General features: G+C 57.4%; 48 protein-coding genes, 1 tRNA gene, 1 pseudogene and 3 riboswitches (1 of these 53 running past the window's edge). Of the genes and pseudogenes, 22 read left to right on the forward strand and 28 right to left on the reverse strand.

Going from position 1 to position 57,671, the window contains the following annotated elements; all coding sequences use genetic code 11:
- Positions 1 to 37: 37 nt before the first annotated feature.
- The 14 genes from ribH to KKO72_RS04660 all read right to left on the reverse strand — a co-directional run bounded on the left by ribH (position 38) and on the right by KKO72_RS04660 (position 14,828).
- On the reverse strand, positions 38 to 514 hold the full coding sequence (gene ribH / locus KKO72_RS04595) for a 6,7-dimethyl-8-ribityllumazine synthase (RefSeq protein ID WP_214935898.1): 477 nt from the start codon (positions 512 to 514) through the stop codon (positions 38 to 40).
- A 23-nt stretch (positions 515 to 537) separates the two neighbouring features.
- A complete protein-coding gene (ribBA, locus tag KKO72_RS04600; RefSeq protein WP_214935899.1) occupies positions 538 to 1,653 on the reverse strand; it encodes a bifunctional 3,4-dihydroxy-2-butanone-4-phosphate synthase/GTP cyclohydrolase II in 1,116 nt (371 codons plus the stop codon).
- A 47-nt stretch (positions 1,654 to 1,700) separates the two neighbouring features.
- Positions 1,701 to 2,333 carry a riboflavin synthase gene (locus tag KKO72_RS04605; protein ID WP_214935900.1) on the reverse strand — a complete coding sequence of 211 codons (633 nt, stop codon included), beginning with the start codon at positions 2,331 to 2,333 and terminating at the stop codon, positions 1,701 to 1,703.
- 58 nt (positions 2,334 to 2,391) lie between these two features.
- Positions 2,392 to 3,498 (reverse strand): bifunctional diaminohydroxyphosphoribosylaminopyrimidine deaminase/5-amino-6-(5-phosphoribosylamino)uracil reductase RibD, encoded by a 1,107-nt coding sequence (ribD, locus tag KKO72_RS04610; protein WP_214935901.1) that lies wholly within the window; start codon positions 3,496 to 3,498, stop codon positions 2,392 to 2,394.
- A gap of 6 nt (positions 3,499 to 3,504) precedes the next feature.
- Positions 3,505 to 3,921 (reverse strand): type IV pilin protein, encoded by a 417-nt coding sequence (locus KKO72_RS04615; protein WP_214935903.1) that lies wholly within the window; start codon positions 3,919 to 3,921, stop codon positions 3,505 to 3,507.
- A gap of 5 nt (positions 3,922 to 3,926) precedes the next feature.
- Positions 3,927 to 8,273: a pilus assembly protein gene (locus tag KKO72_RS04620; RefSeq protein WP_214935906.1), complete on the reverse strand. Its 4,347-nt coding sequence runs from the start codon at positions 8,271 to 8,273 to the stop codon at positions 3,927 to 3,929.
- Between the two features lie 30 nt (positions 8,274 to 8,303).
- Complete coding sequence (locus tag KKO72_RS04625; RefSeq protein WP_214935909.1) at positions 8,304 to 8,849, reverse strand: PilX N-terminal domain-containing pilus assembly protein; 546 nt, start codon at positions 8,847 to 8,849, stop codon at positions 8,304 to 8,306.
- Positions 8,846 to 9,982: a PilW family protein gene (locus KKO72_RS04630; protein WP_214935911.1), complete on the reverse strand. Its 1,137-nt coding sequence runs from the start codon at positions 9,980 to 9,982 to the stop codon at positions 8,846 to 8,848. The genes KKO72_RS04625 and KKO72_RS04630 overlap by 4 nt, the downstream gene beginning before the upstream one ends.
- 10 nt (positions 9,983 to 9,992) lie before the next feature.
- Entirely contained in the window at positions 9,993 to 10,475 is a 483-nt protein-coding gene (gene pilV, locus KKO72_RS04635; protein ID WP_214935914.1) for a type IV pilus modification protein PilV, read from the reverse strand.
- Between the two features lie 29 nt (positions 10,476 to 10,504).
- Positions 10,505 to 11,170, reverse strand: coding sequence for a GspH/FimT family pseudopilin (locus KKO72_RS04640; RefSeq protein WP_214935917.1), 666 nt, complete (start codon positions 11,168 to 11,170; stop codon positions 10,505 to 10,507).
- Positions 11,167 to 12,033 carry a glycosyltransferase family 2 protein gene (locus KKO72_RS04645; protein WP_214935919.1) on the reverse strand — a complete coding sequence of 289 codons (867 nt, stop codon included), beginning with the start codon at positions 12,031 to 12,033 and terminating at the stop codon, positions 11,167 to 11,169. The genes KKO72_RS04640 and KKO72_RS04645 overlap by 4 nt, the downstream gene beginning before the upstream one ends.
- Before the next feature lie 50 nt (positions 12,034 to 12,083).
- Positions 12,084 to 12,533: a transcriptional regulator NrdR gene (nrdR, locus tag KKO72_RS04650; RefSeq protein ID WP_214935921.1), complete on the reverse strand. Its 450-nt coding sequence runs from the start codon at positions 12,531 to 12,533 to the stop codon at positions 12,084 to 12,086.
- 8 nt (positions 12,534 to 12,541) lie between these two features.
- Complete coding sequence (gene glyA / locus KKO72_RS04655) at positions 12,542 to 13,786, reverse strand: serine hydroxymethyltransferase (protein ID WP_214935924.1); 1,245 nt, start codon at positions 13,784 to 13,786, stop codon at positions 12,542 to 12,544.
- A 48-nt stretch (positions 13,787 to 13,834) separates the two neighbouring features.
- Positions 13,835 to 13,966, reverse strand: a riboswitch (ZMP/ZTP riboswitch).
- A 19-nt stretch (positions 13,967 to 13,985) separates the two neighbouring features.
- The gene (locus KKO72_RS04660; RefSeq protein ID WP_214935926.1) at positions 13,986 to 14,828 is read right to left on the reverse strand and encodes a lytic transglycosylase domain-containing protein; all 843 of its coding nucleotides are present in this window, start codon (positions 14,826 to 14,828) and stop codon (positions 13,986 to 13,988) included.
- A 300-nt stretch (positions 14,829 to 15,128) separates the two neighbouring features.
- Between KKO72_RS04660 and KKO72_RS04665 the strand changes: the two genes are divergently transcribed.
- From KKO72_RS04665 to KKO72_RS04675, 3 genes are all read left to right on the forward strand, one after another.
- Positions 15,129 to 18,902: a DUF748 domain-containing protein gene (locus tag KKO72_RS04665; RefSeq protein ID WP_214935929.1), complete on the forward strand. Its 3,774-nt coding sequence runs from the start codon at positions 15,129 to 15,131 to the stop codon at positions 18,900 to 18,902.
- Positions 18,903 to 19,017: 115 nt separating this feature from the next.
- A complete protein-coding gene (locus KKO72_RS04670) occupies positions 19,018 to 21,768 on the forward strand; it encodes a DUF349 domain-containing protein (RefSeq protein ID WP_371736824.1) in 2,751 nt (916 codons plus the stop codon).
- Positions 21,769 to 22,191: 423 nt separating this feature from the next.
- Positions 22,192 to 23,955, forward strand: coding sequence for a methyl-accepting chemotaxis protein (locus tag KKO72_RS04675; protein ID WP_214935933.1), 1,764 nt, complete (start codon positions 22,192 to 22,194; stop codon positions 23,953 to 23,955).
- A 173-nt stretch (positions 23,956 to 24,128) separates the two neighbouring features.
- Here the strand turns inward: KKO72_RS04675 and KKO72_RS04680 are convergent, their stop codons facing one another.
- The 5 genes from KKO72_RS04680 to KKO72_RS04700 form a co-directional block, all read right to left on the reverse strand.
- Complete coding sequence (locus tag KKO72_RS04680) at positions 24,129 to 24,965, reverse strand: UDP-2,3-diacylglucosamine diphosphatase (RefSeq protein WP_214936222.1); 837 nt, start codon at positions 24,963 to 24,965, stop codon at positions 24,129 to 24,131.
- Positions 24,966 to 25,009: 44 nt separating this feature from the next.
- Complete coding sequence (locus KKO72_RS04685; RefSeq protein WP_214935935.1) at positions 25,010 to 25,516, reverse strand: peptidylprolyl isomerase; 507 nt, start codon at positions 25,514 to 25,516, stop codon at positions 25,010 to 25,012.
- Positions 25,517 to 25,519: 3 nt separating this feature from the next.
- Complete coding sequence (locus tag KKO72_RS04690; protein ID WP_214935937.1) at positions 25,520 to 26,206, reverse strand: peptidylprolyl isomerase; 687 nt, start codon at positions 26,204 to 26,206, stop codon at positions 25,520 to 25,522.
- Positions 26,203 to 27,447: a murein L,D-transpeptidase family protein gene (locus KKO72_RS04695; RefSeq protein ID WP_214935939.1), complete on the reverse strand. Its 1,245-nt coding sequence runs from the start codon at positions 27,445 to 27,447 to the stop codon at positions 26,203 to 26,205. The genes KKO72_RS04690 and KKO72_RS04695 overlap by 4 nt, the downstream gene beginning before the upstream one ends.
- A gap of 64 nt (positions 27,448 to 27,511) precedes the next feature.
- Positions 27,512 to 28,603, reverse strand: coding sequence for a nuclear transport factor 2 family protein (locus tag KKO72_RS04700; RefSeq protein WP_214935941.1), 1,092 nt, complete (start codon positions 28,601 to 28,603; stop codon positions 27,512 to 27,514).
- A gap of 206 nt (positions 28,604 to 28,809) precedes the next feature.
- Here KKO72_RS04700 and cysS point away from each other — a divergent pair, with 206 nt between their 5' ends.
- The 12 genes and pseudogenes from cysS (at position 28,810) to KKO72_RS04760 (ending at position 40,596) form a co-directional block, all read left to right on the forward strand.
- Positions 28,810 to 30,201, forward strand: coding sequence for a cysteine--tRNA ligase (cysS, locus tag KKO72_RS04705; protein ID WP_214935943.1), 1,392 nt, complete (start codon positions 28,810 to 28,812; stop codon positions 30,199 to 30,201).
- Between the two features lie 44 nt (positions 30,202 to 30,245).
- Positions 30,246 to 30,896, forward strand: a complete 651-nt coding sequence (locus KKO72_RS04710) for a DNA-3-methyladenine glycosylase (RefSeq protein ID WP_214935945.1) — start codon at positions 30,246 to 30,248, stop codon at positions 30,894 to 30,896.
- Between the two features lie 89 nt (positions 30,897 to 30,985).
- Complete coding sequence (locus KKO72_RS04715) at positions 30,986 to 31,960, forward strand: acetyl-CoA carboxylase carboxyltransferase subunit alpha (protein ID WP_078366183.1); 975 nt, start codon at positions 30,986 to 30,988, stop codon at positions 31,958 to 31,960.
- A gap of 96 nt (positions 31,961 to 32,056) precedes the next feature.
- Complete coding sequence (gene tilS / locus KKO72_RS04720) at positions 32,057 to 33,007, forward strand: tRNA lysidine(34) synthetase TilS (RefSeq protein ID WP_214935947.1); 951 nt, start codon at positions 32,057 to 32,059, stop codon at positions 33,005 to 33,007.
- A 26-nt stretch (positions 33,008 to 33,033) separates the two neighbouring features.
- On the forward strand, positions 33,034 to 34,305 hold the full coding sequence (locus tag KKO72_RS04725) for an aspartate kinase (RefSeq protein WP_214935950.1): 1,272 nt from the start codon (positions 33,034 to 33,036) through the stop codon (positions 34,303 to 34,305).
- A 42-nt stretch (positions 34,306 to 34,347) separates the two neighbouring features.
- Positions 34,348 to 34,440 (forward strand) — tRNA-Ser (locus KKO72_RS04730).
- Positions 34,441 to 34,569: 129 nt separating this feature from the next.
- The gene (locus tag KKO72_RS04735; protein WP_214935952.1) at positions 34,570 to 36,207 is read left to right on the forward strand and encodes a site-specific integrase; all 1,638 of its coding nucleotides are present in this window, start codon (positions 34,570 to 34,572) and stop codon (positions 36,205 to 36,207) included.
- 430 nt (positions 36,208 to 36,637) lie between these two features.
- A complete protein-coding gene (locus KKO72_RS04740; protein WP_214935954.1) occupies positions 36,638 to 37,306 on the forward strand; it encodes a GNAT family protein in 669 nt (222 codons plus the stop codon).
- Positions 37,307 to 37,403: 97 nt separating this feature from the next.
- Positions 37,404 to 38,198, forward strand: a complete 795-nt coding sequence (locus KKO72_RS04745; protein ID WP_214935956.1) for a hypothetical protein — start codon at positions 37,404 to 37,406, stop codon at positions 38,196 to 38,198.
- Between the two features lie 216 nt (positions 38,199 to 38,414).
- Positions 38,415 to 38,522 (forward strand): annotated as a pseudogene (locus tag KKO72_RS04750) (hypothetical protein); the annotation flags it as partial.
- Between the two features lie 671 nt (positions 38,523 to 39,193).
- Positions 39,194 to 39,868 carry a recombinase family protein gene (locus KKO72_RS04755; RefSeq protein WP_214935959.1) on the forward strand — a complete coding sequence of 225 codons (675 nt, stop codon included), beginning with the start codon at positions 39,194 to 39,196 and terminating at the stop codon, positions 39,866 to 39,868.
- Positions 39,869 to 40,044: 176 nt separating this feature from the next.
- Positions 40,045 to 40,596 carry a hypothetical protein gene (locus tag KKO72_RS04760; RefSeq protein ID WP_214935960.1) on the forward strand — a complete coding sequence of 184 codons (552 nt, stop codon included), beginning with the start codon at positions 40,045 to 40,047 and terminating at the stop codon, positions 40,594 to 40,596.
- A gap of 313 nt (positions 40,597 to 40,909) precedes the next feature.
- Here KKO72_RS04760 and KKO72_RS04765 read toward each other — a convergent pair whose 3' ends face one another.
- Positions 40,910 to 42,016: a hypothetical protein gene (locus tag KKO72_RS04765; RefSeq protein WP_214935962.1), complete on the reverse strand. Its 1,107-nt coding sequence runs from the start codon at positions 42,014 to 42,016 to the stop codon at positions 40,910 to 40,912.
- A 304-nt stretch (positions 42,017 to 42,320) separates the two neighbouring features.
- On the opposite strand from KKO72_RS04765, the gene KKO72_RS04770 reads away from it, so the two are divergent.
- Together KKO72_RS04770 and KKO72_RS04775 are read left to right on the forward strand one after the other, a co-directional pair.
- Positions 42,321 to 42,986 (forward strand): hypothetical protein, encoded by a 666-nt coding sequence (locus KKO72_RS04770; RefSeq protein WP_214935964.1) that lies wholly within the window; start codon positions 42,321 to 42,323, stop codon positions 42,984 to 42,986.
- Positions 42,983 to 44,737: a DEAD/DEAH box helicase family protein gene (locus KKO72_RS04775; protein ID WP_214935966.1), complete on the forward strand. Its 1,755-nt coding sequence runs from the start codon at positions 42,983 to 42,985 to the stop codon at positions 44,735 to 44,737. The genes KKO72_RS04770 and KKO72_RS04775 overlap by 4 nt, the downstream gene beginning before the upstream one ends.
- A gap of 93 nt (positions 44,738 to 44,830) precedes the next feature.
- On the opposite strand, the gene KKO72_RS04780 is transcribed toward KKO72_RS04775, so the two are convergent.
- The 3 genes from KKO72_RS04780 to KKO72_RS04790 are packed head-to-tail and all read right to left on the reverse strand — an operon-like array spanning position 44,831 to position 47,436.
- Positions 44,831 to 45,844: an HNH endonuclease domain-containing protein gene (locus KKO72_RS04780; protein WP_214935968.1), complete on the reverse strand. Its 1,014-nt coding sequence runs from the start codon at positions 45,842 to 45,844 to the stop codon at positions 44,831 to 44,833.
- A complete protein-coding gene (locus KKO72_RS04785) occupies positions 45,844 to 46,461 on the reverse strand; it encodes a bifunctional 2-polyprenyl-6-hydroxyphenol methylase/3-demethylubiquinol 3-O-methyltransferase UbiG (RefSeq protein WP_214935971.1) in 618 nt (205 codons plus the stop codon). The genes KKO72_RS04780 and KKO72_RS04785 overlap by 1 nt, the downstream gene beginning before the upstream one ends.
- 48 nt (positions 46,462 to 46,509) lie before the next feature.
- A complete protein-coding gene (locus tag KKO72_RS04790; RefSeq protein ID WP_251140453.1) occupies positions 46,510 to 47,436 on the reverse strand; it encodes a nuclease-related domain-containing protein in 927 nt (308 codons plus the stop codon).
- Between the two features lie 527 nt (positions 47,437 to 47,963).
- Between KKO72_RS04790 and xerD the strand changes: the two genes are divergently transcribed.
- The gene (gene xerD, locus KKO72_RS04795; RefSeq protein ID WP_214935973.1) at positions 47,964 to 48,890 is read left to right on the forward strand and encodes a site-specific tyrosine recombinase XerD; all 927 of its coding nucleotides are present in this window, start codon (positions 47,964 to 47,966) and stop codon (positions 48,888 to 48,890) included.
- Positions 48,891 to 48,900: 10 nt separating this feature from the next.
- On the opposite strand, the gene KKO72_RS04800 is transcribed toward xerD, so the two are convergent.
- A complete protein-coding gene (locus KKO72_RS04800; RefSeq protein ID WP_214935975.1) occupies positions 48,901 to 50,163 on the reverse strand; it encodes an EAL and HDOD domain-containing protein in 1,263 nt (420 codons plus the stop codon).
- Between the two features lie 25 nt (positions 50,164 to 50,188).
- Complete coding sequence (locus KKO72_RS04805) at positions 50,189 to 51,058, reverse strand: ferritin-like domain-containing protein (protein ID WP_214935977.1); 870 nt, start codon at positions 51,056 to 51,058, stop codon at positions 50,189 to 50,191.
- A gap of 52 nt (positions 51,059 to 51,110) precedes the next feature.
- On the opposite strand from KKO72_RS04805, the gene KKO72_RS04810 reads away from it, so the two are divergent.
- Both KKO72_RS04810 and KKO72_RS04815 read left to right on the forward strand, forming a co-directional pair.
- The gene (locus KKO72_RS04810; RefSeq protein ID WP_078366177.1) at positions 51,111 to 51,635 is read left to right on the forward strand and encodes a gamma carbonic anhydrase family protein; all 525 of its coding nucleotides are present in this window, start codon (positions 51,111 to 51,113) and stop codon (positions 51,633 to 51,635) included.
- Positions 51,636 to 51,653: 18 nt separating this feature from the next.
- Complete coding sequence (locus KKO72_RS04815) at positions 51,654 to 52,640, forward strand: Hsp33 family molecular chaperone HslO (protein WP_214935979.1); 987 nt, start codon at positions 51,654 to 51,656, stop codon at positions 52,638 to 52,640.
- 8 nt (positions 52,641 to 52,648) lie between these two features.
- Here KKO72_RS04815 and KKO72_RS04820 read toward each other — a convergent pair whose 3' ends face one another.
- From KKO72_RS04820 to bluB, 3 genes are read right to left on the reverse strand one after another with little or no spacing between them, the layout of a single operon-like run.
- Positions 52,649 to 52,975, reverse strand: a complete 327-nt coding sequence (locus KKO72_RS04820) for a cell division protein ZapA (protein WP_214935982.1) — start codon at positions 52,973 to 52,975, stop codon at positions 52,649 to 52,651.
- Positions 52,972 to 53,229 (reverse strand): DUF904 domain-containing protein, encoded by a 258-nt coding sequence (locus KKO72_RS04825; RefSeq protein ID WP_078366174.1) that lies wholly within the window; start codon positions 53,227 to 53,229, stop codon positions 52,972 to 52,974. Before KKO72_RS04825 ends, KKO72_RS04820 begins: the two co-directional genes overlap by 4 nt.
- A 50-nt stretch (positions 53,230 to 53,279) precedes the next feature.
- Positions 53,280 to 54,062 carry a 5,6-dimethylbenzimidazole synthase gene (bluB, locus tag KKO72_RS04830; RefSeq protein ID WP_214935984.1) on the reverse strand — a complete coding sequence of 261 codons (783 nt, stop codon included), beginning with the start codon at positions 54,060 to 54,062 and terminating at the stop codon, positions 53,280 to 53,282.
- A gap of 44 nt (positions 54,063 to 54,106) precedes the next feature.
- Positions 54,107 to 54,295, reverse strand: a riboswitch (cobalamin riboswitch).
- A gap of 10 nt (positions 54,296 to 54,305) precedes the next feature.
- A riboswitch (cobalamin riboswitch) is annotated at positions 54,306 to 54,543 on the forward strand.
- An 81-nt stretch (positions 54,544 to 54,624) separates the two neighbouring features.
- On the opposite strand from bluB, the gene KKO72_RS21170 reads away from it, so the two are divergent.
- Positions 54,625 to 56,511, forward strand: a complete 1,887-nt coding sequence (locus tag KKO72_RS21170; protein ID WP_214935986.1) for a TonB-dependent receptor domain-containing protein — start codon at positions 54,625 to 54,627, stop codon at positions 56,509 to 56,511.
- Positions 56,512 to 56,534: 23 nt separating this feature from the next.
- Positions 56,535 to 57,671: the 5' portion of a cobyrinate a,c-diamide synthase gene (locus tag KKO72_RS04840; protein WP_214935988.1), read on the forward strand. The gene runs 207 nt beyond the window's last position; 1,137 of the gene's 1,344 nt are visible here — the first part of the coding sequence; it begins with the start codon at positions 56,535 to 56,537; its stop codon lies beyond the right edge, outside the window.

Genomic DNA, 57,671 nt, shown 5'->3' on the forward strand with positions numbered 1-57,671 from the left:
GAGACAGGTTTAAAGGGGCCGGGGTGGCTTGATTCACTCATGACAGACTTTCCAGCAGATTGGCCATTTCCACCGCAACGCGGGCTGCGTCGCGGCCCTTGTCGGTCTGGCGGGCCACGGCTTGTTCGAGGTTTTCGGTGGTCAGGATGGCGTTGGCAATGGGCACCTTGTAATCGAGCGCCACGCGGCTCACGCCTGCGCCCGACTCGTTGGCCACCAATTCAAAGTGGTAGGTTTCACCACGGATGATGCAGCCCAATGCAATAAGGGCGTCATATTTCAGGTTTTCCGCCAGGCCCTGCAGGGCCAACGGCACCTCCAGCGCACCGGGCACCTGCACCAGGGTGATGTTTTTCTCGGCCACGCCCATGGCCAGCAGTTCGCTACGGCAGGCTTGGGTCAGGGCGTTGGTGATGTCGGCATTGAAGCGCGCCTGCACGATGCCAATGCTGAGGTTTTTGCCGTTGAGGCGGGGGTCGGTGGCGTCGAGTGCGCCTTGGTCTGCAAGCTGCATGGTGTTGGGATCAAAAGTAAAGGTTAGGGCTTGACGTAGCCGACGATATCGAGGCCGTAGCCGGTCATGCTGGGCATGCGCCGGGGGGTGCCCATCAATTTCATTGAGCGCACACCACATTCACGCAGGATTTGTGCACCCACGCCGTAGGTGCGCAGGTCCAGGTGGCCACGTTCGGGGCCATGGCTGGCGCGTGCGGTGCCGTCAAACTGGGCCAGCAGCTGCGCGCCACTTTCGCCACAGTTCAGGAACACCACCACGCCTTTGCCCTCGGCAGCCACCCGTGTCAGGGCGGCTTCCAGACTCCAGGAGTGCATGGAGCGGTCTTTTTCAAGCGCGTCCAGCACCGACAGCGGCTCGTGCACACGGGCAAGCACCGCTTCGTCAGCCGCCCATTCCCCCATGACCAATGCCAAGTGCACACCGTGGGCGGTGGTGTCCTTGAAGGCATGGGCGGTGAACTGGCCAAACGCGGTGTTGAGCGGGCGCTGGCCCACGTGCTCCACCAGCGACTCCATACGGCTGCGGTGGTGGATCAGGTCGGCAATGGTGCCGATCTTGAGGCCGTGTTCGGCGGCAAACAGTTTCAGGTCGGGCAGCCGCGCCATGGTGCCGTCGTCTTTCATGATCTCGCAGATCACCGCTGCCGGGGTGCAACCCGCCATGGCAGCGAGGTCACAGCTGGCTTCGGTATGGCCGGCGCGGATCAACACACCGCCATCAACGGCCTGCAGCGGAAAGATGTGGCCGGGCTGCACCAGGTCAGCCGCCACCGCGTTTTTGGCCACAGCCGCCTGCACCGTGCGGGCGCGGTCAGCGGCCGAGATGCCGGTGGTGACACCTTCGGTGGCTTCGATCGAGACGGTGAACGCGGTGCCCATCTTGGTGCCGTTGCGCACCGCCATCGGGGGCAATTGCAGCAGTTCACAACGCTCACGCGTCATCGGCAGGCAGATCAGGCCACGGCCGTAGCGGGCCATGAAGTTGATCGACTCGGCGGTGACAAAGTCGGCCGCCATGATCAGGTCGCCCTCGTTTTCTCGGTCTTCTTCATCGACCAGGATCACCATGCGGCCAGCCTTGATGTCGGCCACGATGTCTTCAACAGGGGAAATGGCGACGGGTTGAGGAGTAGTCATAAAAAATAGGTTTGAATGCACAGAAAGGGTCTGTGCGACCAAAAAGACTAGGCAGCCAGCACCGCGCCTGGGCTGAGCATGCGCTCGACATAACGCGCAATCAGGTCAATTTCCAGATTAACGTGGGCGCCGCTGTGCAAGCTGCCCAGTGTGGTGTTCTGCAAGGTGTGCGGGATCAGGTTGATGCTGACCAAGCAGCCTTCAGCCAGATCCTGCACCTGGTTGACCGTCAGGCTGACGCCGTTGACCGTGATCGAGCCTTTGTAGGCCAGGTACTTGCCCAGTGCACTGGGTGCGCTGATCTGCAGAATCCAGCTCTCACCCACCTGCTCAAAGCGGGTGACTTGACCAATGCCGTCTACATGGCCAGACACCATGTGCCCACCCAGGCGGTCGTTGGCGCGCAAGGCTTTTTCCAGATTGACACCACCGATGGTATCCAGGCCAGCCGTCTTGCTGAGCGACTCCGAAGAGATGTCAACGGTGAACTGCTGCGCTGCGGTATTGAGCGAGGTGACCGTCATGCAGGCGCCATTGAGCGCAATGCTGTCGCCCAGCGCCACATCGTCGAGGTAATGGGCAGGGCAGTCCAGGGTCAGGCGTTTGCCGTGGCTGGCGGAGTCGCCCAAAGGCAAAACGGCAGAGATACGGCCAAGGCCGGTGATGATTCCAGTAAACATCGGCGTATTTTCGCAGGGAAACGAGCCAATGCCCAGAAACAGCGCTGTCAAACCTTGACTAAAAGACGTCTCGCCCCTGAACCCGGCCCAGCACACGCAGGTCCGGACCGACCATCTGGGTGCTCTGAAACACCAGCGGCAGCGCCTGTGACAGCTCGGTCAAAGGGCCAAAACTGGCCATATCCCGCCCCTGGCCCAGCAGCTTGGGCGCCAGGTAAATCAGAAACTCGTCCACCAGCCCGGCTTCCATCAAGGCGCCATTGAGCCGGTGGCCGGCTTCCACATGCAACTCGTTGATCTCCAGGCGACCCATGTCCTGCAGCATGGCTGCCAAATCAATCTGGTTGTGGCCGCCTGGCTGCTGGAACACCCGGGCGCCACGCGCCTCAAGTGCCTGAACTTTGTGATCATTTTGGCCTGTAGCCCAGATGTAAAAAGGGCGACCAGCTACAAAGAGATGAGCGTCCTGCGGCAACTCCAAACGACTGTCGACCAAGCCCACAGCGGGCTGCCGGGGGGTGTCGACCAGCCGCACATCCAATCTGGGGTTGTCGGCGCGCACGGTGCCCATGCCGGTGAGCACCGCACAGGCGCGAGCACGCCAGGCATGGCCATCGGCGCGGGCCTCGGGCGAGGTGATCCACTGACTGACGCCATTGCTCAATGCGGTTTTGCCGTCCAGCGAGGCGGCAATCTTGACGCGCACCCACGGAGTTTTGCGCACCATGCGGCTGAAAAAGCCGATGTTGAGTTCACGCGACTGCACCGCCAGCGGGTCATCGGGTGGCAACACCACCACCTCGATGCCAGCGGCCCGCATACGTGCAAAACCCTGGCCTGCTACCAGCGGGTTCGGGTCGGTGTTGGTGGCCACCAGCTTGGCAATGCCCGCGGCAATCAGCGCATCACAACACGGGCCGGTGCGGCCCTGGTGAGCGCACGGCTCCAGCGTGACATAGGCGGTGGCGCCCTGAACCGAGTGGCCTTGTGCGGCGGCGTCACGCAGCGCCATGATCTCAGCGTGGGGTCCACCAGCTTGCTGAGTGTGGCCCTGGCCCAAGATCTGGCCGTCCGGGCCGGTGATGACGCAGCCGACGCGGGGGTTGGGGGAGGTGAGGAGCAGTGCAGTGTGGGCCAAGCGCAGGGCCAAGTTCAAGGTGGGCATCGGCTGTCAACGCCAGCACTCTGCCGCAGAACTGGTGCCAGAGACACCCTTGACACCCGCTTGTGTGATGGACAGTGTGCCGCATCGGGTGTCACTGCTTTGGGCGCCGGACGGTGTGGCATTGATCGTGTAGGTGGTGGTGGTGGGTTGCGTGTTTGCAAATGCAAACACGTATGACCCAGCTAAGTCGTTATCACAGCTTGTTCTATCTGTTGGCAGGGCCACTGCATAAGACATCGCTGTGGCATATTGCCGCTCCATGAACTGGGCCATTTCCATCAAACAGGCACCCGCCGTGACGCGGCGCGTGCGCAACACGTGTTGTTGGTAACTGGGCAGCGCAATCGCCGCCAGAATGCCGATGATGGCCACGGTGATCATGAGTTCAATCAGGGTAAAACCTGCGTGGGAACGTTTGTGCATGTTGGTCAGTCTGTGATGATTTCGCGCCATGAAATACGGCCTTTTAGCGGTGTGACTCCAAAATTAGGCGGAATGTCCTCTACTGGATTATTGGGGTCGGTGCCACCCACAACCAGACGGTTGCCAACGAGCGTCACTCGACTCAGCAAACCAACACCAAGATCTATTGAGCCGATAACATAACCGGAAACAACATCGTTTTTAAAACTCTTGTTCTCATCAACATCGAGGATGCCAAGTGACGTCGCTGCGCCATTGAATGGGTTGATGACGTTGAGGTAACCCGAGCCGCCTGGAATGCATGGGTCGCCAGTGGCGGGGATGATGGAACTCGCCACCAACGCAGGCACAGCAAACTTGTAAAACATCGGTTCTGTGACGATTCGTTCGCCCGCAGGGTTTTCAAAGTCGATATACCAGCCTTTTTTTCCCACCATGTCGTTGGGCTCCGCCACTGAAAAGCCGCGAACAGGCTTGTTATCAAAAATACCAGTGATAGCAACGGACCTTTGTTTTAAGGCGGTTCGATCTGTGATGACCTCGTCCTCATCGATCAATCCATACCAACTTTGGACAGAGGCGTCAGCTGGGTCCACAGAGCGGAAATACGAGCCCGTTCCAAAAAAGACAAACCGTTTGCCCACATGGGGGTCACCAGCAACGGTGTCGGTGGCAAAGGTGATAGGCGAGGTGATGGGTTGTAGCTTGTTAGAAGTATCTTTGGCCACAAACAATGGTTTGCCGCTCAAACCGACAGACCAAGACGCCGTCGTTTTACCTCGAACATCAAACTTCCAGACGTTGCCTTTCAGATCACCTGCGTAGATGTAGTCAACCGTTCCGTTGCCATCGACATCCAAAACGCTGGGTGTGGCCAGGCCGTTGTCACCTGCAATGAGCGTGTCCAGCTTTTTGACGGTAGCTACCTTGCCATCGGTATCCAGCAGGAAGATGTACAAGACCGCTTTGCCACTGGTGCTGTTGTAGCCGTTGCCAACAATCACAGCCCCTGTGCCATTGTCGCCATAGTTCATCTTTGCATACACAGGGCGGCCTAGCATCAAGCCCAAATCCTGATCTGTGTTGGCATTGACTGCGGTGTCTTTGACACCATCGCTGATGGCGCTGCTGTCACCGGTGGGTGTGTATTCCCACAAAAAGTCGGAAGTGCCAAAACCTGTTGGCGTGGTGACATTCAACCCAAACAAACCTTTGCCACCGCGACCCAGTGTGCCAAACAACAGGCGTTTATCACCAGTTTCTGCCGTTTTGGGCGATACCACTACGTCGCCGTCCACCAAAAATTCATGGGTGTAGCCTGGGCTGGTCAAGTTCTTGAGCCGTGATACAACGGCAGACGGTATAAAACCAAAGATCTCACTGCCTGCTTTATGCAGCACATTGCCAGAGCTGTCTTTGACATCGCTGGCCCTGAAGGCGTGGAGCATGCCGTCGTTGGCGTTGACATACAACACATCATTGTCTTGATCAAAGAAGGGAGATGAGTGCACGATGTCACCCAGCGGTGCGACATTGACTTCAAGGCTGACGCGCTCGCGGAAGATGCCGGTACTGCCTTTGATTTCCTTGTCCCGCGAGCCACGCAGGTACGCAACCACATCTGAACTGTTGTTGGCAGAGCTGGAGTCAGCATCTAACAAAGCTTTGTCTGCAGATGGCAGCTCATTCCACACAAATGGTTTGGTGACGCCACTCGGTGTACGCACAAACAGTTTGCGGTCAGCTGGAGCAGGCATCCTATGCTGCGCCTGCCAAACCGGTGTGATGCTGAGACCCGCCGTGGTGATCGGGTAGGCCACCAGGTCGCCCGACCACTTGTTGGCGTCAAAACGGGCCTGAAAAACTTGTGTACTGGTGCTGTCGGTAATACTGGTACTGTTAGCGATGACATTGCTTGCGCTGGAACTGGCATTGAAGATGTTGTCAAAAGCGCTTTTGAGTGAGTCACGTAAATAAATCGGGTTTTGTACCAGGAAATAGTTGTCAGGAACACCATCCCCATTGGTATCCCATTCACTGGGCAAATCAGGTGTCTTGTTGTTACTGATGTCATTAAAACCACCCCACTTGGCGGCATACCACAATGGGTTTTGTAAAAACTGTCCTGAATCGCCTGTGCCAGATGTAAACACCTGTGTGCTTTTGGGATTGGCGCTGGTGAGCCCAGGCAGTCTTTTGCATTCGTCGGATGAAAGATTAGGTTCGTCTTGACAGTGGCGGGCATTCCTTCCCGGCGGAACATTCAAGAAGTAATTAAGAGCATCATTGGTATCCTGGGCCACCAGATAAATGCCATCCCGATTGGTGCCTGAGATGGCATAACCCACATTTTGATTGCTACCCGTGGTTCGTTGGGTCACTTCAACTTGGACAGTTGCCGTGTTATCGTCATTTTTCTTGATGGTGTACTCGGCAATGATATCCATGTCATAGTCATTGCCCTGTTCATCAGCTTCATAGTTGATCTTGAACACCATTTCTTTGGTGGGGCCGTTTAAGTCATCTTTGGTGACATAAAGATCAACAATTTGGTCAGTTGGTTGGTATTTTCCTTTCGTCCTGTCTGCAGAAAGGCCATTGATTGTTTTTGCGAATGGCACAATCTGAATTTTTTTGCCATTTACGGGTACCTCAAATTTGGGCAATGTAGAAGACAACGCCAGTATGAAGGTGTTCAAATTTTGAGTATCAGCAGCGTTGGATATATCATTAGTTTTGCCAAAATACGCAATGGCCGCTGCGTTGTAACTGCCTTGTTTGGTGGGTTCTTCAGGGGCCAGCCCCCGCACAGTCGAAAGTGAGGTGACCGTCTTGGGTGATGGTGCGTAGTCCAGGTTGGTGTTGGTAGACTGGCCGACAAATCGCAGACCTTTCACATCGGGCTCGGTGTCGCTGATTTTGGTTAACAAAGTGCTGGCGTCGAGACCACTGATGTCGCCAGTCAATGAACTAAAAGGTGACCCGGGGATTTGATCACCGTCGTAAGACGGGTACACATCACTCATGACCAGCATATTGGGGCGGGAACATCTCAGATTTCTGGTGATGCTGTCATCGGCACCAATGAATGGGTTATTCCATTTTGCCACCCTGGGTAAACCCAGGGCTTCGTCATGACTGCCGGAGGTATCAAATTCTGGTGTTGGACTGGATTTTCCTTCAAAATAGCGTAGACCTTCGTACATCATTTCTGCAACTGGGTTGCCCCAATCAACATACTCCCCTTCGCTCATGAGGCGTGTACGCAAACTGCTATTTCGATAAGCGTAGTCTGTTCTGTTGTTATTAAAATCTCGTATGCGAAGACGATTAAACGTATTGACAATAGTTGCGTCGGATTTGAATATCCCCGTGCTGGAGTCGACTTCGTCTTTGAAAGAAGAAACTTTTTTTCTGAGAACACCCCCCGACATATTATTGTTATAGCTGCCTGTCAACAGACCAAATAACATGGAATCGTTTTCCCCATAATCATGTAGCAATCCAACAGGTTTATATATGCTGCCGTATTGTTTGCAGTTTTCGTGAAAACTGGCGGTGCAAACTTTGACTTGTACTGTGTAGTTCTCGCGGGTGCCTCCATGGTTTCCGTCAAGCACTGGTGCGGCTTTGGACGCCCAGTCCCAAACGCGCAGATTGGAATTTTTTACCACTGACAGCAGTGGGGGTAAGTTGCTGCAAGTATCCGGATTTTTGCAGTTGGTCGTTGCATTGGCTGTCAAGTTTCCAAAAAAATGCCTTTTTGTATCGTCACTTGGTTGGCTCAGCGGTGTGTAGTCACTGATTTTGTAACCATCCACTGTTTCGCTGGTGTACTCCTTGGCCCAGGAGTGAGCATCTTGTGGAATGTAGGCACGACGCAATACTGTGTCCGTGTCGTTGTCAACCCAACGGTAACCGCCGTAAAGCACTTTGCGAAGTGAATCAATGCGACTGGTGGTTACGTAATTGAGCCAGTTGCCAGACCAACTGTTGGTGCATATATTCTTAGTACCTGCCGCTGCTGATGGCGTAAATACGCCGTCATTACCTTTGTCAACGCCGTTGTGGGTGTAACAGACCTTGGAATCAAACAGTCCGTAGTAGGTGATGCTGGGCTTAAAACGCAGGTCCAGTTTGCCATCACCATCCAGGTCACTGGCATCGTTGTAGGCTTCCACGAACAACTTGTGGTCCTTGCTGGCAATCAGCATCACCATCGGTGGTGTTTTGATCTGGGTAATCAGCGGATCAGTCGGAATGGTGACCGCACTGGACGCCAAAGCTGCCAGAGTTGCCATAGTGAGCGCGGCAGACTTGACACTCAGGGCTATGTAGTTGCTGTATCTCATGGCGACTCCTTCAAAGAGAGAGCTGTTCGGCTAGTCCGTGGCATAGATGGATTGCAGCATCACAGATGATCTGCTACCGGTGCCGTCGTTACTACGGGCGGTAATGCGGTAGCGTTTGCAGGTAATTCCTGAAGACGTTCCTTCACCAGGCTGACACTCGAAGTTCCCACCCAGATACTCCACAAAATACTGAGGTGTCACCGCCAGACTCCCAGAGCCGATGGGCAAGTCCAAATCTGTCCAAGATGCAAAAGTGCTTTCAAGCCAGCGTGGTGTGTCGGTTGCCGCTGGTGGTGCACAACTCATCAAGTTGGCCACTTTGCTGCAGCCAGCTGTAGGTGTTGGCTTTTTGGCTTCGATGAGTTGCTCAATCTCCCGCAAGGCGGCTTCAGAGGCTTGGAAGGCCAGACTTCTGTCCAGGCTATGGTTAGCCATTCTTTCTTCCTGGGTGATGCCACGAATGGCTGCAAGTCCCAGCAGCGTCACTATAACCAGCAAAATAAGGCTCACGATCAACGCCGCCCCCTGTTGGTGGCAGTGTTGTCCAAGAGACCGGCGGTGTTGAAGATGGTTCATGACGCCGGCTCAATAAAAGTGTCACGATTGCGCAGACCCACGATGTGTATCAGATGCCGCTGAATCGGGCTCTGGCTGCTACTGACGTTCTCTGTGCTTTGTAAAGTCAAATCGAGACGCACCGCAACGACCTGGGTCGTTAGGCTGTCATCCGCCCAGTCTGTGATTGAGCTGGCGGCGACCCAGTCATTGGCAAGAGCACCGGTGGTCCCATTTCTGGTCAGGTACGTGATCTGGAGGTCTTGCACATTGGGGATCATTTCATCCGGGTACATGATGATGGTTTTGCCGCCATTGCCTGAGCGTGTGATCTTGCTTCGGTACAACGATCGCTTGCCACCCTCAGCGTTGCCAACGTACCAAAAATACGAACCCAGTGGCGCCATTTTCAGCTCGGGCGTTTCGGCTCCGATTTCAAACTTCTTGGTGTTTGCGGGGCAGTTGGATGCCGGGGCTGTGTACGCTAAAAAATTGCTGCAGTTGATGTTTGTAGAGTCAGCTTGGTGGGAAATATTCATACCTTTGTTAGCCCCGCTCTTGGGTGAAAAATCATAGATCTGGAAAATGGCGGCGCTCTTGCCATCACAGACCAAGGCAATGTCGTTTTCCTGAAAGTTGGAGCCTGTTGCCAGAGCAAATTGAAAGTCAGCTGTGTCATGCGACACAACAGCAAAGTCACCTAAGTCTGCCTTGATCATCAAAACCGCATCGGTGCCCGAAACTCGCGTATTCGTTGTTGTGCCAAACGCTTTGATCCCTGTTTCATCCTGGGTGTTGTCATAACCACGCAGCGTGCCAGCGTTCCAGTTGGCCCAAACCGGTATCGCCCCAGATGAACGCAGTACATTAGCCACCAATTTGGAGCCACACGGGTTGTGTCCTGCCTCGCGAAGATCTCGCGCCATCAGGTCAAATGCCATACGGGCATTCTCCTGAATACGCATCAGGTTGTCATTGACTCTGGCGGTCTGGGTGGTGGAGACAAAGATGCTGAGCACGCCCCCGACAAGGATCAATCCCAGTACCAGAGACACCATCAACTCGATCAGAGTCAATCCCCGTTGACGACGTCGGGGCAAGGTGCAGTCACAGCGAACAAACGATCGCCTTGTTTTGGAATGGACATGGGTCATCAGATCAGTCCTAGAGTCTGGTGTTGGTGTCAACCATTTGAACCCCTAAGCCACCAGCACGGCTGTCGTCCCAGCGCACTTGGATACGACAGTCGCCCACCGCATCACACAACACGGCACCGCAGGTGGTGGTGTCGTCTGGATGGCCGACTTCGGCTTTGACGGCTGTGATCCAGGCCTTGAGGTTGTTGGCTGCTAAGCTTGTGCCAGTAACAGCGCCTGCACTGCAAATGGGTCCGATCACTCCTTGAGCGTTCAGCGCACCGGTGTTGTAGGCCAAAGCTTTGGCTTGGGCCTGGTCAACACGCATGGCATCCAGGATGTAGTAACTCATCACCACAGCCTGGGTTTTTTGCATGCTGCTTTGGTTGCCCTTGATGGCTCGCGCTTGTAGGGCCGCCATGCCTAACAGGCCAAAGCTGGTAACTAGCAAGGCCACCAGGATCTCGATCAGACTGGAACCACGTTGGTTTGGTAAATGGGAGGATGGCATAAGCACTCGCAAGAAAAGGCTTACTGGCTTCAGGTTGGCGCCGGGCAATTGGCAGCCACCCCCGTTGGTTTGACAATATTGACGCGTCCTAGAAAATTGATCACGATGTCGCGCGCACGGGTGTCGTTGGACAATGCCGATGAGGTGCTGCAGATACGGATCGTGCCTGCACCCGAGCCGCCGTTCATGAGCTTGGCCTGACCATCGGCACTGTAGGATACATAGGGCATGCTGCCTTTGGTTGCGATGACAAGTTGATTACTCAGGGCGGCAGCAACGGCGCTGATGGTTTCGTCGGCATCCGCATCAACATCGGCGTTGGCGTCACTGTGGTCGTTGTCGTTGAACATGATCCAGCCTTGTGACCATGCGCCCGATGTTGTGCATTGGACGCCGTCGGCGCTCATACACACGGTCACCCGCTTGCCACGGCGAATCGCGTCTGATCTGGCACGGGCAAAGGTGGCCACCAGATCGTTGGTGGTCGATGTCAAGTTGGAGGAGGCGATCATTCCCTGAAAGCTGGGCACAGCCAAGGTTGCAAGAATCGCCGCAATGGAGATCACCACCATCAGTTCAATCAAAGAGAATCCAGCCGATCTGTTCATAACATTGGAGTGTGCCGTCATAGATGGCTTGGGGTGCTGGTCAACTTGATGAATGGTGAATCTGGGGGGATCAGCGGTTGAACTCACTGGCCTGAGCGTTTCCTTTTTTTTAATACAACGGAATACAGATAGGCCCCCAATATTTCATTTTTTAAACTGAACCACCGGCCTTTCAGGATTTGGGCGAGAACATGCTTGAACGTTGGCCACAAGTAGGCCTTGCGTGTGGTTTTGTAATACAGGCCCAGGTAGTAGGCCGCACCACGTGATACATCGTATCGACGCAGAATTCTGTCAATGTCATGACCCCAACTGCGACCATGGTGGTGGTACACCACAGGTCGCGGGTCATAGGCCCCTCGATATCCATGGGCCGAGCAGCGAATCAGGGTAATGATGTCGTTGCCGCTGTTCAACGGGCTTCCGGGGCCGACTTCCGGATCGAACCCACCTATTGTTTCAATGGCTTCACGTGTGAAGGCGATTGAACAACCATGGATCATCCCGGTTTTGATGTAGCTATGAGCGTGGACATCTATCCGGTCTGGGCAGGTTTGAATCGTGATGGCTGCATTTTGAGGGTCAAACAGCAGGACCCGCCCACCCAGGAAATCAATGGGACTCTCAATAAAACACGCTCTGATTGTGTTCAGATAGTCAGGTTCCGGGTAGCAGTCGTCATCACTGAAGGCGATGATGTCGCCGGTGGCGTGTTGTAACCCTGTGTTTTGTGCATGTGAGACACCAGATTTGGGTTCGAAAAAGACCTTTCGGTGTTCTGGATCAAGTACGCAAAAATCTTCCAACAGCTTCTGACTATTGTCAGTAGATCCGTTGTTCACCAAAATCATTTCCCAGGGATCTGCTGTCTGTAGCTCAGACAACTTTTTCAGCGTTGTGTTGAGTTGGGGCGCGCGATTCTTTGTGCAGACAATGAGCGAGATTTTCATTGGAGACGAAGCATCTTGACTGCCACCCGCATGCGAACAACCTGGTACAACTAGCGTCCCACCTCATCCACCAGCGTCTTGAAGTCATCGATGTCTTCAAAACTGCGGTACACGCTGGCAAAACGCACATAGGCCACTTTGTCGAGCTTCTTCAGCTCGAACATCACCAGTTCACCAATGCGGGTGGACAAGACCTCGCGCAGGCCCAGGTTGAGCAGTTTTTCTTCGATGCGCTCCACGGCACCATCGACCTGCTCGGTGCTCACCGGGCGTTTGCGTAGCGCGAGTTTCATGGAGGCCAGCAGTTTGGCGCGCTCGTATTCGATGCGCCTGCCGTCTTTTTTGACCACCGCCGGAAAGTTCACTTCCGGGCGCTCGTAGGTGGTGAAGCGTTTGTCACAGGACGGACAGCGCCGTCTTCGTCGGATGAAGCCCCCGTCTTCAGACACCCGCGTTTCCACCACTTGGGTGTCCTGGTGGCTGCAGAAGGGGCATTTCATGCCGCTGCTCAGCCGTAGACCGGGAAGCGGGCGGTCAGCGCATTCACCTTCGCGCGTACCGCATCAATATGCGCGTTGTCCCTTGGATTATCTAGCACATCTGCTATCAGGTTTGCAGTGAGGCGGGCTTCTTCGTCTTTGAAACCCCGGGTGGTCATGGCTGGGGTGCCGATGCGCACACCGCTGGTGACCATGGGTTTTTCCGGGTCGTTGGGGATCGCGTTTTTGTTGATGGTCATGTGGGCGGCGCCCAGCACGGCCTCGGCTTCTTTGCCGGTGATGCCCTTGGCACGCAGGTCGACCAGCATGACGTGGCTTTCGGTGCGGCCGCTCACAATGCGCAGGCCACGCTCTGTGAGCGTTTCAGCAATGATGCGTGCGTTGGTCAGCACCTGTTGTTGGTAGACCTTGAACTCGGGTTGCAGCGCTTCTTTGAACGCTACCGCCTTGGCGGCAATCACATGCATCAACGGGCCACCTTGCAGACCGGGGAAGATCGCGCTGTTGATGGCTTTCTCGTGTTGTGCCTTCATCAGGATGATGCCGCCGCGAGGGCCGCGCAGGCTCTTGTGGGTGGTGCTGGTGACGATGTCGGCATGGGGCACCGGGTTGGGGTAGACACCGGCGGCAATCAAGCCCGCATAGTGCGCCATGTCGACCATGAAGATCGCACCGACATCCTTGGCGACTTTGGCGAAACGCTCAAAATCAATAGCAAGAGAGTAAGCACTGGCGCCGGCAATGATCAGCTTTGGCTTGGTTTCATGGGCCTTGCGTTCCATGGCGTCGTAATCAATGGCTTCGTTGGCGTCCAGGCCATAACTCACCACGTTGAACCATTTGCCGCTCATGTTCAGCGCCATGCCGTGGGTCAGGTGGCCGCCTTCGGCCAGGCTCATGCCCATGATGGTGTCGCCGGGTTTCAAAAAAGCCAGGAAAACGGCTTCGTTGGCGGATGCGCCGCAATGCGGTTGCACATTGGCCGCTTCAGCGCCAAAAATCTGTTTGACACGGTCAATGGCCAGCTGCTCGGCGATGTCGACAAACTCGCAGCCGCCGTAATAACGCTTGCCGGGGTAGCCTTCAGCGTACTTGTTGGTCAGTTGTGTGCCTTGTGCGGCCATGACGGCGGGTGAGGCGTAGTTTTCACTGGCGATCAGCTCGATGTGATCTTGCTGGCGTTGGTTTTCGGATTGGATGGCGGCAAACAGCTCGGGGTCGGTTTGCTCAATGAGAATATTGCGGTTAAACATGGCAGTCCTATAAGACTATGGGCCTGAGCGTCATCCAATGGATGACACCAGGGCTGCCCAGGCGAACGGCTAAACGCACAAGCCCAACGGACAGTGCGGCACGCTCCCCCGTGGTGTTCCCACATCGGCACCGCCAGACCCGTGCGGGCGGGGCGCCTATCGCCAGTTGCGTACCCGAGAGATTTTAAACTGAGTGGACTCAGTTCAACGCCACGGTGGCTGATTTGTCACCGGTTTTTACCGAGGCGCTGATCTGGCTGGATGCGGGTGTTGGCAAAGTCTCTTCCTTTGGCGCAATCACCACCGGCAGAAAAGCCGGTACCGCTCGCCCCAAGGCGACTTGCTGCAGCCGGGTGTACTCGGCCATCACCTTGACGGTGTAGCCGTTGTCATCGTTATCGGCTCCAGCACCAACGTAACTTTTGAGGCCACCCTCAACGGAGCCTGCGGTGCGGATGCAATCGAGCAGCACCTTGACACCCACCTGCAGGTTGGCCAAGGGGTCAAAGGCGGCAAATTCGCCTCCGAAGTTCTGGTACTTGTCCTTGTGCACCCGTGTCATCACCTGCATCAGCCCCTGGGCGCCGACATGGCTTTGGGCAAACGGATTGAAGCCAGATTCAACGGCCATCACCGCCAGAATCAGAGCGGGGTCCAGCCGCACACGGCTGCCGACCTCAAACGCCTCAGACACGATGGCGCTGATAGGCTCCGGCGCCACATGGTATTTTTTGCTCAGCCACAGCGCCACCGTGGCCTGCTGCTTGGGCAAGTCCTTGGGGTTGGTCGCGGTGGCGCGTTCGATGGCGGCCGGATCCTTGACCAGGCCGGAGATTTCGGCCTGACGTTCCTGCAGCCAGCTAAACAGCTTGACTTCACCCAGTTCACGCAACTCAGGGCGGGCAAACAAGGCGATGGCGATAAAAATGACAGCCACGCCAATCAGGGCGATGCTGTTGTGGGTGATGTCGAAAAAACCTTTGGCGACCGTCGCGGTGGCGCGTCGCAGGTTTTGGGACAACGATGATGTAGATGCTGACATAGCTTCTCCTTCTTGCGCGGAGGGTTCCACTTGCGGCATAGGATGCTGCAGAACTGAACACTCGCCTGGGTTGTTACGCTATCAATATCCTGCGTTTGACGTCCTTTTTGTGGATGCAGAGATTTGATGTTGCCGGGATCGGCAGCCTGATGGAATCCCGGAATGAACGGGTTGGGCGGATTCTAGGTGGGTTTTATATGTCGAGTCAACCATATAAAATTCATTTGTTATTCCAAAAATTGTGGAATTCCGTGGCTTTTTTCTCCGCGATTTGCCGCCTGATGCGCTCAAAATCCGGGTATGCCGACCGATCAAGCCAACCCCACCCCAACTCGCAAACATCCTCTGACTCTGATCTGGCTGCGCCGTGGCGCCTGGGCGCTGGTGGGCTTGGTGCTGTTGTGGTTGCTGAGCTGGCTGGCGCTGCCGCCTTTGCTCAAATCGCAGGCACAAAGCCGCCTGACTGAGCTGCTTGGGCGCCAGGTGACTGTGGGTCAGGTAGATTTCCGACCCTGGTCGCTGGAGCTCAGCGTGTCTGACCTGTTGGTGGCTGGAGCGAATGCGGCCAGCGGGCCGCAGCTGACGGTGGCCCGGCTCTCTATCGATATGGAACTGCAGTCGCTGCTGCGGCTGGCGCCCGTGGTGGATGCGCTGGTGCTGGACTCGCCACGTTTGAACCTGACCCACACCGGAGAAGGCCGCTACGATGTGGATGACGTACTCGCCAGATTGGCCGGCCCGGAGGACGCGCCAGCCCCGACACCCGCCGAGCCGCTGCGTTTTGCGCTCTACAACCTGGTGTTGTCCGATGGCGCCGTGCGTTTCACCGATGGCCCCAGGAATCAGGTCCATCAGTTGAGTCGCTTGCAGCTCAGTGTGCCGTTCCTGAGCAACCTGGATTCCAAACGCGAGGTGCTGGTCAGCCCCAGACTGGCTTTTGAGCTCAATGGCAGCCAGTTTGACTCGTCGGCCCTTGCCACCCCTTTTGCCCAGACGCGCAAGACCGACGCCCATCTGGTGGTCAAGGACCTGGACCTGGCCCCTTACCTGGTGTATTGGCCGGCCAGCCTGCCGGTGCGTCTGCGCTCGGCGGTGCTCGATGCAGACCTTCAGCTCGCCTTTGAACAAACCGACCAGACCGCCTTCAAGCTCAGTGGCCAGCTGTCAGCCCGTCAGCTGCAACTGACCTCGGCCCGCAGTGATGCTGAGCTGCTGGCCTTTGAACGTCTGGGCATCCAGCTCAAAGACGTGCGCCCTCTGGCGCGCCAGGTGCAGCTGGGCCGCATCGAACTCACCCAGCCGCAACTGACACTGCGCCGCGACCGCGCCGGTGTCCTGGAGCTGATGACGCTGGTCGCCGAGAAATCCGGTGGGAAGGTTTTAAAAAGTGAAGCAGCTAGCCCAGGTAGCATAAGGGCTGCAGGCCAAAATGACATCAAAGCCGTAGCCGCAACGCCGGCCACCCCCTGGCAGCTCACGGTGGATGAGCTGCTGTTGCAGGACGGTGAGCTCACCTGGCGGGACGCTGCATTGCCCAAACCCACCCAGCTCAATGTGAAGTCGCTGCAACTGCAAGCCCGTGCCCTGGCCTGGCCGTTCACCCAGGCGCTGCCGTTTGAGGGCAGCGCGAAGCTCGCCAGTGCCAGCCTGCAGTTCAAAGGCAGCGCCACCGACCAGGTGGCTGAGGTGGCGCTGCAACTCAGCGAGCTGCCACTGGTGCTGGCCGCCCCCTATGTTAGTGAGTACCTGCAGCCCAAGCTGGATGGGCGCTTGAGTACCGATCTGACGCTGAACTGGCGCGCTGCCAGCGCCACCCGGGCGACGTCAACCCGCGTTCAACTGGCCAAGCTGACCTTGGACAAACTGGTGCTGACGGGTGACCAAAAAGCCGCATTGGCCAGCATTCAACAGCTGCAGCTGGCTGATGTGCTGGTGGATACCCAGGCCCGCTCCGTCAACTTGGGCTCTGTCAAGCTCAGTCAGCCGAATGCGCGCCTGGTGCGTGACGCAGCCGGACGCTGGATGTATGAAGACTGGTTCAAAGTGCAGTCTCCAGCCCCACAACCCGTCACTGCCGCCGCAAGTACCAAGGCCGCAAAAACCGCCAAGCCCCCCAGTGCCGACAAGCCTTGGCTGCTGAGTGTGGATCGGCTGCAGCTGGAGCAGGGCACGCTGAGCCTGTTGGACAGGGCACCCGCCCAGCCTGTGCGGCTGGAGCTCAGTGATCTGAGTCTGCAACTCAAAAAGCTGTCGACGGCCAGCCGTGCGCCGTTTGACATCAGCCTGTCGACCCGGCTGCGCCATGGCCACACCGAACCTGGCAAGCTGAGCTGGCGCGGAAGCGGTGCAGTGAGCCCGCTGTCGCTCAAGGGTGAACTGGTGGCCGAGCGTTTGCCCTTGCACGCGGTGGCGCCTTACTTTCTGGACAGTCTGAATGTGGCGCTGCTGCGGGCTGACGCCGGCTTCAAAGGCCGCCTCAACCTGGCCCAGCAGCCCAGCGGCCTGAGTTTGCGTGTGACGGGTGACGCCCGGTTGGACGACCTGCAGGCGCGCAGCCTGGCGCAAACCGAGCCGTTTGTGGCTGCTGAAGAACTGTTGCGCTGGAAAAGCCTGAGCCTCAGCGGTGTGGACCTGGCGTTGGCGCCTGGTGTTGCCACCCAGGTCAAGGTGGCTGGTACGGTGCTCAGTGATTTTTATGCCCGGCTGATCCTCAACCAAGAGGGGCGTCTGAATCTGCAGGATGTGATGAAAAAACCCGATGTAGCCCCTGTGAATACAGGGCAGGGTGCTTCTAAAAACGCAGTGCCTGCCAGCGCACCGGCGGTGTCTGCCGCCGCGTCAAGCCCGGCTTCAGTCAGCCAGGCCTTGGCACCGGTGATCCAATTTGGCCCGATCAGCCTGCTGCAGGGGCGCATCAACTTCACCGACCACTTCATCCAGCCCAATTACACCGCCGACCTCAGTGAACTGGTGGGTAAACTCAGCGCCTTTTCCTCGCAGACGGCAGCGGGCGAACTGCAACTGGCTGACCTGGAACTGCGCGGGCGTGCCGAGGGCAGCGCCACGCTTGAGGTGCTGGGCAAGATCAACCCGCTGGTGCAGCCGATGGTGCTGGACATCCGGGGCAAGGTGCGTGACCTGGAGTTGGCGCCGCTGTCCACCTACTCGGCGCGGTACGCGGGTTATGGCATCGAGCGTGGCAAGCTCAGTGTGGATGTGGCCTACAAGGTGCAGCCCGACGGCCAGCTCACCGCCAGCAACCAACTGGTGCTCAACCAGCTGCGTTTTGGCGACGCGGTGCCCGGTGCCACCAGAAGTCTGCCTGTCAAGCTGGCGGTGGCCTTGCTGGCCGACCGCAACGGCGTGATTGACCTCAACGTGCCCATCAGTGGTTCACTCAACGACCCACAGTTCCGCCTGATGCCGATTGTGTTCAAGGTCATCGGCAACCTGATTCTGCGGGCCGTCACCGCACCGTTCAGCCTGATCGCCAACCTGTTTGGCGGCAGCGGCGGTGAGGAGCTCAGCACCATCAGCTTCGATGCCGGTTCAGCGCTGTTGACTGAGCCCGCCAAAGCCAGCCTGGACAAGGTGGCCAAGGTGCTGCAAGAACGTCCTGCCCTGAAGATGACCGTGGTCGGCACCGCCAGCCTGGAGGCCGAGCGTGAAGCCTACAAACGCCAGCAGTTGCAGGCCCTGGTGCTCGGTGAAAAACGCCGCACCTTGCCTGCTGCCGAGGCACAGGCCACCGCCACCCCGATCACGGTGTCGGGCGAGGAATACCCGCAGCTGCTCAAACGCGTCTATCGGCGCGGGGACTTTCCCAAGCCGCGCAACCTGATCGGGCTGACCAAGGACATCCCGGTCGAGGAGATGGAGACCTTGTTGCTGACCCATCTGGATGCCTCCGAGTCGGCCATGCAGGCGCTGGCGCTCAAACGTGGCGTGGTCGTGCGCGACTACCTGGCGAGCCAGAAACTGCCGCCAGAACGGCTGTTTCTGGGGGCCGCCAAGGCGGTGTCCCCCGAGGCCAAATGGCAGCCGAGTGCCGAGTTGAACCTGGCCACCGACTAGCGCCATAGGTGATCTGAACAAATGTTTTCGAAGCTGCACCAAAACGCGGCGAAAATAGAGGTTTGCTCCTGCCGCTCAGCTGCAGGCACTTTTTATTTTTGTGCGTGCGATGTCGATGTTTCCCTTCTCCAAAAACAACCCTGCAGAACCCACCACTGACGCTGCTGCCGCGCCAGCCAAAACCCAAGAGGCCCACCCCCTGGACAAGATGACGCACGGTGCGTTTTCTGCCCAGACCTCGGGTGAACGCATGGCCTGCATCCGCGACTGGCTGGCCAGTGGCCCCACGCCTGAGCAGCTGCAGCAGGTGTTCAAGGAGCTCAGTGGCAAGGACAAGGGTGCAGCCAAATTGCTGCGTGAAAAACTCGACGAGATCAAACGCAGCAAAACCCAAGCCACCATTGCGCTGGAGTGGGCCGACAAGGCCCAGGCGCTGCTGGCTGCGTCCAAGTTGAACCTGGCCGACGCCCTGGCCTGGCAGCGCGACGCCGCCAAGGCTGGTGCACCGCTGAGCAAGGAGCCCCTGGCTGGCCTGAAAGCCCAGCTGGTGGAGCGGGTGCGTGCCATCGAAGATTTGCAGCACCGGGTGCAGGTACAGCGTGAGGCTGCCGTGCTGGTGGCCCAGCGCATCGAGGTGTTGTCGACCAAACCCTGGCAAGACGCCCAGGCTGCCCAGGCTGGACTCAGCGTGGATGTCAGCAACTGGCAGGCCGAGGCTACCGCTTTGGCCAACGATGCCAACTGGCCCAGTGTGGACGCCAAGTTTGTGCCGCAGCTGCAGGCCTCACAGGCCCAGTTGGGCCTGGTCTGGGAGGCCTTCCAGGCCGCCCTGAGCGCCACCGTGTTGGCCGCTGAAGATGCCAGCGCGCCGCTGCCCAATGTGCCGGTCTGGGCCGACGAATTGCGCGTGTTGCGCGGCATCCCGCTGGAGCCGGTGGTCAAGGCGCCGAAAGCCCCGGTAGACCCCGAAATCAAGGCCAAGGCCACGTCTGCTGTGGCTGATGCGCTCACCAAATTGGAGCAGGAAGTGGCTGAAGGCCATGGCAAAGCCAGCGCCGGTGCCGCCAACGCCTTGCGCAATGCGCTCAAGGAATTTGGCCGACTGATCGACGACAAGCTCGAAAACCAGGCCCGCAGTGCCCTGGCCGCCGCCGGTGAGTTGGAAGGCTGGCAACGCTGGCGTGCCGACCAGTTGCGCGAAGAGCTGGTGAGCAAGGCCGAGGGCTTGCTCAAGCGTCCCGAAGGCCAGGCCATTGGTGGCCGCAAGATGCAGGAATCCCTGCGTAGCCTGCGCGAGCAATGGAAACTGACCGACCAGGGGGGTGTGCCCAACCACGGTCTGTGGAAGCGTTTTGACGACGCCTGCAACGAAGCCCACAAGGTGGTTGAAGTCTGGCTCGAGAAACTCAAGGCCGAGACGGCGGAACACCGCGCCCAGCGCCTGGCCCTGATTGCCGAGGTCAAAGCCTGGGCCGAGGCCAACCGCACCGCGCTGGACGACGACTGGAAGGGTTTCAACCGGGTGCTGCACCAGTTTGGCGACCGCTGGCGCGAGTCCGGCCACGTCGGCGAGAAGATGTATGCTGAGTTGAACACCCTCTGGAAAGCCGCCATCGACGAGGCCGCAGCGCCGCTCGAAGCCTTGCAAAAAGTCAGCCTGGCGGCCCGTCACGCGATGATCGACGAGGCCAAGCAACTGGGTGCCCAGGAGGTGCTGCGCATCGACGCCGTCAAGGCATTACAACAGCGCTGGCAGGCCGAGGCACACCGCGTGCCGATGGACCGCCGCCATGAGCAAAAACTATGGGATGCCTTCCGCAAACCGATTGACGAGGCGTTCAACCGCAAGACGGCTGAGCGCGAGAAGGCACAGAACGCCCTGAGTGAACGTGACCGCATTGTGCTGGATGCCTCCAAGGCGCTCCAAGCCGCCAACGCCTCGGGTGACGCCCAGGCCATCAAGACCGCCATGGCCGCGCTGGACGCTGCCTTGCGTGGCCAGGCCCAGGCCCAGGCGGCGGTGGCCGCTGCTGCGCAGACTTCTGATGAGAAATCGGCTCAAGCCCAGGCGGAACAAGGGCAGGCTGCTGCTGATACTGCAGCTGACGCCGCCGCCCCCAATGACGACGCGCCAGCGGAGCCCTCTGCCGAGGCTGCGCCTGAGGTGGCCAAACCGGTGGCTCGTAAGCCGGTAGTGGCCATGCGCGGTGATGACCGCCCAGGCATGAAGAAAGAAGCGCCTGCGTTGCCTGCACGCGGTGGCAAGTTCGGTGACCGCAAAGACAGCGGCCGCCCAGGTGGCCGTGACGGTGGGCGTGATGCCCGTCCGGGTGCACGTGGCGATGACCGGGGTGGTTTCCGAGATGCCCGATCTGAGCGCGCCCCGGCTGGGGATCGTTTTGACGCACCGCGCCTGGGTGATGCGGCCTTCCGCGCCCAGCGTGACGCGTTTGAACAAGCCCAGCAGGCGCTGCGCAAACTGGCCGCCCAAGCCCATGGCGAGGCGCTGACCAACTTGCTGACTGCCTGGGAAAAACGGGATGCCGAGCTGGTGCCCAGCGTGCAAGAGCTGGGCAGCCGTGTGGCCCCGGCGGTGCGCGCCGCCTGGTCCAAAGCCGTCACCCAGGCACCTGCAGGAGACGCCAGCACCGCACTGCTGCGCCTGGAGATGGCCGCTGAGGTGCCAACACCGGCTGAACACATCAGTGACCGGCGCATGTTGCAACTGCAATTGCTCACCAAACGCAACGACCCGGCACCGGTGCAGACCTGGGGGCAGGACGCTGCCGTGGTGCTGGGCGGCGGCTTCGATGCCGCTGCCGCACGACGCCTGCAAAATGTGCTGAAGGTGTTGTTGAAGCCCTGAGTCAACAGGGCCGTGCCTCGCGACAGCAGGGCACTGGGCGTGAGGTGAAGCCCATTGCCGTGCCTTGCAAGGTTGATTGATCTGGGCTCCCCTGCAAACCCTGCGCCCAACTGGGTGCAAAGGGAGGGGCGCTTGCTCAATTGAGCGCAGCGGCAGAAGCCGCATATTTCTTTAGGCCCCATTGAGCCCTCCATCGGGCTGCGGCCACGGTCTTGCAACGCACGTTGGCAACTGATTTGGGCGGGTAATCCGTTGATGTCTTGACCGTCCAATGTGTACCAATAGCGGTAGTATTTGGCAGCAGGCCCTTGGTGACCACACCTCGCCCGACACGCTTGCTTTGAAAATGGCGCAAACCCTGCAAGAATCCTGTCGCAATCAGAGTTCTGAGAATCCACACAAAGGCGACAAGGTCCAACCATCATGAACCACTTAAAAATCTCCACCCGACTGACCCTGGGTTTTGCTGCCATCACCATGGCTTTTTTGGTGCTGTCGGGTTTTACCGCATGGCGCATGCAGCAGGTCTTGCAGGCCACCGATTTGATGGAAACCGAAACCGAGCTGCTGGACCTGGCGGAGAAGTGGCAAGGCGATGTTCGCCAGAACTCGGCACGTTCCTTGGCGGCGGCCTACTCCCCTGGCACAGCCATGTTCGATTTTTTCAAAGACGATATGACCGCCACCAGCGCCGGGACCACAGCGACACAAAAGAAGTTCCTGGAATTGTCCAAAAACGAAGCAGCACTCAAGCGCGCTGCTGACGTGGGTGAAGTGCGCAAAGGCTACCTGGCGACGCGCGAACAGGTCAATGCCCTGAAAACCGCGGGGGATGACGCAGGTGCCCAGGCCCTGGTGCGTGACAAGCTGGCGCCGGCCACGGCGGATTACATCCGTGTGACCCAGGCTTTGGTAGACGGTCAAATCGACAATGTTCGTGAGATCAACAAAGACATCGAAGCCATCTTCGGCCAACTCTACCTCGTTGGCGGCGCGCTGCTGGCCCTGTGTGTGGGCATCGCGGTGTTTGCCAGCTGGAGTATTTCGCGCGGTATTGCCCAAGGCATCACACTGGCCAGCAGCGCTGCTGAGCGTTTTGGTGAAGGTGACCTGAGCCAGACCCTGCCACAAGACGGCAAAGACGAAATCGCCCACCTGTTACAAGCCCTCTCCAAAATGCAGACCAACCTGGTCGGTGTGGTCCAGCGCGTGCGCCAGGGCTCAGAGTCGGTGGCCACCGCCAGCTCCGAGATCGCCCAAGGCAACCATGACCTCTCCAGCCGCACCGAGTCCCAAGCCAGTGCCTTGGAAGAAACTGCCGCATCCATGGAAGAACTCAGTTCCACCGTCAAACAAAACGCTGACAACGCACGCCAGGCGAACCAGTTGGCTATGAGTGCCAGCAGCGTCGCGGTGCAAGGTGGTGAAGTTGTGGCCCAGGTGGTCGACACCATGAAAGGCATCAATGAAGCGTCACGCAAGATCAGCGACATCATCAGCGTGATCGATGGCATTGCCTTCCAGACCAATATCCTGGCTTTGAACGCCGCAGTGGAAGCCGCTCGAGCCGGTGAACAGGGTCGCGGTTTTGCGGTGGTGGCCTCTGAAGTGCGCAGCCTGGCCGGACGCAGTGCCCAAGCCGCCAAAGAAATCAAGACCCTGATCAACAACAGCGTCGAACGTGTGGAGCATGGTTCTGCCTTGGTCGATCAAGCCGGCTCCACCATGACCGAGGTGGTGACCTCAATCAAACGTGTGACTGACATCATGGGCGAGATCAGTGCCGCCAGCAATGAACAAAGCCAGGGTGTGAGCCAGGTCGGTGAAGCGGTGACACAAATGGATCAGGCCACCCAGCAAAATGCCGCACTGGTGGAAGAAATGGCGGCAGCTGCCAGCAGCCTCAAGAGCCAGGCGCAGGACCTGGTGCAGACGGTGGCGGTGTTCAGGCTGAAGGAAGGGGAGAGTGTGGGGCTTGGGAGCACAGGTGCGTTGCCCGTGGCGGCGCCTGCACCGCAGATCAAGGCTGCCTCCCAGCGGCCAGCCCTGAAACCGGCCAATCGCAGTGCCGTGCCAGCGCGTCTGAATGCAGCTAGCCCGGCCCCAACGCCAGCTCCGCCAGTGACCACCAAATCGACCCCGACGGCAGCCACCGGGTCAGCAGACTCGGACTGGGAAACTTTCTGAACCGATCTCCTGGCGAGACCCCTGTCGCGCATCACATGCTCTTGAATAGAGAGCGGGTGGTGCTTAAAAATAAGGCGGATGGGCCTTTTTGTATTTGTACTGAACCCGTGTTGCGGGTCGACCTGTGCCGAGGGTTTTGTCAACGCAGCCGAAGGATGCAACTGTGGAGATGGCTAGACCAGCGGTGTTTGAGACCTGGGTGTCCAGCGTAACGGTGTGGCCCCAAGGCCCAGACGCAGCACTTCCAGCCGGGGCGGTGTGGCACCGGCGTCCCAGTCACTGAGCACCAGCCGGTGTTTGGGTGTGTCCGCTGTCGGGTTCAGACAGTGATCTGCTGGTTTGTGAGTGTGGCCATGGATGAGGGTGCTGGCCTGCGCGGCCTGTAACCATTGCAGGGCAGCCGCTGTGTCCACATCGGCATAACTGGCACCGCTGCTTTTGCGGGATTCACTTTGCTCGCGCAGGCTGCGCGCGATCGCCAGACGCTCAGCCAGCGGTTTGGCCAGAAACTGGGCGCGCCAGGCCGCTGTGCGCACGCTGCTTCGAAATTGCTGGTAGTCGGTGTCGTCCAGACACAGGGCGTCGCCGTGGGATAACAGCCAGCGTTGCTCGTAAAACACCAACACGGTCGGGTCTGTCAGCAGGGTCATGCCGCAGGCCGCCGCAAAGCCTTCACCGAGCAAGAAGTCGCGGTTGCCGTGCATGAAAAAAAGGGTCATGTGCTGGGACGCCTCTGCCAGTAGCTGTTGGCATTGGGCTTCAAAGCCTAGTGGCTGACCGGGTGGCAGCTTGGCCACATCGTCACCCACCCAGACCTCAAACAAATCGCCCAGGATCAAGAGCGCGTCTGCGCTGCTGCTGCGCAGGTAACGTTGCCAGACCTCGAAGGTGGCCGCTTCACTGGCTTGTAAATGCAGATCCGAGATGAGGTCGATACAGCGCCAGTGCGCTGGGGCAATGAGTTCCGGCCAGCTTGCGCTGCTCAAGCTGGCCGAGACGGGGCTCGGTATGTTGGCCTGGGGCGACACAGCGAGCCGACTTTCGCAGAGCAGGTTTACAGCGCCACAGCCTTTTCGATCACCACATCTTCCACCGGCACATCGTCGTGGTACCCGCGGCGGGCGGTCTTGACGGCCTTGATGGCGTCAACGACTTCCTTGCCGGCCACCACTTTGCCAAACACTGCGTAGCCCCAACCTTGCTGGCTGGGTGCGGTGTGGTTCAAAAAGCCGTTGTCAGCCACGTTGATGAAAAACTGGGCGGTGGCCGAGTGTGGGTCACCGGTGCGGGCCATGGCCACGCTGTAGTTGACGTTTTTCAGGCCATTGTTGGCTTCGTTGGTGATCGGTGCGTCGCAGTCTTTTTGCGCCATGCCGGGTTCCATGCCACCACCCTGGACCATGAAGCCGGGGATGATGCGGTGAAAAATGGTGTTGTTGTAGTGGCCTTTGGCCACGTAGCTCAGAAAGTTGGCCACCGTTTTGGGGGCTTTGTCCTGGTCGAGTTCAAGGGTGATGACGCCGTGTTTGGCAATGTGGAGTTCGACTTGGGGGTTGCTCATGATTTATTTCACCAGGGTTGCAGAGTTGATAAGAATGGGCGTTTTGGGAACGTCCGTGGGGAAAGGACCGCCCGAGCCGGTCGGTGTTGACTTGATTTTCTCAACAACCGCCATGCCCGAGATCACCCGGCCAAACACCGTGTAGCCATACAGCTGGCTGGCACCCAGCAAGCTGGCCCGGGGTGTATTTTCATAGACACGGCCCTGGTACTCAAACTTGGGCACCGGATCACCCGGCGGAATCAGCACCGGATCCAGAAAGGCGTTGTCTTTGACGTTGATGAAAAACTGCGCTGTGGCCGACTGCGGGTCACCGGTGCGGGCCATGGCCAGCGTGCCGGTCACATTGCGCGGGCCACCTTTCTCAAGCGCCTGACGCCCTTCGTGCACCACGGGTGCTCGGGTGGGTTTTTCAGTATATTTGGCGTCATAACCACCACCTTGCACCATGAAGTTGGGGATGACGCGGTGAAAAATGGTGCCGTCGTAGTGTTTGTCACGCACGTACTGCAGAAAGTTGTCGACCGTCCTGGGGGCCTTGTCGGGGTAGAGTTCGACCACAAAATCCCCCGCCGAGGTGGCGAACTTGACCTGTGGCAGCGTCTGTGCTGCTGCCTGACCTGCTGTCAAAAAGAGAGCTGCAGAGGCAATAGATGCAAGGGCTAGGGCGCTTTTTCTCTTGAAGTTCATAACCGGGTCCCTTCGTAAATGATGGTCCACTGACCGGCACGGTGCGACCAGTACTGGCGTTTGCTGGTGCCGGTGCGCTGGCCTGCGGCCACTTCACCAAAGGTCACCACCATGGTGTCTTCCTTGTCTTGCCAGCGCAACATGGACAAGTCCTTGAGCTCCAGCTCGCGGCCACGTGTTTGTGCCACCTCACGTGCCAGCACCGTCTGCCAGTCACCACGGTTTTTGCTGCCGTTGCTGAAGTCACTGGCGTAAAAGCTGGTGAGTTCTGCCAGATTGCCGCTGGATTTGGCCTTGCGCCAGGCGTTCAGACGCGCTTCAAAAGGGCCCAACTGGTTATTGGTGTGGTCCTGCGGCACCCAGCTGAGCTGGTTGGTAATCACCACCGGGGTGCTGCGGATGGCCACCGTCTGGATGATGTATTGCAGGTCGGGGTTGGCCAGCACCACACAGCCATCACTGGCCAGCGGTGGTCGCGAGAACTGGTCCGATGGTGTGCCGTGTAACCAGATGCCTCCCCCGGTTTTGCCACGCCGAACATCCAGCATGTTGGGGTAGTTGATGGGCAGGGCGCCGACGCCGTAAAAGTCTGTGAGCGTTTTGGGATCCAACTGGCTGGTGATGAAATACACCCCCAAGGGGGTGCGTTGGTCACCCTCGGTGTTTTTTTCGACCCCCAGCTTGCCGACCGAGATGTAGTAATCCGCGATCAAGGTCAGGCCGCTGGCCCGGTTTTCAAACAGGTACAGGCGCGAGCGCGCCGCATCCACCGCAATGGCGTGTTTGACGGCGCGTGACAGTCGCACAAATTCAGCCGGTATGTAGCCTTCGGGTGGGCGCTCTTTCAAAGCTTTGAGGCGGGCTGCCGACTCGGCACGCAAGGAAGTCAGCGCCGCCGTATGGGCCTTGAGCTGGTTGGCTGGCACGTCGCCAAAGCTAGTGACCGGCCGTGTGCGCGATGACAACAAGTCGCCATACACCAACTGGGCCAGCGCGAAGTTGGGGTAGTCCTTGACCAGCCGCTGCGCCTCGTCGAGGGCTGTGCGGGTGTCCGAGCGGCCAATCAAGCGGTAGATCTGGATCAGTCGCGCCTCGGCCAGGCCTTCCTTGTCAGCTGGAGCGGGGGCGGCGGCGCGGGCCACCATAGGTTTGGGCTTGGGCGAGGTGCTGGCGTGGCTGGACGGCAGGCCCCAACCAGCTAAGCAAACGCAGCAAATGGCACTGAGAACTTTCAAGGACATGCGATGGACAGGCACAACAGGTGCCCCGTGACGGAGTTGCCCGCAGGCAGGGTTACAAATGGTTTCAACGACCCGTCGATTCCCGCGTGATCAGCCAAGCCGAACCCAACTTCTTCAGGTTCAGGGTCTTGGGGCTCGCTATGGAGAGGCTGTCAGCCTTGTAGGCCTGGCGGAAACTGGCCACGGCCTGCTCGCCATTGACTCGGATGTTCAAGTCGCTGAGTGTGACGCTGATGTTTTTCTTGCCGACGATGCGGTCACGGCGTTCTTGCTGCCAGGCGGCACGAGACTGTTTGCCCGGCGGCGCAAAGTCCGGGCTGTAGGCCTTGAGGTAGCCATCCATGTTTTTGCTGGACCAGGCTTTGGCCCAGGCCAGCACAGCTGCCTCGACCGCTTTGTGGGAATCGGCGTTGACAGCCACCGTTGTTGTGGCTGCGTTGTTGGTGGCAGGAGCACTGGCCGCAGCTGTCGTGGCTGGGCTGGCAGCGGTTGCCACCACCGGTGCAGAAGGTATTACAGCGGGTGTAGCCGGGGCCGCAGGCTTGGCCGCTGGTGCAGCGACGGGTTCCGGTGCGGGTTTGGCTGCTGTTGACGCAGCAGCGGCAACCACCACCGGGTTGCGGCTGTTGTTCAGGTTGGGTTTAAAAACATCGGCAATCAAGGCCAGCTTGGGCGGCACAGCGGCAGCGTTGCCGTCGAGTTGCAAGGCCTTGTTGTAGGCCTGGCTGGCCAACCGGGCATACACATCACCCAGGTTTTCATGGGCGGTGGCGTAGCTCGGGTTGGTGCGAATCGCCATCTCGAGTGCCTGCTTTGCCTTGTCGTACTGGCCTTGCCCGGCGTACAACACGGCCAGGTTGTTGTAGGGCTCGGGCAGCTCCGGGTAGTCCTGCGTCAACTGGGTGAAGGTGGTGACCGCTTCCGCTGTTTTGCCCAGGTTGCGCTGGATGACACCTTTGAAAAACCGCATTTGCGGGTCACCCGGTTTGCTGGCCAGGTAGCTGTCGACCCGGGTCAGGGCCTCGTTGAACTTGTTGGTGCGCACCAGCTGGCTGACATCAGCGTAGTCGTCCGCATAGGCGCTGGCTGCCACACAGGCGCTAGCCAGAACCAGCAAACGAAGCGATTTGTAAAGGGCGTTGTGAGCCTGTTTCATGGACACTGTGGTTTGAAGAAGTGAGATGGAGGCCGCGAAACCGGCGGGAGCTGACAGGGCTTTATACTGCCTTCCATTGTAGCGGAGGGTCTGCTTTTAAGCGTTTGACGGATCGGCCTGATCTGGACGAGCTACCTCTGGCGCAAGCCACCGCCCCAACAACATCGGCTTTGACCGCAGCCACCTGACTTGAATCTTTGACATCCATGAGTTTGCGCATTTTCAACACGCTCTCGCGAGAGCTGGAACCTTTTTCCCCGATTGAGCCCGGTCATGTGCGCATGTATGTGTGCGGCATGACGATTTATGACCTGTGCCACATCGGGCACGCGCGCATGATGATGGCTTTTGATGTGGTGCAGCGCTGGCTCAAAGCCAGTGGTTACCGCGTCACCTATGTGCGCAACATCACCGATATCGACGACAAGATCATCAAACGTGCGCTCGAGCGAGGTATCCCGATCCGCGCGCTGACCGACGAGATGGTGGCGGCCATGCACCACGACATCGCGCTGCTGGGCATTGAGCCGCCCACGCTGGAGCCCCGTGCCACCGAACATGTGCCGCAGATGCTGAGTCTGATCCAGCGCCTGGAGGCCAAGGGCCTGGCCTACCAGTCCAGCAGCGGTGATGTGAACTTTGCGGTGCGTAAATTCCCCGGCTACGGCAAGTTGTCGGGCAAATCGCTGGATGAGTTGCGCGCAGGTGAACGCGTGGCGGTGCAGGACGGCAAGGAAGACCCGCTGGACTTTGTGCTGTGGAAAGCCGCCAAGGCCTCTGAGCCCGAGGATGCCAAATGGGACGCCGCTGCCCTGGGTTATGCCTATGGCACGGGTCGGCCCGGCTGGCATATTGAATGTTCTGCCATGAGCTGCCAGGCGTTGGGGGAAACCTTTGACATCCACGGCGGCGGTGCTGACCTGCAGTTTCCGCACCACGAGAACGAAATTGCCCAGAGTGAAGGCGCCAGTGGCCAGCCGCTGGCCAAGTTCTGGGTGCACAACGGGTTTGTCCGGGTCGACAACGAAAAGATGTCCAAGAGCCTGGGCAACTTCTTCACCATCCGCGACGTGCTGGTCAAGTTTGACCCCGAAACCGTGCGATTTTTCCTTCTGCGCACGCATTACCGCACCGCGCTCAATTACAGCGATGTGCACCTGGATGACGCCCGCAGTGGTTTGAAACGTCTGTACACCGCACTCGACCTGGCCACGCCCGACGTGGTCAACATCGACTGGGCTGAGCCTTTTGCCGCACGTTTCAAAGCAGCCATGGACGACGACTTTGGCACACCCGAGGCGGTGGCGGTGTTGTTTGAGCTGGCCACCGAGGTCAACCGCAGCCGTTCACCTGTTTTGGCGGGTTTACTCAAGGCCCTGGGCGCTTGTCTGGGCTTGTTGCAAGGCGACCCCAAAGCCTTTTTGCAGGCCGGTGCGGGGCTCGATGAGACCGCGATCGCTGCGCTGATTGCCCAGCGCGCCGCCGCCAAAGCGGCCAAAAATTTCGCCGAGGCTGACCAGATCCGCCAACAACTGCTGGCCCAAGGCATTGTGCTGAAAGATTCGGCAGCCGGGACGACCTGGGAAGTGGCCAAGTGATGGTTTCTATGTGTTTTATGCCTCTGGCCCTTGTTGAATAAGCGATGGCTGCTACAGAATTATTGGTGAGCGAAACGCTCGCGCCGACCTATTGGGCTGACGCCTGCAAACACCTGATGAAAAAGGACCGCGTGATGAAGCGGTTGATTCCTCAGTTTGGACAGCACTGTCTGCAAAGTCGGGGAGATGCTTTTGTCACGCTGGCGCGCAGTGTGGTCGGGCAGCAGATTTCGGTCAAGGCAGCGCAGACCGTGTGGGACCGTTTTGCCGCGTTGTCCGAACACATCACACCGGCGCAGGTGCTCAAACTCAAGATCGACGACATGCGTGCTGCGGGCTTAAGTGCACGCAAGGTGGAGTACATCGTCGACCTGGCCTTGCACTTTGACAATGGTGCGGTGCATGTGGACGCCTGGACCGACATGGACGACGAGGCCATCATCGCCGAGCTGGTCGCCATCCGCGGCATTGGCCGCTGGACGGCTGAGATGTTTTTGATCTTCCACCTGATGCGCCCGAACGTGTTGCCACTGGACGATGTGGGCCTGATCAATGGCATCAGCAAGTGTTATTTTTCGGGTGATGTGGTCAGCCGCAGCGACGCACGCGAGGTGGCGCTGGCCTGGGCGCCCTACCGCACCGTGGCCACTTGGTATATTTGGCGCTCGTTGGACCCCCTACCGGTCACTTACTGAGCGGCCTTAAAATAGGCCGTTGTTTTTCCTGATGAGCCCAAGCCGGTGCGCCGGATGGCAGCCATCCCAACAGATGACATGGAGCTTTTGTGGCTAAAAAAACATTCCTGGATTTTGAGACCCCGATTGCCGAGCTGGAAAACAAGATCGATGAGCTGCGTTATGTGCAGACCGAGTCAGCGGTGGACATTTCGGCTGAAATCACCCAGCTGGCCAAGAAGAGTCAACAACTCACCAAAGACATCTACAGCGACTTGACGCCCTGGCAGATCACCAAGATTGCCCGCCACGCCGAGCGCCCGTATGCGCAGGATTACATCAACGAGATCTTCACCCATTTTGTTGAGTTGCACGGTGACCGGCACTTTGCCGACGACCTCAGCATCATTGGCGGGCTGGCGCGTTTTAATGGCACACCCTGTATGGTGATTGGCCAGCAAAAAGGCCGCGACACCAAGGAACGTGGCCTGCGCAACTTTGGCATGAGCAAGCCCGAGGGTTACCGCAAGGCCTTGCGGCTGATGAAAACCGCTGAAAAGTTCAAGCTGCCGGTGTTCACCTTTGTCGACACGCCTGGCGCTTACCCCGGCATTGACGCCGAAGAACGTGGCCAGTCCGAAGCGATTGGCCGCAACATCTTCGAGATGGCGCAGCTGGAGGTGCCGATCATTGTCACCATCATCGGTGAAGGCGGCTCAGGCGGCGCGCTGGCGATCTCGGTGGGCGACCAGGTGCTGATGCTGCAGTACTCGATTTATTCGGTGATCAGCCCCGAGGGTTGTGCCTCCATCCTCTGGAAAACCTCCGAGAAGGCGCAGGACGCGGCCGACGCGCTGGGCATCACCGCACACCGCCTCAAGGCCCTGGGTGTGATCGACAAAATTGTCAACGAACCGGTCGGTGGTGCGCACCGCGATACCAAACAGATGGCGACTTTCCTCAAGCGTGCCCTGACCGACGCGTATCGCCAGCTCAGTGACCTCAAGACGCCCGAGCTGCTGCAGCGCCGTTTTGACCGGCTGCAGAGTTATGGCCGGTTCACCGACATCAAGCCCGGCAAATAAGCCGGTGCTTGGGGTTGTCCCGGATCAGCGCCGGGGCAAACTGCTTGAACCCACGGTGGTCACCAAGCCATCCGCATTCCACTTGTTGCCACACCCATGACCTGCTCCTTTGAGCAAGCGATGGCGGTTTTTGAGCCGACCTTGCCGCTGGTGGTGGGCTACAGCGGTGGCGCGGACTCCACCGCCTTGCTGCTGGCCTGCGTCCAAAAATGGCCGGGGCAGGTCAGTGCGGTGCATGTGCACCACGGCCTGCAGGCTGCCGCAGACGATTTCGAGATCCATTGCAGACAGGTGTGTGCCACACTCAATGTGCCGCTGACGGTGCAAAAAGTGCAGGCCCAGCCGCTGCCCGGGCAAAGTCCCGAGGATGCCGCCCGTCGCCACCGCTACAAAGCTTTTGAGGCTCTAGCCCTTGTGAATCAATGGCAGGTAGCTATGCCCTCCATAGCACTTGCACACCACGCTGACGACCAGATCGAGACCATGCTGCTGGCGCTGAGCCGTGGCGCCGGTCTGCCGGGTTTGAGCGCCATGCCGACCACTTGGACACGTGAAGGCATCTCTTACCACCGCCCCTTGTTGCGGGTGAGTGGTGGCGAGCTGCGGCGTTGGCTGGCCGGGCAGGGGGCGGATTTTGTGACCGATCCAAGCAATGTCGACGAACGCTATACCCGCAACCGCATCCGTGCGCGTCTGTTGCCAGCCTTGGAGGCCTGTTTCCCCCAGTTTCGTGACACCTTTGCCCGCAGCGCCGCGCATGCCGCCCAAGCCCAGGCTTTGCTGCTGGAGGTGGCGGCGCAGGATCTGGCCCAGGTGGGTGTGCCACCGCGCATCAAGGCCTTGCAGGGCTTGAGTCGACCTCGGCTTGCCAATGTGCTGCGGCACTGGCTGCTGAGTTGCCATCAGACCACGGCCAGCGCCGCCCAGCTCGACGAACTGATGCATCAGATTGGCGCGTGCCAGACCCGTGGTCATGCCCTGCATCTGAAGGTCGGTACAGGCTTGTGTGAGCGGCGTGGCCCAGAGTTGCATTGGTACAATCCCTGAGTTTTTAACGCCTCTCACACCCCAACATGTCCTTGATTGTTCATAAATACGGCGGCACGTCGATGGGCTCGACCGAGCGCATCAGCAATGTCGCCAAACGCGTTGCCAAATGGGCACGCGCCGGTCACCAGATGGTGGTCGTGCCCAGCGCCATGAGTGGCGAAACCAACCGTCTGCTGGGTCTGGCCAAAGAGCTGACCCCGTCCAGCCTGACCGATGCCTACTACCGCGAGCTTGACATGCTGGCCGCCACCGGCGAGCAGGCTTCCAGTGCGTTGCTGGCGATTGCCCTGCAAGCGCAGGGGCTCGAATCGGTGAGCTACGCGGGTTGGCAGGTGCCGATCCGTACCAATAGCGCCTACACCAAGGCGCGGATTGAGTCGATTGACGATCAGCGTGTGCGCGCTGATCTGGCCGAAGGCAAGGTGGTGATCGTCACCGGCTTCCAGGGTCTGGACGACTTGGGCAACATCACCACGCTGGGTCGCGGTGGCTCGGACACCTCGGCGGTGGCGGTGGCCGCCGCCATGAAGGCCGACGAATGCCTGATCTACACCGATGTGGATGGTGTCTACACCACCGACCCGCGTGTGGTGCCAGAAGCCCGCCGCCTGCAGACCGTCAGCTTTGAGGAAATGCTCGAGATGGCCTCGATGGGCTCCAAGGTGCTGCAGATCCGCTCGGTCGAGTTTGCTGGCAAGTACAAGGTCAAGCTGCGTGTATTGAGCAGTTTCACACCCTGGGATATCGATATTGTTGAAGAAGCCAAGTCTGGCACGCTGATTACTTTTGAGGAAGATGAAAACATGGAACAAGCCATTGTTTCCGGCATTGCGTTCACCCGTGATGAGACCAAGATTTCCGTGCTCGGTGTGCCCGACAAGCCCGGTGTGGCCTACCAGATCCTGGGTGCCGTGGCCGACGCCAATGTGGAAGTCGACATGATCATCCAGAACATCAGCAAGGATGGCAAAACCGATTTCAGCTTCACCGTGAACCATGGTGACTATGCCAAGACCATGGACATGCTCAAAAACGTGGTGGTGCCCAAACTCGGCGCGCAAGAGGTGGTGGGTGACACCAAGATCTGCAAGGTGTCGATTGTTGGCATCGGCATGCGCAGCCACGTGGGTGTGGCCAGCACCATGTTCCGCGTGCTGAGCGAAGAAGGCATCAACATCCAGATGATCTCCACCAGCGAGATCAAGACCTCGGTGGTGATCGACGAAAAGTACATGGAACTGGCCGTCAAAGCTTTGCACAAAGCTTTTGGTCTGGATCAGGCACCTGTTCGTTAAAAACGCCCCGAAGTCGTGACATAATCGCGGCTCTGAATTTCAGGAAACGTGACCGAGTGGCCGAAGGTGCTCCCCTGCTAAGGGAGTATGGGGTGTAGAGCCTCATCGAGGGTTCGAATCCCTCCGTTTCCGCCAAAAAGTAAAAGCCTAAGTTTTAAGTGATTGATTCACAAGGAACTTAGGCTTTTTGCTTGGTGCCAGACCATTTGCCTTCTCCCAAGTGTGACCCCGGAGTGTGACCCCAAGGGTTCCATAATCGGAGCCATGAAGGTGCGAACTCAAACAAATCTGGTCAAGCGTGGAAGTGTCTGGTACTTCCGCAAGAAAATTTCTCAAGACCTCAGACAGCATTACGGCCAAGAGTCCATCAGGAAGAGCCTGCGCGAGTTCCCCACAATTGCAGAGGCCAAGCGTGAGGCTGCCAAGCTGGCTACCTTCTACGATGCGGAGTTTGAGGCTGTACGAGAGCGCCAGAAGCCCGCCAAAGCCGCTACGTTGACCGCAGGGATGATCCCAGCCATTGTCAAGGCCCTAGAGGGGCACATTCTGGCCGCTGACGAAGAGATGCGTTCCGAGGGCATGGGCGAGGATGAATTCGCACGGCTGGAAGCTGAGACAAACGACACAATGACCGAGGTCAGCAGGGCGTATGCAAGGGGGGACTCCTCACCCATTGATGCCGCACTGTCGGATTGGCTGTGTGGCCTTGGAATTGAGGCTGGCACGGAGTCTACCGAATTCAAGACACTGCGTCGGGAGTTCCTGAAGGCGCGGTTGAAAGCCCTGCAGTCCCAGTCTGCCCGGAATAGAGGCGAGTTGATCGAAACCCCGGAGGCTCCTGCCGTTGAGTCATTGAGGGCAACATTTGCTGACCCAGCCACACCAGTGACGCCTGCAGCCGTTAAAGGTGGCCTTAGATTGGCGCAGGTGATCGACTACTGGAAGGGAATCGCGGAGAAATCCCATCGGACGACGGACACGGCCGACACGATGGTCAAAGAGTTCATCAGACTCCACGGAAATTTGCCACTGTCCGATATAGCCAAGTCCCATTTTGTGGCCCTGCGGGATGACCAACTTACAAGGGTCAAGCCAGCCACAGTGCAGGCCAGATTCAACTTGCTCAAAGCAGCATTCACTGTTTGTCTTCAGGATGACAAACTGGGCATCAAAGAAAACCCGCTGCAGTACGTCAAGATTCGCAATGCTGACTCCGGGGAGAAGGAACGGGATGCCTTCACTGGTGACCAATTACAGACGCTGTTTGACAGCCCGGTATTCTCGGCTGGAGCTAGGCCAACCGGGGGCAGGGGAGATGCCGCCTTCTGGTGTCCTCTGCTTGCTCTTTACACAGGAGCCCGGCTGGATGAAATCCTGTCCTTGAGGACCGATGGTCTGTACGAAGTCGATGGAATAACAGTTTTCCACTTCAGGCACCGTCCTGAGTTGGGGCAGAAGTTGAAAGGCAAGGCCAAGAACGTCAGACGGGTTCCTGTGCATCCTGAGTTGGTGCGGTTGGGTTTGCTGGACTACCTCAAGGACGTTTCCAAGCTGCCAGCGCCATCCAATGGGGCAGGGTGGCTGTTCCCCGGCATTGACCGCAGCGACAAGGTCAGGAACCATAGCTCTGCATGGGGTGCATGGTTTGGCCGGTATCTGACGGCCTGCGGTGTCAAGACTGACAAGCTGACTTTTCACAGCTTTCGCCACACCTTCAAACACTTCTCTCGCGCTTCCGGTATCGCTGAAGACCAACACGATGCAATGACAGGCCATACAACTGCTGAGGTGGCTAGACGCTATGGGAGTTGCGCTGGTTACCCTATCGAGGTACTAGACGCCGCGATGTCCAAGCTGATGTTCGGGAAGTTAGACCTTTCACGGGTGTCGATCAACGGATAAGTTTTATCCAAGTCGACATGGCTGGCTGTAGCGCTGATGTGGTGGGCCATGTTAGGAAGACCGCAACCAATGGTCTCTATTTATCGGGACCATGCTTGGCCCTGATGGGCAAACCCAAAAGGTATAGGAGGAAGGGAAACGTAGGTATGGTTAAGGCGGTCGGTTGGGTGTGGTGGTGATCGGCTGGATTGCAGTGCAGGACTTTGAGCGATATCAGCCATTTTGGAGATACCCGAGCGTGGCGATGTCACTCAGTGTCAACAACGGGGCGATGCATGCCAATTCTCGAAAGTGCTGGTCTTATCGTTATTAAAAATGGGTGAAACTAATTAAATGGGCTAATGCTTTTTAGTACGGTTTACAATCGATGCTGTCACTTTATACCGCAACATACCTACGGTATATCGGCTATATTTCTCCAGGGGCCTCTATGCCATTTGAAGCGAAGACAACCCAAATTGAATTAGATGGCCGTTGGGGTCTAGAAGAACTCTCCGACACCACGAAGGACTATATCCAACTATACGGTTTTGCATATTCACTGGTGCCTGATCTACCAATCGCACGGCGAGAAGAAATAGACTACATCTACGGGAAATTTCCATGGAGAGGTGGTTACAGCACTGTCAACTTCTTTAATCAGCTTTTTCACAAGATTCCGCCGAAGCTTAGGCCCGAGGTTCAACGCATTCAATATGCCTCCCCTGGCTTCATAGAGCTTACTGAACTACTGGCCGTTGCTGTTACGGTCGCAGGCATCGTTACAACCGTATGTAAGTCGCTTGGCTCTGTGCACGATCTCTATCGTAGTATCCAGAAGGCATCGATTGATTATGAACTCTCAAAGATCAACCTTGCGAAGGAAAACCTTGACCTCAAGCAGCGGCAAATCACGTTCTGCGAGAACGCTTCAAAAAGCCTTGTGAAAGCATTCGGCCTTACGGATGCGCAAGAACAACTCATCGATCAGAAGGTGCAGAGCAACCCGGTAATGAAGTTGAAAATTCTTCTTTCCGTGTTCCGTAGGGTGGGGCCATTAGCAAAGAAACAGGCCGAAGGAAAGCTCAAGGTCACGGGCAAAGAGCGCCTCACAAAATGAAAAATCTAACTATGCTGAACCAGACATGCGCAGCTTTCTGCGCCGCCCAGTTACCTGTAGGTTAGTCTGCATAATCCTAATCTGGAGTATCCATCATATGTCTGAACGCATTTGCTTCGTCATTTCGCCTATCGGCGATCCCGACTCTGAAACACGTAAGCGGTCTGATCAGGTCTTCAAGCACGTCATTGCACCAGCAGTTCTAGCTCTTGGCTACCATGCCGTACGCGCAGATCACATTTCAGAACCTGGAATGATTACGAGCCAGGTTATTCAGCATATCGTCGACGATCCACTTGTGATTGCAGATTTGACCGATAGAAACCCAAACGTCTTCTACGAGCTTGCAATTCGTCACGCGATTCGGAAGCCGCTTGTGCAACTCATTCGCAAGGGAGACTCAATTCCATTCGATGTCGCCGGAAGCAGAACCATTCACGTGGATCATCGAGATTTAGACAGTGTCGATACAGCAAAAAGCGAGATTGCAGCCCAAGTGAAGTCGCTGCAAATTGATGCCGGCAAGCTTGAAACGCCAATCTCTGTCGCACTTGATCTTCAAGTACTCAGAGCAAGTAGCAACCCTGAACAGCGATCAATGGGCGACGTTTTGGCCGCCATGACTGAGCTTCGCGCTGCGGTTGGGAACATCGATGAACAGTTAAAGAAATCAGACAAACTTTCAACGATCATGATCCACGAAGCTTTCGTTCGAAGAGATGTGGAAAACGAACACATGAAGGCTAGGCTGATGTCTGCATCGCGCGAACTCAGAGAAGTTGCCCGGCAGTTGACAATACTCAGCGACACTGCAGACGAAGCACAAAGCAAACAGCTGACCGACTTACTCATAAAACTCGAGAAAGTGCTAGTGGTACTCCCAGAAGCATAGTATCACTGGCAACCTCATATTCATGTTTCGTGCTGATTGCTAATTCAGCATTAACCAGGCTGTGCAGCACTTTGGCAAAGATTTTCTGGAGTTCTTCAAAAACCAAAGTACCAAAGAGTAAGTGGTGCAATTTGATTATCTAATGAGGGCAAAAGCCCCCATTAAGGAATCCACTAGTGGTCATAACACAGGCGGCCCAAGACACACCCCAAGCTTGCCATCTTCTTTGCCCGTTGGTTGGACGTTCGGTTTGCCGTGTGGTGTGACTCGATGATTGACGACATGCTGAAGGGGAATGCTGAAGTCTACTTTGGTAGACCTTGAACGACAGCGACGACTGATGCCACAAGCGCTAAAAAGCTAACGATAAAAGTTGCAACTAGCCATGTGTGGTCCCCGTGAATAACTGCCCACCCTCCATCGGTAAGCCGATAGTGAGTCTGAGGTGTAAGACATTGAGGAAACTGGGGGGTATTCCCCTGAAACTGTATCTGACCAGTCGGCAAATTTTCGTGAAGCACTTCAACCCATCCCCGGATGTGAGCGGTACGAACTGCAATCTCAAACTCTTCTGTGTGCGTAGGAGAGTTTTCAATCACGGGAAAATTTCCCGGAAGGATCATCGTGACGCGCTGTCCGGCAATTGTGCGAAGTGCCCGCTTTATCTTGCGCTCATGCAGCATGAATCTAAACATAGTTTCCTTTTGTGGGGTTGCCGGATATATATACCAAAAATCTTAGAGGGTAGCTCGACATTCTCCGCACGGTCTTCCCCCCGTGTACCCCGTCGCTGCCCTGTGGATTGAACCTGGGTGGTGCCCTGGCTGGCTTGTGGTGGTGGTCTGGTGGTCTGGTGGTAGTGATACGCTGAATTCTCAGCACATCTAGCCCTAGTCTCAAACTATGGTCACTGTTCAATGGTGGTCTGGACTCGGTTTTGAATGGGTATAGAATGGCGTAACGCACATTACGCTGTTTTATACCCAAGGCCAATCATGTCCAAGATCGTCTGCTACCTTCGCGTGTCCACTGCCCAGCAGGGAACGTCTGGCCTTGGTCTGGAAGCTCAACAGGCAGCAGTGGTGCGCTATGCCTCCTCCATTGGTGGCGACATCATCAAGACCTTCACCGAAGTGGAGACAGGCAAGCTGAACGCTAGACCACAACTGACCAAGGCTCTGCACCTAGCCAAGGTGACAGGGGCAACACTGGTCATTGCCAAGCTTGATAGGCTGTCCCGTAATGCTGCCTTCCTGATGACCCTTCAGGATGCTGGTGTCAAGTTCGTGGCTGCCGATCTGCCCCAAGCCAATAACCTGACCATTGGCATCATGGCGTTGGTAGCCCAACAGGAAGCCGAGGCTATCTCCAGACGCACCAAGGAAGCCCTTCAGCAAGCCAAGAAGAGGGGAACTGTGCTGGGTAACCCCAATGGGGCTGCTGCCCTGCTGAAGGCCGCTAAGGGCAATACTGCTGCACTGTCAGCCATCAAGTTGAAGGCAGATAGTCACGCCACCAACCTGAAGCCAGTCATTGAATCCATCAAGGCTGAAGGCATTACCTCACTTGGTGGTATTGCCAAGGCATTGAACGAGCGTGGGATGCTCACTCCTCGTGGTGGTGTCTGGCACAAAACCAGTGTCAGTAATCTGATGACAAGGATGGCCTAAGAGAGGCCAGCATCCATTGCGCGGGACCATGGCATCAACCGCCAGACTGGTAGTGCGTGTCAGGGATGCAGCCTAGTGCCGCGATTACAACGCTAGATCAGGTAACACCGCAAGTCTCCATACCGAACAGCAAGTGACGATGACGTCCCTCAGGGACAATATAAGGAAAACTGAAAGTGAAAGTGAAACAACAAGGCAGCAAATCTATCGAATTCCGACCTGCATTGGACCCCATACCAACGTGGCATGAGGTCTTATCCTATTGGGATTCAAAGGGGGTTCCACAGGTGGAAATCGTCCCTTATGACCCAGATGAGCATGACTATCAAATTTTTTGGTTCGAGAAAAGCCTCCGATTCAATACTCGACGGAACACTTTCCGTGTGCTGGAAAAGAATCCGGCGGGTGATACTGCTCGGGCGCTGATATACACCGTGTCCAAGGGTAGGCCAAGCCTGTTTGCGGCCTTCGCTCTAATGACAACGCTTCATCACTTAAATGAGCCAAATACTCTGACAGTTGTCGTCCGCCAATATCTCGATCAAGTCAGTCCTGATATTCGAAACCACTGGCACTCGAACGCCAAATATTTATTGCCTTGCGTGGTAGACGGTGGCAGTCGCTTCGTGGAGGACCGCGATTGGCACCTAAGGGTTGATCTTGCGGCGAGGACTTGGACAGAACTGGCGGCAAAGTTTCAGGTAGTTCGACAACCTCTTTTGACATAGAGCTTTCAAGTGACCAGCGGATACGAGGCATACCTCCATCGTCGGTTACTGTCGCAGGGTCGAAAACTGATGAAGGAACGAAGCCGCCCTTAGCGCACTGGCAAAACGCACAAGGGGAAGGTCAGCATGGGCAGGCCACTTGAGGCTGACCCGGTAGCTGTCAGGAAATGGAAGCAGGAGAACAAGGCCAGCATCTCTGTGACGGTCAAACAGTTCAAGCTGTCTCAGTCAACGGTTAAGCGGTACTGTGCTGCGGGATATTAGATACCAGTTTCATACCCAAAGCCGACTTTCAGTTCTCCAGATAGTCCACTCAAAACGGTATATCGAAGCTAACACTGAATGGACCATCGTATCTGAAGACGGACTTTAAGGCGTCAGCAAAGTACTTCTTAATTGCACTATCCTCTGTCATGAAATCAATCACGTCATCAGGTAATTCGAATCCAATACGGGGGGCATTGGTTGTCTTGTCCCAATAGAGCGCTGGCTTAGACAAATCGAACTCACGTTCGAAATGCCCCTCCAGCCTCCATTCCACTGCAAAACGAATCTTGCGAAAGAAATCATCAAGCAAGGTATCTGATCGATTCCAATCTTGGATAACCCCAGAATAGAAGGCATCGCACTCAGTGGCAAACCACTTGCAGTTAGCGAGATGTAGTCGGACATAGTCCTCCAATACCGTCGAGAAAACTCCAGCTCGAACGAATCTGATCCGTGCAAATACTTCGCGCTTACGGATTATGTACCGTGCCAAATAATGCTCCGTGTCGACTTCCGTTTGTTTGATATCCGTTTTTGAAAACTTGAGGCGGATGAGGTCGGTATCAACGACTGACAGTAAATTGAACTGGTATACCGCCGGTGCCTTCTTCCGACCCGGCAATGCGGACAGCTCATAGGCCTGCGCCTTCATCAAAGAAGTAATAGCGCCGAATATTGGCTTGTCGTTCTGAGGTTTACCGGTGCCCTTGTCCATTTCTTGAAAGGCAAAGACCTCGACATCCGGTTGTGAGAGGGCATCGACGACCCCATGTCCTTTGGCCGCATCGTGATATGCCTTTGCCCGACCACTCGCCGCAAGTTGAAATGCCAACGCCTTGTCGTTTGACCATGCGTGGAGTGGCCACCAATCTGAGTTCGGATCCTTAAGGTTTATATCGCGTGCCAACAGCGCCCATGCGTTGGCCTCACTTTTCTTGCAACTGACGATCAATACCGTGTAGACGTCGAAGTGCTGGACCTTCGACACCCGGTAGGCGACAAGATCAATTTCTCTGACGCTCTCCTCTGAGTCGTCTACATAGAACTTGTTGCTGATGACTGTCCATCCAGAGGCGCGAAGTGTCTGCGCCACGTCGTTTTCCAGTACAAATCCAGTTTTTCGAATCTCGGCGGCGTATGGCGCTTTAGGCATGGGGATGCACTATTGAATATTTGTTTGTATCACTTAACTGACTATTTTCAGGTACTCCACTCGGTTTGGCTATCCCCCAAATGGGGGGTGCTTTGCTACGTTAACCACGGCAACCCAGTCGCACAGGTCCAAAGTGCAAGGCCAGTTTGAACCACTGCCCCCGATTCCCAGCAGGCCACCATTACCGCGCCACATCGGTCGTACACTGCCCCTGCGGTAGTCGTTCCATCGCTATCGCCCCCAAACCTTTTCGCCCCTGTCTCTGTCTACCCTTGTGGACAGATTCCCCCAACCGATTGAGAACATGTCCCAGCGTTGTACCGCCAGTCACTGTGCGGAGCCGGTAGCTGGATACAGCGTCTACTGCGAAGCTCACAAACGAACCCTTCGCCGCCATGGGCATCCACTCCAGAAAGCCATCACGCTGGCCGAGTTGAAACCCTACCTGGACAGCATCACAGCAAGGCGAACCAAAAACCCTACCAACCCCACATGGGAACTGTTGCGAGGTCGCTGGCTGGCTCTGTCGGCCCATGCTGCGGCCTCATTGGATAGCCATGCTGCTGGAGCCATCACCACCACATACGAGCGCCAGACGGCTGAACAGTTGCTGGCCCTTGGCGACACCGTGGCCGGTGATGTCGTGATTGATACCGCCCTTGCCATGTTCTCGATGTGGGAGCAATGGCCCACCCGTTTCAAGTCGGACAGGGCTTTCATCTATCAGCTGTCCCGTCGTGTTCGTGCCCTGTCAGAAATCCACACTGGCAGCCATTGGAGCGCCAAGGATGGCCGGATGAAGCGAACGTATCGTGATGCACCGCCCAAAACGTTGGAGTGCTTTGGTGCGTCTCTGCGGGTGGCCTTTGGGCTGGCCGGTATGCGGATGGCTGAGTTGGATAAGAAGGATGCCGAGGGGCTGAAGGCTGAACGGCAGGAACTGAGCGATGCTCTGAAGGATTTGAAATGAACACGGCTACCAAACAAATTCAACTGGTCGCCTATGCGGTATCCACGGCTGTCGGATCAGGCAAGACAAGGGCCGCGATTGAGTACATCGCCAGTCCTGACCATGCCCATCAGAACTTTATCTATGTGGCTCCCACCATCCGCCTGATCGAACAGACGGCAGAGAATCTGAGAAGCCGCATTCTGGCCAATGAGTCTGATCGGGACGTCGATCTGATCCACTCGGAATCCAAGCCGATGGAAGGTGTGCCGGTATCCGTGCAGACCACCGACATGATCAATGAAGCGGCTCCAGACAGTGGACGGGTGGTCATCCTCACCACAACGACATTTCTGAAGATCATTTCGGACTTGCGTACACCGCAGCACTGGCGGGTGATCATTGATGAAGGGTTCACACCCATCGAGTTCCTCAAGGTCCATCTGGGAGAACGGGCGGAGAAGGGACTGGATCACTTTCTGGACGTGTTTGCCATTGATGCGAGTAAGTGTCATCGGGTGATACCGGCATGGGGTCAAGAGGATTGGGTGGAAACGTTGGCCACGCAGGGCTTAAGAAAGGCTGGAGAGCAGTACACAACCTCCCAGCCCCTTGCTACCGCTGTTCACAATGACATCATGCGCTGTGAAATGGTGATGACGCCAAAGACCAAGGCGATCTTGGGTCGGACATATACCGATGTGCCATTCGATCCAGCCAATCCGAAACGGGTGGCATCTGAATCAGAGTTTCTGATCGCACGGTATGTCACCCCGGATTGGATTGGTCGATTTGGTGAAGTCGTGTTCATGTCAGCACTGTTCGAGAAGACCATGCTTCATCAGTTCTGGACTCGACTGTTCGGGGTCGCCTTCATCGATCACCCTGCATTCCCAAAGGATGGCCTTCGCAACATCCATGAGGATCAGGGGATGCATGTCTATGTTGGTCACTTGCTGCACCCTGAAGACAACAGCAGCAGGTACAACCTGGACAGAAATATCGATGATGGCGCACCCAATCAGACTGAGCAAGGCAAAAGGGTCATCGACCAACTGGTCAATCTCAGTGCGGAGTACTTCAAGGGGCAATCCTTCCTGCTCCAGACGAACAACAATTACGGCTACTTCAGCGGGTCAGCATTGATGCCACAGAACGCCATCAAGGTTCCTGCTTCCAGCCATGGTTTGAACGAGTTTCAGGACCATGACAATGTTGCTGCCTTGGCGGTGACCAATCCCAACCCACAGGAAACCCGGTGGCTGATGGAGAAGATTGGTCTTGGTCTGGAAGAGACCCAAATGGCCTTCAGATTGCACACCACCTACCAAGCGGTTGGTAGAAGTTCCATTCGTAAAGCTGACCCCACCAGTGACAAGAAGGTCTTTCTGACTGTGGGCTATACCGATGCCATGATGTTGCACGACATCTTTGAGGGGTCAACTTGGCTTGGACAGGTTGGGGGCATGACGCATTTGGCTGGCACCCATGCAAGCAGCCAACCAGCAACGGTTGAGACCGAACTGTCAAATGAGATTCTCAGCCATCTTGAAGGCGTCTCTGAAGAGACATCAAAGATATCCTCCAGAAGGATCAAGGAGTTGATGTCTCCTACCTGCGGTTCCAGTACGTGGACCAGATCAATTGCAATTGCTTCAGAGCTCAGCAATGATTGGGCTTTGGTAGGCCAGTCATTTATCCGAAGAGATGCAGCTTATTATGGTTTCACCGGTGAGGATGAATCTGAACTGGAAGATTTGATTACCGATTAGTCAAACGTCACCATTTGAGCTAGATAGCTTAAGGGTTGAGATGGTGAGGTTTATAGTTATTAACTTGATATTTGGCCTCAAGATTTAGCCTGCTCAGGAAACCTTCTCAACAGGCTCCCAAGCAAAACCCGGATTAAGTTGAACCCGCTTGTATGTCGAATCCAAAAAAGTGATGCGCTTAGAAACAGTTAATCCCGTCTGCGCCATCAATGTCTCGCGCAATGGATGGTGGCTCCCAATAAGGTACTCGTTTCGAGTGTGAAGTTTCTGCAAAAGATTGACCGATGGAATCCTGTCGAACTTTCCGTTGGTACCACGGTTGCAAGAATTGCATGACAGGACCAGATTCCATATCCCGTCCACATTGATTCCGGCATGCTGCTTGAGTTTGTGTGGAAAGAAGTGATCCACATCCACATTCATGGCTTCACCGACAAGCGACAAGTCTGCATAGCAATAGAAGCATTTGCCTTTCTGGTATCCGTTGAGTGCTGCTCGACTGCTTGTAACGGTCTTCCGTCGTGCACCCTTGTCAAACGTGAAGATTTCTCCCGCAACATGATCATGCTTGACGTTGAGAAGGTTGACGGCGATGCCCAGATTCCATGCCATCTCCACCAACCGCCATCGGGACTCGACTTCTTGGGCAAAGTTCGGCGATTGAATCCCCTCAGCCAACTTGGTGAATTCGTCTGTGATCCGGATGCCTTTGTTGGCTCTGCGTTCATCTTCAAAGAACTTGTGCAAGACTGGCCCTGACCCAACCACGTGAAAAGCATCGATCACATTGGTGAACCCGTGAGCCACCGTGGCATCCACCAAGCTGTTGAGATTTTGGTCTTGGTTAAATGCCAAGCACGCATCAATAAACTTGCCCTTGCTGGTTGTTATCTGCTTTGGAGACTCAACAAGATGTCGGGCAATTTGCTTGGCAAAGTGCGGTGCCAGATCTTCCAGCTTGATCAACTGACCAGCCACGGGCCGCATGTCCAGCAATGCCGATGCCAGAGCAAACTTGTAGCTGGCTGTGTTGCGCCCATATAGAACGACACCACGCCAACAATCTTCCACAGTGGGATTGTTGGAGATGAACGGAACGGCGTCCATCAGGGACCGCGCAGTTCCATCAGAACGGACTCCCATTCAACGCCATCGCGTCCCATGCTGTCAGAGTTCGCCCAAGTTGATATTTTCTGAAATCCCAACCCTTCGAAGATCCTCTGCAGCCGTCCGGACTGATCAGGGATGAACAGTCTGCCGTTGGCATCCCGGTTGTCTGCGACGACATCCAACCGCTTGCTGGGCACTGAATACAGCAGTCGCCCTCCGGCCTTAAGGCAGCTTTTGATCGCGGTAGCAGAGGCTGCGAGGTCGGCTACGTCAATGTGCATGAGCACCGCAGAACAGAGAATGGCATCAAAGTCTCCACCGAATGGCGGCTGTAGGTCCGGCAAGCCACCCGTGGCAATCCGTCCAGAGAGTTCCGGATGCAGTTGCTGAGACAGCATCACGAATTCTGACGTGGGATCAATGCCATAGCAGTCATGGCCAAGCTTGCTCAACGTGGCTAGGTCACGTCCAGAACCACATCCGATATCCAACACCTTGGACTTGTTTCTGAATGCCAAGTCAAAATGGGCTGACAGGCTATTTGATACGGCCTCATAGCGATTAGCAATAGCTTGGGCGCTTTGTTCGTAATAGCTGATGGTGGCTTTATCCATCTGGTTGCGATCCCTGCTCGGTTTCCGATGAATGTCCCTACCCAGCCATCAAGTGAACAGCCCCTGATGATCTCTGCAGTACTGCAACCCGCCAAAACGCTTGGTGTTGTTCCAGCAGAATTTGCCCTCTGGGTAGCTGATTTTTGAGCCACAGTGAGCACAAATCAATTTCTTAGCTGGCTCGAGAGACTCTGCGGCAACCGTCGGCTTGGGTGGTGTCACTGGAACAGGTTTGCGAGGGGTTTGAAGTTGTGGCTCGGAGGCTTTTGGCGGTGACATAACCGCCACTTTCTTGGGCTGCATGAAATCGGGCAAAGACAGCAAGTCTGCAGGACGATGTTGTCGCATGAGCTTTTCACCCCACTCCTTGACGGTGTCCAGACTGCGCATGTTCAATGCCGCCTTAAAGATCGTGCCAATTCCTTTGGAATCGATGAACTTGGAATGCCACGTTGGAAACTGATCAGCCTTGATCAGGTTGCTGGTGTCAAAGACCCTCGCATCCGGCCTTTGAATTCTGGCTTTCGGGTGGAACATGACAACATGGAAGCAATCCGGCTGCTTTTGGGTACGACCAACGATTTCCAGACGCTCCAACAATCTCACCAGGATGCGCTCATGTCGATGACTCTGTTCAACTGGTGATTGAATGCCGAAATGAACATCATCGTATTGGACGGTGAATTCTCCTTGGTCATTGATGACCAGATTACCGGCGTAGTTCTTGGTCTCAATCAGGTAAATGCCAAGGCCACGATTGATGATCAAGTGATCGATCTGGGCAACTTCGCCATCGACGACGAAGCGCAAGTCATGCAGCAGCACATGGTTCTCGCCGTCCTTGAAGTAGCTGTCCAAATAATAGGCTGAATCCTTTTCGCCCTGTATGCCTTTTTTCACCCGCATGTGCTCCTCTCGGAGCCACTTCTTTTGTGAATAGTCCAGCAGAGTTGAACGCTGCAGTTCTTCAAGCAAAGTCAATCTCTTGGACTTATCGTCAGCCGACTTGAGTAGCACTTGGAAACCCTCCCTCTTGAAGGATTCTGTCACCAAAATGAGGGGCAAAAGTCGACTTCAATCAAGCAAATGCTGCGTTTCGGGTGGCTACCGACCCAATGCGTAGCTGGGACTTCAGCGAAGCCTCCTGATCCGTTCAGATTCGTGACCAGAGGATGAATTCAATACCCAGCGTTTTCGATGTGACACGGACTACTGCAAGGACATATTTCCGCGTGGAAACGCTATATTGGGTGATAGCTAAATATCCAAGCAAGATCATTTACTGCACAGGCAGAACCCATCGGGTACAGTAGAGCCTTCTTCAACTGCGACCCAAAGTGTGACCCCGAGGTGTGACCCCGGAAAAAGCTGATGGTCTGGAAAGCCTTATTTCATGCGGGTTTCGGTGGAATTCTTGATTTCCCTCCGTTTCCGCCAAATCCTAAAAGCCACCCTTCAAAAGATGGGTGGCTTTTTTGTTTTTCCGCCAAGGACCGTGCCCCATGCCAACCCGCCCAGCGCCCTCAAGCTTGCCACCGGACCCGGTGATCGACAGCTTTGTGGATGCCTTGTGGCTCGAGGATGGCTTGTCCAAAAACACCTTGATGGCGTACCGGCGAGACCTCACCCTGTTTTCAAGCTGGCTGGTTGCGCAAGGCCGCCAGCTGGTGCAGGTGACGCAGGATGACATCAACGCCTATTTTGCGGCCCGGCATGCCCACACCAAGGCCACCACCGCCAACCGGCGCCTGACGGTGTTGAAACGGTTCTTCCATTGGGCGCTGCGTGAACATCTGGTCAGCGCTGATCCCACCTTGAAGATGCTGTCGGCCAAACAGCACCTGCGCTTGCCCAAAACCCTGACAGAGTTTCAGGTGGAGGCTTTGCTTGCCGCACCGGACATCAGCACCGCGCAAGGGGTACGTGACCGCAGCATGCTGGAACTGATGTACGCCAGTGGCTTGCGGGTGAGTGAACTGGTTTCGCTGCGGGTCTTCAACATCAGCCTGAGCGACAACGTGCTGCGGGTGTTTGGCAAGGGCAACAAGGAGCGTCTGGTGCCTTTTGGTGAGGTGGCCAGCCTGTGGCTCCAGCGCTACCTGGCACAGGCGCGTGGCGAGCTGCTGGCAGGGCACAGCACCGATGATCTGTTTGTGACCCACAAGGGGCCCACACCCGGCACCGCCATGAGCCGGGTGATGTTCTGGATGCTGGTCAAAAAATACGCGCTGGCAGCGGGCATCAGCTCACCGATGTCGCCACACACCTTGCGCCACGCGTTTGCCACACATCTGCTCAACCACGGTGCGGATTTGCGCGCTGTGCAGATGCTGCTGGGGCATGCGGATATTTCCACCACCACCATCTACACCCATGTGGCGCGCGAGCGGCTGAAAGTCCTGCACGCGCAGCACCACCCACGCGGCTAAGGCTGCGGTTTCAGGCGGTGAGGTTGTCGGACCAGGCCAGAGCCTGCAGGTGCGCCCAGTTCACCTGGTCTCCGGTCAAATGCAGGGAGATGGCGGTTTCTGCAAACAGGGTGTCGTCCGCGTTTTCACAGGCCAAGGTGAGTTGTAAAAACGGTGCCAGCACACCTTTGTTGTGCAGCAGGGCATCGGTCACCGACTGTGGCAGCGAGATCGATTCGAGCGCCTCGCGCATCGGCATGCCCAGCATGGTGTCGAGCAGCGAGAAGATGCCCACCACAAAGGCGTTGTCACATTCCTCGGGTGGCAACAGTTCTGCCGCCAGCAGTTCCATCAGGCGGCCGCGCACCACAGCGGCGTAACCCACTGCGGGTGTGGCACCTGCCGCACCCGAGGTGGTCATCAACAGGGCTGCCCAGCGGAACAGTTTTTTGAGGCCCAGCAACATCACCGCATGGCGGAACGAGGTGATCTCACAACTCAGACCAAACCCGGCCGAGTTGATGAACCGCAGCAGGTTAAAAGACAGGGTCGGGTCGTGTTTGAACACCTCTTCGATCTCGGCCGTGCTGGCTTGGTTGCGCACCAGGTTGATCAGGTGAATGATCGCCGCCTGGGCCGGGCGGATGGTCTGGCCTTTGACCAGAATCGGGCGCGAAAACCAGTAGCCTTGAAACAACTTGGCGCCGGCCGACAGCGCCGCTTCATAGTCCTCCTGGGTTTCAATTTTCTCCACCACCAGCTGGATGCCGGGGTGTTCAGCCAGGCCTCGGACGATGGTTTTGAGTTGATCGGTGGAGACCCGGTTGTTTTCGACCTTGACAAACGATGCCAGCGGCAACCAGTTGGCATAGGCGGGTGACATCACGGTATGGTCAAAAGCGAGCCGGAAGCCTCGCCGATGGACGTCAATCATGGTTTGCAGGAAGGTTTCAATGTCTTCCGGTTCCGACTGGTCTTCGGGCATGGGAGGCACTTCCAGCACCACGCGGTCCGGCTCAATCAGTTCAAGGTGGCCGCCTGCCAGGGTGCGGTGGGTGCAATTGATAAAAATGGTCTTGCTGGTGTTGCGCATTTCGCTGTCGGCGTTGGACAGCAGGTTGAACAACAGCGCGGCATCACTGGCCGCTGAATAGGTGCTGTTGGTCAGCGAGCGGTCAAACAGCTCATAACCAAAGACTGTGCGTTTGGCGTCCAAAATGGGTTGTCGAGCAATCGCCATGGAGGAACTCGTGGTGCTTGGGTTGGTATCAGGTCGCTGGGGGGAGTCGGACATGGAAAAGCCTTAAAAAATTCGGGGGTCAGGCAGCCTGCGGTGTACCACACAACGCAGTCAGCTCGGCCTCAGTAAAACCGGCAGCACGCCGGGCAGAGAGGTTGAAGGGGCCCTTGAGCACCGGTGCGGTATACCGCTGTGCCAACTGGGTGTAGGTCCGTACAGGGTCCAGGCCACGTTGGGCACACAGGGCAGCGTACCAGCGGTTGCCCGTGGCCACATGACCAATTTCGTCGCGCAGGATCACATCCAGGATGGCCGCAGCCGCTTGGTCACCCACCGACACCAGCTTGTTGCGGATGGCGGGTGTGACATCCAGCCCCCGCGCCTCCAAGGTGCGCGGCACCAGGGCCAGGCGGGCCAGCAGATCGTCCTTGGTTTTGGCCGCCATGTCCCACAAACCATCGTGTGCAGGAAAATCGCCGTAGGCGTGGCCCAGAGAGCGCAAATGGGCTTCCAGCAATTGAAAGTGCAGGGCCTCTTCCACCGCCACCTGCCACCAGTCGCGGTAAAAAGCCTCGGGCATGTCGGGAAAGCGCCAGACGATGTCGAGCGCCAGGTTGATGGCGTTGGCTTCAATGTGTGTCAGCGCGTGGATCAGGCTGGCTCGGCCTTGCTCAGTACCCACCGCACGTTTTGCCAGGGCGCTGGGTTGAACCAGCTGCGGGCGTGGTGGGCGTCCTGGCACGCCCTTGGGTTCTGATAGCTGCGTCCCGGTATCCAGCGGCCAATCCTGTACCTTGAGGGCTCTCACGGCCTGGGCTTTGTCCTGTGTATCAGGCAGCAACAACAGCCGCAGGGCTTGGGCGCGCAAACACGCTCTCGATGCCTGCCCGTCAGCCAGAGGCTGTTTGGGCGAGCTGCCTTGGCTTGGGTCCGTGCGGGGCAAAGTCATGGTGGGTTTCTCAATCCTACAATTCTAGGTATCTAAAACGTGAAAGAGACCTATGGCAGTGTACGAAGTTGATGGCATCTGCCCCACGGTGGCCAAGTCCGCCTGGGTGGCCGACAGCGCCCAGGTCATGGGTGATGTGGTGCTGGCCGACGATGTGAGTATCTGGTTTGGTGTGGTGGCGCGCGGCGACACCGCACCCATCCGCATTGGTGAGCGCAGCAACATCCAGGACTTGAGTGTGTTGCACGCCGATGTGGGCCAGCCCCTGACCATTGGTGCAGGTGTGACGGTGGGGCACAAGGCGGTGTTGCACGGCTGCACCGTGGGAGACAACAGCCTGATCGGCATCGGTGCGGTGGTGCTCAACGGTGCCAAAATTGGTCAGGGTTGCCTAGTCGGTGCCGGTGCCCTGGTGACCGAAGGCAAGGTATTTCCAGATGGCTCTATGATCCTGGGCAGCCCAGCCAGAGTGGTGCGTAACCTCTCACCCGAGCAATTGCAGGGCTTGCGCCAAAGTGCTGACCACTATGTGGCCAACGCCCGGCGCTTTCAAGCCAGCTTGCACAAAATCGCCTGATTTTCCTAGGAACCCAACTTGTCTGAAATTCATAAATTCCTGTTCGATGGCCTGCCAGTGCGCGGTGTCCTAGTGCGCCTGACCGATGCCTGGCGCGAGATTCTGAGCCGCCGTGCCGCCAACACCACCCACAGGGCCTACCCGCAGCCCTTGCAAAACCTGCTGGGTGAAATGACGGCCGCTGCGGTGCTGATGCAGTCCAACATCAAGTTTGATGGCGCTTTGGTGCTACAGATTTTTGGTGATGGTCCGGTCAAACTGGCGGTGGTGGAGGTGCAGCCCGACCTGGGTCTACGTGCCACAGCCACACTCAATGGCACTTTGGATGCAGAAGCCAGTCTGAGCCAGATGGTGAATGTGGACAACCTGGGCCGGTGTGCCATCACGCTGGACCCGCAAAACCGCCAACCCGGCCAACAGCCCTACCAGGGGGTGGTGCCATTGTTTGGTGATCAGCATGAAAAGCTCGAGAAGCTCAGTGATGTGTTGCAGCACTACATGCTGCAAAGTGAGCAGTTGGACACCACCCTTGTGTTGGCCGCTGACGACCAGGTGGCCGCCGGCCTGCTGATCCAGCGCCTGCCGATGCAGGGTGTGGGCAACCTGGCAGGCACGGCAGCACGGGCGCCCGAGGACGACATCGGCCTCAACGAGGACTACCAGCGTATCGCGATCCTGGCTTCCAGCCTCAAACGCGAAGAACTGCTGACGCTGGACGCCGACAGCATCCTGCACCGTCTGTTCTGGGACGAGAGTGTGCTGCGGTTCGAGCCTTTGACAGGTGACAAGGGTCCGCGTTTCTCATGCACCTGCAGCCGTGAACGGGTCAGTCGTATGTTGTTGAGCCTGGGTGCACCAGAGGTCGACAGCATCCTACAGGAACGACCGGATGTGGAGGTGGGTTGTGATTATTGCGGCCAGCAATACCGCTTTGATGCGGTGGATGCCGCGCTGATTTTTCGCCAGCCGGAGCAGTTGCCGCCCAGCAGCCCCGAGGTGCAGTAAGCGCTGCCTCAGATCAGGCGGTTGTCCCGGTTCAGGGCCTCATCCAGCCGGGCCAGCAAGGCCCCCAGCTTTTCCGAGGGCTGGCTGACTGGGTGGGCAGGTGTGCTCTCAGCGCCCGCCAGCGCCTGACGTGCACTTTGGTCGGTCAAGTCAAACGCCAGGTTCAACGCCGCCAACACCGCAATGCGGTCACGGGCGCGCACTTTGCCACCATCGCGGATCTTGCACATGGCGGTATCGACCCGCTCCACCGCATCCAGCAGGCGTGCATCACCGCCGTCGGGGCAACCCAGCAGGTAACTCTGGCCCATGATCTGCACTTCCAACTGCTTCATGCTTCACCCCGCGATGCCGCTGTCTTGAAGGCCGGTTTGACGGTGCTGCTGCCAGCCTCTTGCGGCAGGCGCTCCAGCAAAGCATCCACACGGGCGCGTGCCGCGCCCAGGCGCGATTTGAGCGAATCCCGCTCCTGGGTGAGTGTGTCAACCTGCTGGTTGAGCAAGGCATTGGTGCGCATGAGTTCTTCATAACGCACCAGCAGGCGTTCCACACGTTCGGTGATTTGGTCGATTTGGGTCAGGTCCGACATAGACGCGCATTGTAGGGTTTGCCGAGCTGGGCCGGGCTCCCGCTGTGCCTTTAGCAGAGGCTGTCAGCGTTTGCAAGGGGAGGGTTGGCGCCGCAAGCCACGGCCAACGCTTCCTCGCGTTGCAGGTGTACCACCAGCGCCTGCTGGTCGTCGCGTTGGCCCCAGCTGTCAAAGTAAAGCACGTCCTGTATCGGCAGTCGCGGCAACCAGCCGGCGGTTTCCAGCTCCGGCTTGTCTTTGAAGTGGCTGACATAACCGACACACAGGTAGGCAATCGGTGTGATATGTCGGGGAATGGCCAGCGCGTCCTGCAAGGCGGTTTCGTTGAAGATGCTGACCCAGCCCACCCCTAGGCCTTCGGCACGTGCCGCCAGCCACAGGTTTTGCACCGCACACACGCTGCTGTAGAGGTCCATCGTGGGGATGTGGGTGCGCCCGATCACCACCGGGCCGGTGCGGGCGCGGTCACAGGTGATGCAGATGCCCACTGGTGACTCCACAATGCCTTCGAGTTTGAGCGTCTGGTAAGTGGCGCGTTTGTCACCCTCAAACATCTGAGCGGCCTGCTTGTGGGCGACCTCAAAAGCATCGTGCACCCGGCGTTTGACCACGTCGGATTTCACCACCAGAAAATTCCACGGCTGCATGAAGCCCACTGATGGCGCGTGGTGGGCGGCGGTCAGCACGCGGCTCAGCACCTCGTCGGGCACGGGTTTGGGTAAAAACTGGCCGCGCACATCGCGGCGTTTGAAGATGGCTTGGTAAACCGCCTCGCGGGCCTCATGGGTGAAGGCGTGCTGGTCTTGAGTGGCTGGTGCCGAGATAGATGTCATGACATTCCCCTGTCTTGTGAAACAAAAGCGCTGCCTGGCCGTGCAGCGAGTGATGTTTTTCAGGCCGGTCTTCTGACTTGGAATCATCTGAACCACGCACCTTCCCGGCTCGCGCCAGTGGCATACAACGTGGTTCATCATCCTTACAGCGTTGGGCACGTGGCGGACTTGCACCGCCTTCCCGATTCTCCCGAAACCTGGTGGTTGCGGGCACCTGAAGGCGACGATCATAGCCGAGCGCCCAGTTAGAATTGCCCCGTTGGTGCTCGCGCTGTGGTTCACACAGAGCGGTTCAACGGGAAGCAGGAGGGGGCCGCTTGAACGAGCTCAACCTAACCTGCGCTGCCCCCGCAACGGTAAGTGGACGAACCTTTTCGGTTCTGCTGCCATCAAGGCCACTGGATGTCGTGACAGACATTTGGGAAGGTGATGGCGGTTGACTCCACCAGCCCGGATACCGGCCAACACGGTGGCTGCAGACTCTTAAAAAAGGTGTGCAACCGTGACGCCCATGCGCTGTCGGGGACGACGGTGAGGGCACTTTGATGGTTCTTTTAACACTATGAAATTGATTGCTTCTTGTGTGCGCCGTGGCGCACCCGTGCGCCTGTGTGCGTCCGCTTTGGCTGTTTTGGTGGCTTCCCCGGTGCTGGCGCAAAGCCAGGCGCAAGGGACTTTGGATGAGGTGGTGGTGACGGCCACCCGGGTGGCGGTACCGGTCACGGATGTGATTGCCGACGTGTCGATCATTGATCGCCAAGAGCTTGATTTGGCTGGCCAAAGCAGTTTGAAAGATGTGTTGGCGTTCCAGCCTGGTGTGCAGATAACCAGCAGCGGTGGGTACCGCTCCGCAACCGGCGTATTCTTGCGTGGAGCCAGCTCGTCACAAGCGATTGTGTTGATTGACGGTGTTCGGGTCGGGTCCGCCACCTTGGGCACGGCGGCCTTTGAGAACATGCCACTCGATCGGATCGAGCGTATCGAGATCTTGCGTGGCGCCGCCTCGGCTTTGTACGGCCCGGATGCGGTGGGTGGGGTAATCCAGATATTTACCCGCGAGCCAGAAGACGGCTTTCATGCGACGGCGAGTGTGGGTGCCGGCTCGGATGGTCAGCGTCAGGCCAGTGCCTCCCTTCGTGGGCGTGATGGGGCCATAGGCTACAGCTTGGGCTTGTCCAAGGAAAAGGCAACGGGCATCACTTTGACCAATAGCCCTGTTGCCAGCAGCTACAACCCAGACAAGGACAGTTTTGAGGTGTCCAGTGTGGATGCCAAGTTCTCGGCCCAGCTTTCCAAGCAACACCTGCTGAGCTTGAGCTTGATGCACAGCGAGATGGACTACCAGTTTGATGGCACCTCATCCACCAACCCCTTGGGTTTGACAAAACTGACTACCGACGCTTGGACCAGGCCGGTGCTGAATCTGGCTAGCCTGAAATGGGATGCCCAGTGGGCACCCGATTGGAAGTCCAGCCTGACTTTGGCCAGCAGTGACGATGAGTCGGTGAATGACTATTACCGCTACAGCGATGGTGCCCTGAACGGCAGTAGCAGGTACGACACCCATCGCACACAAGCCAGCTGGCAAAACGACATCAACCTGGGCGCCGACGTGTTGACGGTGCTGCTGGAAACCCGCTCGGAAGAGGTGGAGAGTTCTACCAATTACACGGTGAAGAAGCGTGACATCAACAGCGGCATGCTCTCTTATGCGCTCAATCAGGCCAACTGGAACGCCTTGGCCGTGGTGCGCCACGATGACAACTCCCAGTTTGGCGGTTTTGACAACTGGGCGTTCTCGGGGGGCTACAAACTCAGCTCGAACTGGCGTGCAGTGGCCAGCCTGGGCACCAGTTTTCAGGCGCCGACTTTTAACCAGCTGTATTACCCCGGGTATGGTTCAACGACGGTGACCCCGCAGCGCAACCGTGCCAGCGAGCTGGGTTTGAAATACCAACAAGGCAGTTTGTCGGCAGGTGTTGTGGCCTACCACAACGAGGTCAAAGGTTTTATTGATCCCGCAACCAACACGCAAAGCAGCCTTGCGGTGCTGCGTGGTGTCACTTTGAGTTTGCAGAATCAGGTGGGAGACACCCGTTATGCAGTGTCATATGACTATGCTGACCCGTATGCCCAACCCAGTGCTTTGCGCCTGGTGCGTGTGGCGCGCAATGTGTTGAACTTCAATGTGAACCACCGCATGGGTGCCGTGAGTGTGTTTGGTGAACTCAAGCTTTCCAGCGACCGCGTGGATAACAACTTGACGTTTACCGGTCGTGATGTGTTGGCAGGTTACAGCCTGCTCAATGTCGGCGCCACCTGGAAAATCAACAAGGACCTGAGCTTGTTGGCACGTATCAACAACCTGACCGACGCCAACTATGTGTTGTCCAATGGTTATGCCATGCCCGGCCGCAATGCGTTTGTTTCCTTGTCCTGGGCGATATAAGCTGATCTGAAACCTGCTCCACCATGACCACTTGTCCCGCCATCCTCGTCGCCGCCCCTGCCTCCGGCCAGGGCAAAACCACCGTGGTGTCTGCTTTGGCACGCTTGCATGCGCGCCAGGGACGGCGGGTGCGGGTGTTCAAGTGTGGGCCGGACTTTCTGGACCCCTATTGGCACGCTCTGGCCAGTGGCGCGCCGGTCTACCAGCTCGACTTGTGGATCAACGGCGAGGCGGATTGCCGCGCCCGGCTGGCCGCTGCGGCGGCCGACGCCGACCTGATCATTGTGGAAGGTGTGATGGGCCTGTTTGACGGTGACCCCAGCGCGGCCGATCTGGCCCAGCGTTTTGGTCTGCCGGTGCTGGCAGTGATTGACGCGGGTTCGATGGCGGGCACCTTTGGTGCGCTGGCCTTTGGTCTGCAAAACTACCGCCCGGGCCTGCCCTGGGCTGGTGTGCTGGCCAACCGCGTGGCCAGTGAGCGCCATGCGCTGATGCTCAAAAGCAGCGTGCGCGATCCTGATCAATGGTTGGGCGCGGTGATGCGCAACACCGCCCTGCAACTGCCCGAGCGGCATCTGGGCCTGACCGTGGCGAGTGAGGTGGGTGACGCGTTGGAGCGGCTTGATGCCGCCGCAGATGCGTTGGAGGCCACGCCACTTGGGCAGATGACGCTGCAGGATGTGCAGCGCTGGCAGGTGGAGTTCACAGGCGCTGATGTGCCGCAGTCAGCCGCCCCGGTTGTCAAACCGCTGTCTGGGAAGACCATCGCGGTGGCACGTGACGCCGCGTTTTGTTTCATCTACGCCGCCAACCTGGATTGCCTGTCTGATCTGGGGGCCGAGCTGGTGTTTTTCTCACCGCTGGCAGACGCTGCGCTGCCCGACTGTGACGCGTTGTGGATTCCTGGCGGTTACCCCGAGTTGCATGCTCAGACGATTGCGGCCAACACCGCGTTACGTGCCAGCCTGGCAGCCCACATCGCGGCGGGCAAACCGGTCTGGGCCGAATGTGGCGGCATGATGGCGCTGTTTGACACCCTGATCACCTCGGACGGCCAGCAGTTTGCGCAGTGGGGTCTGTTGCCCGGCACCGTGACCATGCACAAACGGCTGGCCGCACTCGGGCCTCAGCAGTTGCGCCTGGGCAGTGGCACCCTGCGC

Origin of the sequence: Rhodoferax sp. U11-2br, assembly GCF_018619435.1 — a bacterium.
Taxonomy (GTDB): domain Bacteria; phylum Pseudomonadota; class Gammaproteobacteria; order Burkholderiales; family Burkholderiaceae_C; genus Rhodoferax.

Excerpts from the sequence above, each read along its gene's own strand:
- KKO72_RS04605 (WP_214935900.1), bottom strand. The coding sequence starts at position 2,333 with ATGTTTACTGGAATCATCACCGGCCTTGGCCGTATCTCTGCCGTTTTG.
- KKO72_RS04665 (WP_214935929.1), top strand. The coding sequence starts at position 15,129 with ATGCCGACCGATCAAGCCAACCCCACCCCAACTCGCAAACATCCTCTG.
- KKO72_RS04700 (WP_214935941.1), bottom strand. The coding sequence starts at position 28,603 with ATGAAACAGGCTCACAACGCCCTTTACAAATCGCTTCGTTTGCTGGTT.
- KKO72_RS04825 (WP_078366174.1), bottom strand. The coding sequence starts at position 53,229 with ATGTCGGACCTGACCCAAATCGACCAAATCACCGAACGTGTGGAACGC.
- KKO72_RS04670 (WP_371736824.1), top strand. The coding sequence starts at position 19,018 with ATGTTTCCCTTCTCCAAAAACAACCCTGCAGAACCCACCACTGACGCT.
- glyA (WP_214935924.1), bottom strand. The coding sequence starts at position 13,786 with ATGTTTAACCGCAATATTCTCATTGAGCAAACCGACCCCGAGCTGTTT.
- KKO72_RS04625 (WP_214935909.1), bottom strand. The coding sequence starts at position 8,849 with ATGAACCATCTTCAACACCGCCGGTCTCTTGGACAACACTGCCACCAA.
- KKO72_RS04710 (WP_214935945.1), top strand. The coding sequence starts at position 30,246 with ATGGCTGCTACAGAATTATTGGTGAGCGAAACGCTCGCGCCGACCTAT.
- KKO72_RS04630 (WP_214935911.1), bottom strand. The coding sequence starts at position 9,982 with ATGACCCATGTCCATTCCAAAACAAGGCGATCGTTTGTTCGCTGTGAC.
- ribBA (WP_214935899.1), bottom strand. The coding sequence starts at position 1,653 with ATGACTACTCCTCAACCCGTCGCCATTTCCCCTGTTGAAGACATCGTG.
- KKO72_RS04645 (WP_214935919.1), bottom strand. The coding sequence starts at position 12,033 with ATGAAAATCTCGCTCATTGTCTGCACAAAGAATCGCGCGCCCCAACTC.
- KKO72_RS04810 (WP_078366177.1), top strand. The coding sequence starts at position 51,111 with ATGGCAGTGTACGAAGTTGATGGCATCTGCCCCACGGTGGCCAAGTCC.
- KKO72_RS04755 (WP_214935959.1), top strand. The coding sequence starts at position 39,194 with ATGTCCAAGATCGTCTGCTACCTTCGCGTGTCCACTGCCCAGCAGGGA.
- KKO72_RS04660 (WP_214935926.1), bottom strand. The coding sequence starts at position 14,828 with ATGTCAGCATCTACATCATCGTTGTCCCAAAACCTGCGACGCGCCACC.
- KKO72_RS04740 (WP_214935954.1), top strand. The coding sequence starts at position 36,638 with ATGCCATTTGAAGCGAAGACAACCCAAATTGAATTAGATGGCCGTTGG.
- KKO72_RS04685 (WP_214935935.1), bottom strand. The coding sequence starts at position 25,516 with ATGAGCAACCCCCAAGTCGAACTCCACATTGCCAAACACGGCGTCATC.
- KKO72_RS04800 (WP_214935975.1), bottom strand. The coding sequence starts at position 50,163 with ATGTCCGACTCCCCCCAGCGACCTGATACCAACCCAAGCACCACGAGT.
- ribD (WP_214935901.1), bottom strand. The coding sequence starts at position 3,498 with ATGCCCACCTTGAACTTGGCCCTGCGCTTGGCCCACACTGCACTGCTC.
- KKO72_RS04690 (WP_214935937.1), bottom strand. The coding sequence starts at position 26,206 with ATGAACTTCAAGAGAAAAAGCGCCCTAGCCCTTGCATCTATTGCCTCT.
- KKO72_RS04780 (WP_214935968.1), bottom strand. The coding sequence starts at position 45,844 with ATGGACGCCGTTCCGTTCATCTCCAACAATCCCACTGTGGAAGATTGT.
- cysS (WP_214935943.1), top strand. The coding sequence starts at position 28,810 with ATGAGTTTGCGCATTTTCAACACGCTCTCGCGAGAGCTGGAACCTTTT.
- KKO72_RS04805 (WP_214935977.1), bottom strand. The coding sequence starts at position 51,058 with ATGACTTTGCCCCGCACGGACCCAAGCCAAGGCAGCTCGCCCAAACAG.
- KKO72_RS04820 (WP_214935982.1), bottom strand. The coding sequence starts at position 52,975 with ATGAAGCAGTTGGAAGTGCAGATCATGGGCCAGAGTTACCTGCTGGGT.
- pilV (WP_214935914.1), bottom strand. The coding sequence starts at position 10,475 with ATGCCATCCTCCCATTTACCAAACCAACGTGGTTCCAGTCTGATCGAG.
- KKO72_RS04675 (WP_214935933.1), top strand. The coding sequence starts at position 22,192 with ATGAACCACTTAAAAATCTCCACCCGACTGACCCTGGGTTTTGCTGCC.
- KKO72_RS04695 (WP_214935939.1), bottom strand. The coding sequence starts at position 27,447 with ATGTCCTTGAAAGTTCTCAGTGCCATTTGCTGCGTTTGCTTAGCTGGT.
- KKO72_RS04785 (WP_214935971.1), bottom strand. The coding sequence starts at position 46,461 with ATGGATAAAGCCACCATCAGCTATTACGAACAAAGCGCCCAAGCTATT.
- bluB (WP_214935984.1), bottom strand. The coding sequence starts at position 54,062 with ATGACATCTATCTCGGCACCAGCCACTCAAGACCAGCACGCCTTCACC.
- KKO72_RS21170 (WP_214935986.1), top strand. The coding sequence starts at position 54,625 with ATGAAATTGATTGCTTCTTGTGTGCGCCGTGGCGCACCCGTGCGCCTG.
- KKO72_RS04735 (WP_214935952.1), top strand. The coding sequence starts at position 34,570 with ATGAAGGTGCGAACTCAAACAAATCTGGTCAAGCGTGGAAGTGTCTGG.
- ribH (WP_214935898.1), bottom strand. The coding sequence starts at position 514 with ATGCAGCTTGCAGACCAAGGCGCACTCGACGCCACCGACCCCCGCCTC.
- KKO72_RS04775 (WP_214935966.1), top strand. The coding sequence starts at position 42,983 with ATGAACACGGCTACCAAACAAATTCAACTGGTCGCCTATGCGGTATCC.
- KKO72_RS04765 (WP_214935962.1), bottom strand. The coding sequence starts at position 42,016 with ATGCCTAAAGCGCCATACGCCGCCGAGATTCGAAAAACTGGATTTGTA.
- xerD (WP_214935973.1), top strand. The coding sequence starts at position 47,964 with ATGCCAACCCGCCCAGCGCCCTCAAGCTTGCCACCGGACCCGGTGATC.
- KKO72_RS04615 (WP_214935903.1), bottom strand. The coding sequence starts at position 3,921 with ATGCACAAACGTTCCCACGCAGGTTTTACCCTGATTGAACTCATGATC.
- nrdR (WP_214935921.1), bottom strand. The coding sequence starts at position 12,533 with ATGAAATGCCCCTTCTGCAGCCACCAGGACACCCAAGTGGTGGAAACG.
- KKO72_RS04770 (WP_214935964.1), top strand. The coding sequence starts at position 42,321 with ATGTCCCAGCGTTGTACCGCCAGTCACTGTGCGGAGCCGGTAGCTGGA.
- KKO72_RS04745 (WP_214935956.1), top strand. The coding sequence starts at position 37,404 with ATGTCTGAACGCATTTGCTTCGTCATTTCGCCTATCGGCGATCCCGAC.
- tilS (WP_214935947.1), top strand. The coding sequence starts at position 32,057 with ATGACCTGCTCCTTTGAGCAAGCGATGGCGGTTTTTGAGCCGACCTTG.
- KKO72_RS04620 (WP_214935906.1), bottom strand. The coding sequence starts at position 8,273 with ATGAGATACAGCAACTACATAGCCCTGAGTGTCAAGTCTGCCGCGCTC.
- KKO72_RS04725 (WP_214935950.1), top strand. The coding sequence starts at position 33,034 with ATGTCCTTGATTGTTCATAAATACGGCGGCACGTCGATGGGCTCGACC.